The 55,747-nt window shown below is 70.0% G+C and carries 49 protein-coding genes (2 of these 49 running past the window's edge); 22 read left to right on the top strand and 27 right to left on the bottom strand.

Annotated features, from left to right (window positions below):
- Window positions 1–409, bottom strand: the 5' end (the start) of a protein-coding gene (locus tag Q7C18_RS10125) for a thiamine pyrophosphate-dependent enzyme (protein WP_070160353.1). 719 nt of this gene lie to the left of the window's left edge; the window shows 409 of its 1,128 coding nt (coding positions 1–409); its start codon is at window positions 407–409; its stop codon lies off the left edge, out of view.
- 58 nt (window positions 410–467) lie between these two features.
- Complete coding sequence (locus Q7C18_RS10120) at window positions 468–1,613, bottom strand: histidinol-phosphate transaminase (RefSeq protein WP_083277519.1); 1,146 nt, start codon at window positions 1,611–1,613, stop codon at window positions 468–470.
- A 55-nt stretch (window positions 1,614–1,668) separates the two neighbouring features.
- Between Q7C18_RS10120 and Q7C18_RS10115 the strand changes: the two genes are divergently transcribed.
- Complete coding sequence (locus Q7C18_RS10115) at window positions 1,669–2,064, top strand: phage holin family protein (protein ID WP_083277521.1); 396 nt, start codon at window positions 1,669–1,671, stop codon at window positions 2,062–2,064.
- A gap of 24 nt (window positions 2,065–2,088) precedes the next feature.
- Here Q7C18_RS10115 and Q7C18_RS10110 read toward each other — a convergent pair whose 3' ends face one another.
- Both Q7C18_RS10110 and Q7C18_RS10105 read right to left on the bottom strand, forming a co-directional pair.
- On the bottom strand, window positions 2,089–4,059 hold the full coding sequence (locus tag Q7C18_RS10110; protein WP_311025295.1) for a hypothetical protein: 1,971 nt from the start codon (window positions 4,057–4,059) through the stop codon (window positions 2,089–2,091).
- 62 nt (window positions 4,060–4,121) lie between these two features.
- Window positions 4,122–4,607, bottom strand: coding sequence for a hypothetical protein (locus Q7C18_RS10105; protein ID WP_311025294.1), 486 nt, complete (start codon window positions 4,605–4,607; stop codon window positions 4,122–4,124).
- Between the two features lie 209 nt (window positions 4,608–4,816).
- Between Q7C18_RS10105 and purB the strand changes: the two genes are divergently transcribed.
- Complete coding sequence (gene purB / locus Q7C18_RS10100) at window positions 4,817–6,280, top strand: adenylosuccinate lyase (protein WP_311025293.1); 1,464 nt, start codon at window positions 4,817–4,819, stop codon at window positions 6,278–6,280.
- 146 nt (window positions 6,281–6,426) lie between these two features.
- On the opposite strand, the gene Q7C18_RS10095 is transcribed toward purB, so the two are convergent.
- Window positions 6,427–7,311 carry an ABC transporter permease gene (locus Q7C18_RS10095; RefSeq protein WP_311025292.1) on the bottom strand — a complete coding sequence of 295 codons (885 nt, stop codon included), beginning with the start codon at window positions 7,309–7,311 and terminating at the stop codon, window positions 6,427–6,429.
- Window positions 7,308–8,243, bottom strand: coding sequence for an ATP-binding cassette domain-containing protein (locus Q7C18_RS10090; RefSeq protein WP_311025291.1), 936 nt, complete (start codon window positions 8,241–8,243; stop codon window positions 7,308–7,310). Before Q7C18_RS10090 ends, Q7C18_RS10095 begins: the two co-directional genes overlap by 4 nt.
- Before the next feature lie 80 nt (window positions 8,244–8,323).
- Between Q7C18_RS10090 and Q7C18_RS10085 the strand changes: the two genes are divergently transcribed.
- Complete coding sequence (locus tag Q7C18_RS10085; protein WP_311025290.1) at window positions 8,324–9,112, top strand: TetR/AcrR family transcriptional regulator; 789 nt, start codon at window positions 8,324–8,326, stop codon at window positions 9,110–9,112.
- Window positions 9,113–9,122: 10 nt separating this feature from the next.
- Here Q7C18_RS10085 and Q7C18_RS10080 read toward each other — a convergent pair whose 3' ends face one another.
- A complete protein-coding gene (locus Q7C18_RS10080; protein WP_311025289.1) occupies window positions 9,123–9,758 on the bottom strand; it encodes a DUF998 domain-containing protein in 636 nt (211 codons plus the stop codon).
- A 290-nt stretch (window positions 9,759–10,048) separates the two neighbouring features.
- On the opposite strand from Q7C18_RS10080, the gene Q7C18_RS10075 reads away from it, so the two are divergent.
- Both Q7C18_RS10075 and erm read left to right on the top strand, forming a co-directional pair.
- A complete protein-coding gene (locus Q7C18_RS10075; protein ID WP_070160340.1) occupies window positions 10,049–10,477 on the top strand; it encodes a VOC family protein in 429 nt (142 codons plus the stop codon).
- Window positions 10,478–10,826: 349 nt separating this feature from the next.
- Entirely contained in the window at window positions 10,827–11,591 is a 765-nt protein-coding gene (gene erm, locus Q7C18_RS10070; RefSeq protein WP_311025288.1) for a 23S ribosomal RNA methyltransferase Erm, read from the top strand.
- Between the two features lie 37 nt (window positions 11,592–11,628).
- On the opposite strand, the gene Q7C18_RS10065 is transcribed toward erm, so the two are convergent.
- The 5 genes from Q7C18_RS10065 to Q7C18_RS10045 form a co-directional block, all read right to left on the bottom strand.
- On the bottom strand, window positions 11,629–12,828 hold the full coding sequence (locus tag Q7C18_RS10065) for an aminotransferase class I/II-fold pyridoxal phosphate-dependent enzyme (RefSeq protein WP_311025287.1): 1,200 nt from the start codon (window positions 12,826–12,828) through the stop codon (window positions 11,629–11,631).
- 44 nt (window positions 12,829–12,872) lie between these two features.
- Window positions 12,873–14,219 carry a 23S rRNA (adenine(2503)-C(2))-methyltransferase RlmN gene (gene rlmN / locus Q7C18_RS10060; protein ID WP_311025286.1) on the bottom strand — a complete coding sequence of 449 codons (1,347 nt, stop codon included), beginning with the start codon at window positions 14,217–14,219 and terminating at the stop codon, window positions 12,873–12,875.
- Window positions 14,220–14,278: 59 nt separating this feature from the next.
- The gene (locus tag Q7C18_RS10055; protein WP_311025285.1) at window positions 14,279–15,352 is read right to left on the bottom strand and encodes a siderophore-interacting protein; all 1,074 of its coding nucleotides are present in this window, start codon (window positions 15,350–15,352) and stop codon (window positions 14,279–14,281) included.
- Window positions 15,353–15,489: 137 nt separating this feature from the next.
- Window positions 15,490–17,823, bottom strand: a complete 2,334-nt coding sequence (locus tag Q7C18_RS10050) for a heavy metal translocating P-type ATPase (RefSeq protein WP_396954356.1) — start codon at window positions 17,821–17,823, stop codon at window positions 15,490–15,492.
- Window positions 17,820–18,041: a heavy-metal-associated domain-containing protein gene (locus Q7C18_RS10045; protein WP_070160337.1), complete on the bottom strand. Its 222-nt coding sequence runs from the start codon at window positions 18,039–18,041 to the stop codon at window positions 17,820–17,822. Before Q7C18_RS10045 ends, Q7C18_RS10050 begins: the two co-directional genes overlap by 4 nt.
- Before the next feature lie 111 nt (window positions 18,042–18,152).
- Here Q7C18_RS10045 and Q7C18_RS10040 point away from each other — a divergent pair, with 111 nt between their 5' ends.
- From Q7C18_RS10040 to Q7C18_RS10030, 3 genes are read left to right on the top strand one after another with little or no spacing between them, the layout of a single operon-like run.
- Entirely contained in the window at window positions 18,153–18,527 is a 375-nt protein-coding gene (locus Q7C18_RS10040; RefSeq protein WP_070160334.1) for a metal-sensitive transcriptional regulator, read from the top strand.
- A 60-nt stretch (window positions 18,528–18,587) separates the two neighbouring features.
- Window positions 18,588–19,508 (top strand): DMT family transporter, encoded by a 921-nt coding sequence (locus Q7C18_RS10035; protein ID WP_311025284.1) that lies wholly within the window; start codon window positions 18,588–18,590, stop codon window positions 19,506–19,508.
- Between the two features lie 20 nt (window positions 19,509–19,528).
- Complete coding sequence (locus Q7C18_RS10030) at window positions 19,529–20,656, top strand: nitronate monooxygenase (protein WP_311025283.1); 1,128 nt, start codon at window positions 19,529–19,531, stop codon at window positions 20,654–20,656.
- 398 nt (window positions 20,657–21,054) lie between these two features.
- Here Q7C18_RS10030 and Q7C18_RS10025 read toward each other — a convergent pair whose 3' ends face one another.
- Window positions 21,055–22,536, bottom strand: a complete 1,482-nt coding sequence (locus Q7C18_RS10025; protein WP_311025282.1) for a hypothetical protein — start codon at window positions 22,534–22,536, stop codon at window positions 21,055–21,057.
- A gap of 164 nt (window positions 22,537–22,700) precedes the next feature.
- Between Q7C18_RS10025 and Q7C18_RS10020 the strand changes: the two genes are divergently transcribed.
- A complete protein-coding gene (locus tag Q7C18_RS10020) occupies window positions 22,701–23,486 on the top strand; it encodes a methyltransferase domain-containing protein (protein WP_070158540.1) in 786 nt (261 codons plus the stop codon).
- 139 nt (window positions 23,487–23,625) lie between these two features.
- Complete coding sequence (locus tag Q7C18_RS10015; RefSeq protein WP_311025280.1) at window positions 23,626–24,729, top strand: CPBP family intramembrane glutamic endopeptidase; 1,104 nt, start codon at window positions 23,626–23,628, stop codon at window positions 24,727–24,729.
- A gap of 20 nt (window positions 24,730–24,749) precedes the next feature.
- On the opposite strand, the gene Q7C18_RS10010 is transcribed toward Q7C18_RS10015, so the two are convergent.
- The 3 genes from Q7C18_RS10010 to Q7C18_RS10000 form a co-directional block, all read right to left on the bottom strand.
- On the bottom strand, window positions 24,750–25,688 hold the full coding sequence (locus tag Q7C18_RS10010; RefSeq protein WP_311025279.1) for a hypothetical protein: 939 nt from the start codon (window positions 25,686–25,688) through the stop codon (window positions 24,750–24,752).
- Window positions 25,689–25,819: 131 nt separating this feature from the next.
- A complete protein-coding gene (locus tag Q7C18_RS10005; RefSeq protein ID WP_311025278.1) occupies window positions 25,820–26,761 on the bottom strand; it encodes a hypothetical protein in 942 nt (313 codons plus the stop codon).
- 119 nt (window positions 26,762–26,880) lie between these two features.
- Entirely contained in the window at window positions 26,881–27,900 is a 1,020-nt protein-coding gene (locus Q7C18_RS10000) for a hypothetical protein (protein WP_311025276.1), read from the bottom strand.
- A gap of 376 nt (window positions 27,901–28,276) precedes the next feature.
- On the opposite strand from Q7C18_RS10000, the gene Q7C18_RS09995 reads away from it, so the two are divergent.
- The 3 genes from Q7C18_RS09995 to Q7C18_RS09985 are packed head-to-tail and all read left to right on the top strand — an operon-like array spanning window position 28,277 to window position 33,750.
- Window positions 28,277–29,710 (top strand): MFS transporter, encoded by a 1,434-nt coding sequence (locus Q7C18_RS09995; protein ID WP_311025275.1) that lies wholly within the window; start codon window positions 28,277–28,279, stop codon window positions 29,708–29,710.
- A gap of 51 nt (window positions 29,711–29,761) precedes the next feature.
- Complete coding sequence (locus Q7C18_RS09990; protein WP_311025273.1) at window positions 29,762–32,050, top strand: molybdopterin oxidoreductase family protein; 2,289 nt, start codon at window positions 29,762–29,764, stop codon at window positions 32,048–32,050.
- The gene (locus Q7C18_RS09985; protein ID WP_311025272.1) at window positions 32,047–33,750 is read left to right on the top strand and encodes an FAD-dependent oxidoreductase; all 1,704 of its coding nucleotides are present in this window, start codon (window positions 32,047–32,049) and stop codon (window positions 33,748–33,750) included. The genes Q7C18_RS09990 and Q7C18_RS09985 overlap by 4 nt, the downstream gene beginning before the upstream one ends.
- 172 nt (window positions 33,751–33,922) lie before the next feature.
- Here the strand turns inward: Q7C18_RS09985 and nirD are convergent, their stop codons facing one another.
- Window positions 33,923–34,312 carry a nitrite reductase small subunit NirD gene (gene nirD / locus Q7C18_RS09980; protein WP_070158806.1) on the bottom strand — a complete coding sequence of 130 codons (390 nt, stop codon included), beginning with the start codon at window positions 34,310–34,312 and terminating at the stop codon, window positions 33,923–33,925.
- Window positions 34,313–34,538: 226 nt separating this feature from the next.
- Between nirD and nirB the strand changes: the two genes are divergently transcribed.
- From nirB to Q7C18_RS09965, 3 genes are all read left to right on the top strand, one after another.
- Complete coding sequence (gene nirB, locus Q7C18_RS09975; protein ID WP_311025271.1) at window positions 34,539–37,256, top strand: nitrite reductase large subunit NirB; 2,718 nt, start codon at window positions 34,539–34,541, stop codon at window positions 37,254–37,256.
- On the top strand, window positions 37,253–38,068 hold the full coding sequence (gene cobA, locus Q7C18_RS09970) for a uroporphyrinogen-III C-methyltransferase (protein ID WP_311025270.1): 816 nt from the start codon (window positions 37,253–37,255) through the stop codon (window positions 38,066–38,068). Before nirB ends, cobA begins: the two co-directional genes overlap by 4 nt.
- Before the next feature lie 65 nt (window positions 38,069–38,133).
- A complete protein-coding gene (locus Q7C18_RS09965) occupies window positions 38,134–39,294 on the top strand; it encodes a uroporphyrinogen-III synthase (RefSeq protein WP_396954358.1) in 1,161 nt (386 codons plus the stop codon).
- Window positions 39,295–39,337: 43 nt separating this feature from the next.
- Here Q7C18_RS09965 and Q7C18_RS09960 read toward each other — a convergent pair whose 3' ends face one another.
- Genes Q7C18_RS09960 through Q7C18_RS09950 form a run of 3 tightly spaced genes read right to left on the bottom strand, consistent with a single transcriptional unit; the run spans window position 39,338 to window position 42,284 of the window.
- Entirely contained in the window at window positions 39,338–40,705 is a 1,368-nt protein-coding gene (locus Q7C18_RS09960; RefSeq protein WP_311025266.1) for an MFS transporter, read from the bottom strand.
- 14 nt (window positions 40,706–40,719) lie between these two features.
- Window positions 40,720–41,649 carry an NADP-dependent oxidoreductase gene (locus tag Q7C18_RS09955; protein ID WP_311025265.1) on the bottom strand — a complete coding sequence of 310 codons (930 nt, stop codon included), beginning with the start codon at window positions 41,647–41,649 and terminating at the stop codon, window positions 40,720–40,722.
- A complete protein-coding gene (locus tag Q7C18_RS09950) occupies window positions 41,646–42,284 on the bottom strand; it encodes a DsbA family protein (RefSeq protein ID WP_070158843.1) in 639 nt (212 codons plus the stop codon). Before Q7C18_RS09950 ends, Q7C18_RS09955 begins: the two co-directional genes overlap by 4 nt.
- 88 nt (window positions 42,285–42,372) lie before the next feature.
- Here Q7C18_RS09950 and soxR point away from each other — a divergent pair, with 88 nt between their 5' ends.
- The gene (gene soxR / locus Q7C18_RS09945; RefSeq protein ID WP_070158840.1) at window positions 42,373–42,822 is read left to right on the top strand and encodes a redox-sensitive transcriptional activator SoxR; all 450 of its coding nucleotides are present in this window, start codon (window positions 42,373–42,375) and stop codon (window positions 42,820–42,822) included.
- Between the two features lie 411 nt (window positions 42,823–43,233).
- On the opposite strand, the gene Q7C18_RS09940 is transcribed toward soxR, so the two are convergent.
- From Q7C18_RS09940 to Q7C18_RS09930, 3 genes are all read right to left on the bottom strand, one after another.
- Window positions 43,234–44,406 carry a low temperature requirement protein A gene (locus tag Q7C18_RS09940; RefSeq protein ID WP_311025264.1) on the bottom strand — a complete coding sequence of 391 codons (1,173 nt, stop codon included), beginning with the start codon at window positions 44,404–44,406 and terminating at the stop codon, window positions 43,234–43,236.
- Between the two features lie 106 nt (window positions 44,407–44,512).
- Window positions 44,513–44,842 carry a nuclear transport factor 2 family protein gene (locus tag Q7C18_RS09935; RefSeq protein WP_070158403.1) on the bottom strand — a complete coding sequence of 110 codons (330 nt, stop codon included), beginning with the start codon at window positions 44,840–44,842 and terminating at the stop codon, window positions 44,513–44,515.
- A 29-nt stretch (window positions 44,843–44,871) separates the two neighbouring features.
- A complete protein-coding gene (locus Q7C18_RS09930) occupies window positions 44,872–45,627 on the bottom strand; it encodes an SDR family oxidoreductase (protein WP_070158402.1) in 756 nt (251 codons plus the stop codon).
- A 64-nt stretch (window positions 45,628–45,691) separates the two neighbouring features.
- On the opposite strand from Q7C18_RS09930, the gene Q7C18_RS09925 reads away from it, so the two are divergent.
- From Q7C18_RS09925 to Q7C18_RS09915, 3 genes are all read left to right on the top strand, one after another.
- The gene (locus tag Q7C18_RS09925) at window positions 45,692–46,405 is read left to right on the top strand and encodes a TetR/AcrR family transcriptional regulator (protein ID WP_311025263.1); all 714 of its coding nucleotides are present in this window, start codon (window positions 45,692–45,694) and stop codon (window positions 46,403–46,405) included.
- Window positions 46,406–46,582: 177 nt separating this feature from the next.
- Window positions 46,583–47,317 carry an HAD-IA family hydrolase gene (locus tag Q7C18_RS09920; RefSeq protein WP_311025262.1) on the top strand — a complete coding sequence of 245 codons (735 nt, stop codon included), beginning with the start codon at window positions 46,583–46,585 and terminating at the stop codon, window positions 47,315–47,317.
- Window positions 47,314–47,916 (top strand): TetR/AcrR family transcriptional regulator, encoded by a 603-nt coding sequence (locus Q7C18_RS09915; RefSeq protein WP_311025261.1) that lies wholly within the window; start codon window positions 47,314–47,316, stop codon window positions 47,914–47,916. Before Q7C18_RS09920 ends, Q7C18_RS09915 begins: the two co-directional genes overlap by 4 nt.
- 14 nt (window positions 47,917–47,930) lie before the next feature.
- On the opposite strand, the gene Q7C18_RS09910 is transcribed toward Q7C18_RS09915, so the two are convergent.
- Complete coding sequence (locus Q7C18_RS09910) at window positions 47,931–49,346, bottom strand: PLP-dependent aminotransferase family protein (RefSeq protein WP_311025260.1); 1,416 nt, start codon at window positions 49,344–49,346, stop codon at window positions 47,931–47,933.
- On the opposite strand from Q7C18_RS09910, the gene Q7C18_RS09905 reads away from it, so the two are divergent.
- Window positions 49,345–50,295 carry a DMT family transporter gene (locus Q7C18_RS09905; RefSeq protein ID WP_311025259.1) on the top strand — a complete coding sequence of 317 codons (951 nt, stop codon included), beginning with the start codon at window positions 49,345–49,347 and terminating at the stop codon, window positions 50,293–50,295. The two genes, Q7C18_RS09910 and Q7C18_RS09905, sit on opposite strands and share 2 nt — an antisense overlap.
- A 111-nt stretch (window positions 50,296–50,406) precedes the next feature.
- Window positions 50,407–52,395, top strand: a complete 1,989-nt coding sequence (locus Q7C18_RS09900; protein ID WP_311025258.1) for a penicillin-binding transpeptidase domain-containing protein — start codon at window positions 50,407–50,409, stop codon at window positions 52,393–52,395.
- A 37-nt stretch (window positions 52,396–52,432) separates the two neighbouring features.
- Here Q7C18_RS09900 and Q7C18_RS09895 read toward each other — a convergent pair whose 3' ends face one another.
- The 3 genes in view from Q7C18_RS09895 to Q7C18_RS09885 are tightly spaced (at most 41 nt apart) and all read right to left on the bottom strand, a layout consistent with a single transcriptional unit that may run on beyond the window.
- Entirely contained in the window at window positions 52,433–53,875 is a 1,443-nt protein-coding gene (locus Q7C18_RS09895) for a 3-hydroxyacyl-CoA dehydrogenase NAD-binding domain-containing protein (RefSeq protein ID WP_311025257.1), read from the bottom strand.
- 2 nt (window positions 53,876–53,877) lie between these two features.
- Window positions 53,878–54,786, bottom strand: coding sequence for a 3-keto-5-aminohexanoate cleavage protein (locus Q7C18_RS09890; protein ID WP_311025256.1), 909 nt, complete (start codon window positions 54,784–54,786; stop codon window positions 53,878–53,880).
- Window positions 54,787–54,827: 41 nt separating this feature from the next.
- On the bottom strand, window positions 54,828–55,747 hold the 3' portion of the coding sequence (locus tag Q7C18_RS09885; RefSeq protein ID WP_311025255.1) for a TetR family transcriptional regulator C-terminal domain-containing protein. Its footprint extends 19 nt past the window's final position; the window shows 920 of its 939 coding nt (coding positions 20–939); the start codon falls outside the window, past its right edge; its stop codon occupies window positions 54,828–54,830.

The raw sequence follows: 55,747 nt of genomic DNA, 5'->3' as shown, positions 1-55,747 counted from the left end.
CGGCGTGGAGGGTCTGGGCGCCGAGCACCACCATGTAGACGTTCATGGCGTGCTCACGGGGGTCCCAGCCGCTGTGCGCGGTGGCGCGGAAGAGCTGGATGATCTGGTCCGGGCGGATGCCGCGGTGGAGGGCCATGACGTGTTCCCGGTAGGTCGGGAAGATCATGTCCGTGGGCTTCAGCGCTGAGACGGTTCCGGCCTGGGCGGCCTCCTGTCCGAGGGCAGGCACCCAGAGGGCGAGCTGGCCCTGGCGCTGGAGCGAGGTCGCCTCAGCGTCCATGCGCCGCTCCGTGGCCATGAGTCGATACAGGTCGCGCAGATCCTGCTCTCCGAGCGCGGCGATGTACTCGCTGTACACGTCATGCTCGGTGTAGGTTCCGTCGGGCGCGAGCAGCTGGATGGGCTGCACGGCGTGCTCCTCTCCGGTGGCATCAAGGGTGGGCCACCGTTCATTCTGTCAGCTGCGGTCAGCTCGTCCGTGTGTAGGTCTTACACAACTGGATCAGCCGATCGTTGGCTTCGGTTTCGCCGATGCTGACTCGTACACCGTCGCCGTCGAAGGCCCGCACGGCGAGGGCCTGGAGCCCGGCCTCGTGGGCGAAGTCACCTGCGTGGTCCCGCAACGGCAGCCATATGAAGTTGCCCTGCGCGTCCGGCACGTTCCACCCCGCGTCGATGAGGGCGTCCCGGACTCTCTGTCGTTCTTGTACAAGATTCTGCACCCTGGAGTTCACCTCGTCCAGAGCTTCCAGCGATGCGATCGCTGCGACCTCACCCAGCGTGGAGACGCCGAACGGGACCGCGACCTTGCGCAGGTGCTGGGTCACCTCCGGTGAGGCGATGGAGTAGCCGACCCGCAGGGCCGCGAGACCGTGTGCTTTGGAGAAGGTCCGCAGCACCACGACCTGCGGGTGCTCGCGGTACAGCGCGAGCGTGTCCACGGGGTCCTCGATGCGCACGAACTCCAGGTAGGCCTCGTCGATGACGACGACGACGTCGCGGGGGACCTTCCCCAGGAAGTCCACGACCTCCTGATGCCGCAGCGCGGGCCCGGTCGGGTTGTTGGGTGTGCACAGCAGGATGACCCGGGTCCGGTCCGTGACCGCGGCGGCCATCGCCTCGAGATCGTGGCGACCGTCCTGCGTGACGGGCACCGGGACATCCTGGGCGCCTGCAGTGCGGACCACAATGGGGTAGGCCTCGAAGGAGCGCCAGGCGTAGATCACCTCGTCAGGAACGCCGTCGGGCCCTGTGCCGGCGAAGGCGCTGATCACCTGGGTCAGGGCGCCGAGGCTGCCCGTTCCGGTGACGATGTCCTCCACCGGCACGTCGAGGGTCTCGGCGAGCGCGGCACGCAGCTGCTCCGCACCGGGGTTCGGGTAGCGGTGGACGGTGTCCACCGAGGCGATGGCCCGTTCCACGGAGGGGACCGGGCCCAGCGGATTCTCGTTGGAGGAGAGCTTGTAGGGGGTGAGCCCCTCGGCGGGGCGAGGCGGCTTGCCTGCGGCATAGGTGGGCAGCAGGGACAGGGCAGGGCGCGGGGTGACCGTGCCCGCGACGCTGCGGGTCAGCCGGTCAGCCGTCCGGGCGGTGTCGTGGTCTGTGGTGCTCATGGGTCGCATGATCCTCTCAGGGTTCTCTCATCTCTGACATGAGATGATCGTCCTCGTGAGAATCCTACTGGCGATCGTGCTCAACGCCTGCGCCCTGGGCGCGGCGGCTCTGCTCCTCCCTGGGATCGGCGTCGAAGGCGCCGGTGACGACATCGGGATGGTCCTGCTGGCCTATCTCTTCGTCGGGGCTGTCTTCGGGGTCATCAACGCCGTGATCAAACCGGTCCTCTCCCTCCTGGCCCTGCCGATCACCTGCCTGACGCTGGGCCTGTTCGCCGTGGTGATCAATGCCGCGATGCTCATGCTCACCGGCTGGGTCACCTCCTTCTTCCCCGTACAGTTCGTCGTCGGGTCGTTCTTCTGGGATGCGATCCTCGGGGCCATCATCGTCTCCCTGGTCTCCGCGATCCTAGGCCGGTTCCTGGTGGATCCGGCGGCACGCGCGGCCTGATCACCGGGCCGCCGGGATGGGGGCTCACCGCTCCGGCGGGCCGATGACGGCCGGGGTGAGCGGCTGCGGTACGGACGGTTCGCCGTCGTCGGCGCCCGGCGCCGGACCGGACCGTGGGGTGGTCGGGATGATCACGCCGGGGGTGAGCGGCTGCGCGCGGTCACGGTGGCCGCGGACCGGTTCCTGGGGATTCGCGGCGGCTTCCGCCTGGCTCCGCACCGCCGAGGCGTCGGATCCGACGGCGCCGCCGAGCGACTCCTCCCCGATAGCACCTCCGGGCTCCCCAGCCAGGCCCTGACCGTCCTCCTCACCGGCAGATCCCAGTGCGCCGGCGTCGAGGGTGCCGGAGTCGAGGGTGCCGGCGCCCCGTGTCCTCTCGGAGGGAGAAGGTGGTGCGGTGTCCTCGAGGTCCGGCGTTCCTGGCGTCTCGGGATCCTCCACCGGTGTCACCGGGCCGAACGCGTCTCCGATCCCCAAGACGTCCAACCGCTCGATGGACTCCCAGACGCCGGTCGTCAGTCCCGTGGCTTCCCAGAACTCCGGGTCGAACAGGTCCGGGTCCTGGCTGTCCGGGTTCTCCTCCCATCCCGTCCGGAAGACGTGCGTCTCCGCCTGGCCCTGGTACAGCGTGGAGAAGTCTCGCAGCAGCGCATCCCCGCCCTCACCGAGGTGCTCCTCCGGGTTGGTCTCTAGCTCCTCGACGATGTCGAGGTAATGCTGGTAGCTGTGGGCATCGCCGAACAGCGAGGGGTCCTCGGGCCGGGCGTCCTCGTTGTGATGGGCGACCTCGATGACCTGTCGGTTCACCCCGGTTCCTTGGTGCTCGCCGAGGAGGTGCGGCACAGGATCACGACGGTTCTGGATATGCGTGGTCGAGGTCTGCGTCCCTGGCGGGAAGCCGCCGTGTCGGCCCGGGGCTCCGATGCTCGTCGCGGCGACCAGGTCATACTTCTCCCCCAGCCTGCCGTTCCGGACCAGATTGGTCACCGCGATCCCGCCGAGACTGTAGCCGGACAGAGCGATCTGGTCTCCTTCCTGCGCCCCCAGGCTCTCCAATGCCTCATCGACCACATCGGCGAGCTGCTCGGCGTCGTTGAACGCCGAGTCGACCAGACCCAGGTACCCCCTGCCGTCCTGCCGGTTGAGGTCGGTGATGTCCATATCCAGTCCCGGCAGATGCACCATGTACGTGGTCTCGCCCGAATCTCCGGCGACGGTCGTCACCGCGAGGTCCCCCTCCTCCGAAACCTGGCCCATCTGCTGGTACCACGAGTGCAGCGTTCCGTCGCCGTGGTGGAAGGACGTTCCCGTCTGATCACCCAGCCTCAAATCATGTCTCGCCATCTCATACGCGGCCAGCGCGTTCTCCTCCTGGAGCTTCGCGATCGCCAGGAACCCGAACCCGGCACCGTCCTCGAACCGATCGCGCCCGCTGGGCCTGCCGCCCCCGAGACCTGATCGCCCACGCGTGAAGTACGCCGCCACCAGCCGAAGCGCCTCCTGCCCGCCGAGCACACCGAGGCTGCGGGCCCAGTCGCCGGCCAGCCTCCCATCCCCCTGACCGGCCTGATCGATGACGTAGGAGGTCTCCGAGATGAGCTCGCTGATCTGCAGCCATCGGCGGATCATCGACTCGCCCTCGCGGTACTTGTCGTGGGAGTACTCGATCGCCGACACACACTTCTCCACCAGACCGCTGATCCAGATGATCCGCATGCTGAGACTCGCACTCCGGGCCACCAGCAGCGGCGCCCGCCAGTGGGGGATCTGAGGACGTGGCACCAGCAGCAGCGTGTTGTTCGCGGCGACGTCGTCCAGCTGCCTCCCCGCGAGCTCCTGAGCCGCCCCGACGTGGGACGAGGCCGCGAGGAGCGTCTCCCAGGCGACGTCGATCGTCGTGTCCCCGCCAGAGACCCTGACGGTGAACGGACCGTGATCGGCGGTGTGCGGGCGCACGGGCACCGGCACGGGGAACTGAGGGGCAGGAGGATCCATGGTCATCTCCTGACAGTGTGTCGTCGACGGGGTGGTGGATGGGGTGGTTGATGGAGTGGCCGTCAGGTGGCGTTCTGCTCGACAGGCGGTCGCAGGACCTCTGCGATCACGTCGCCGAGCCCAGGCGGAACTCCCCCGTAGTCGTCGAGGAAGCTCCCCAGGGACATGACGTCGTCCACTGCCGCGCGCGCTCGTCGCAGCAGGACCTCGCCGGAGATCCCCACGATGTCCAGCCCGGCCACCGCGTCGAGGATCGCGGCCAGATGGCGCGCGACCTGCGCTCCCTCCCGCATGACCCCCGCGAGGATCGACGCCTCGGACGCCAAGTCCTCAGCTTCCTCGCTGACCCCCGCGCTGTCGGCCATCAGCAGGTCGATCAACCCGCGGAAGGCGTCTCCGGCCAACGATTCCCACCGCACCGCGTCCTGGGCGAGGACGAGCTGCGTCCGCTGCTGAGGGCCCAGACCCGCTGCGCGCCGGTACCGGGCGGCCATCTCGTCATAGACCGTGGCGACCTGGTCCAAGTGGGCAGCTGCGGCACTGTACACGGGAACTCCTCGGGGCTCGGCCGCTCGACGGCGGCTGACTGAACAGGGACGACGCCGTCGACGCTAGGCGGCGCACCGCTCACTGCGCCGCCCGGGGCGGCGGTCTGTGGATAGCCCGGGCATGTCGCCGCCGTCGTCCGGCCCCTGTGGAGGAGCCCGCCTGTGACGGGCCTGCACCTGCGCCCCTCGGCCGTGGAAGAATGTCGGGCATGGCCAACTCTGTCTCCTCCCCTGCCGTGTCCACGCCGTCCTCCGCCGACCAGGACCGCGTCAGCCTCGCCGCCGCCGAGCCGCAGATCGCCCTGGGTGCGCTGGACGGTCGGTACCGCCCCGCCGTCGCGCCGCTGATCGACCACCTCTCCGAGGCCGCGTTGAACCGCAACCGCATCCACGTGGAGGTCGAATGGTTCATCCACCTCTGCACCGAGCAGGCGCTGCCGGGCCTGCCCATCCTGACGGAGGAACAGATCGCCGGGCTCCGCGGCATCGTGACCGGATTCGGGCCGGACCAGGTCGCCGAGCTGGCCGCCATCGAGGCCGAGACGGTCCATGACGTGAAGGCGGTGGAGTACTTCATCGCCCGTCGCCTCGACGGACTCGGACTCGGTGAGCTGACCCCGCTGGTGCATTTCGCCTGCACCAGTGAGGACATCAACAACCTCAGCTACGCGGTGGGCATCCGTGACGCCGTCGAGCAGGTGTGGCTTCCTGCGGCCCGCACGGCGCTGGACGGTCTGGGCGCCCTGGCCGCAGAGGCCGCCGAGGTGCCGATGCTCTCCCGTACCCACGGCCAGCCAGCGACTCCCAGCACCCTCGGCAAGGAGATCGCCGTCTTCGTCCACCGCCTGACCCGCCAGGTGCGTCGTGTCGAAGCTCAGGAGTACCTGGGGAAGATCAACGGCGCCACGGGCACCTACGCCGCCCACCTGGCGGCCGCACCGGAGCTGGACTGGCCGGCGCTGGCACAGCGGTTCGTGGAGAAGCTCGGACTGACGTTCAACCCGCTGACCACCCAGATCGAGTCTCATGACTGGCAGGCGGAGCTCTACGCGGACATCGCCCGCTTCAATCGGATCCTGCACGGGCTGTGCGTAGACATCTGGTCCTACATCTCCATCGGCTTCTTCCGTCAGATCCCCGTGGCCGGGGCCACCGGGTCTTCGACGATGCCGCACAAGGTCAACCCGATCCGCTTCGAGAACGCCGAGGCCAATCTGGAGATCTCCAACGCCCTGCTCGACTCCCTCGGCTCCACGCTCGTGGAGTCCCGATGGCAGCGCGACCTCACCGACTCCTCGGGCCAGCGCAACATCGGCACCGGCATCGGCCACTCGGTGCTGGCGCTGAGCAACGTCACCAAGGGCCTGAAGCAGCTCGACGTCGCCGCCGAGGTCATCGCCGCCGACCTGGACGCCAACTGGGAGGTCCTGGGAGAGGCGATCCAGACCGTCATGCGCGCAGAAGCCATCGCGGGCACCTCCGGCATGGAGAACCCCTACGAACGGCTCAAGGAGCTGACCCGCGGCCGCCGCGTGGACGCCGAGAAGCTCCAGGAGTTCGTCGCCGGACTCGGGCTGAGCCCCGCCGCCGAGGACCGGCTGAAGAGCCTCACCCCGGCCCGGTACACCGGCCTCGCGACGCGGCTGGCCCGGGAGTTCGCCGGCACCGAGTGACCGGCACCGAGCGAGCAGCGCAGACACGGTGAAGGGGGCCGCTTCGGCGGCCCCCTTCGTCGTTCACGGCCGCATCGGCCGCGCAGCCTGTCAGCGCCTCAGACTGTCAGCGTCTCAGACTGTCAGCGCCTCAGACTGTCAGCGCCTCATCGTGTCACCTTGCGCGGGAACACGACCGCGGTGAGCCACACCGCGAGGATCACGAAGCCGAGGCACCAGAGCGGGCCGGCCCACCAGGTCGAGGGAACCTCCGTCCCGGTGATCAGGGCGCGGGCGGCATCGATGATGGGTGTCATCGGCTGGTGCTGCGCGAAGCCCTGCAGCCATCCGGGCATCGTCTCCACCGGAGCGAAGCCGCTGGAGACATAGGGCAGGAACAGCAGGATGAACCCGTAGCCGTTCGCCGACTCCGCCGAACCGGAGACCAGTCCGAGCAGGGCGAAGACGCAGGTGATGGCCAGGATCCACAGGGCGATGAGCCCCACTGCTCCCAGCAGCTGGGGCAGGCCCGCATCCGTGCGGAAGCCGACGGCGAAGGCCACCCCGAGTACCACGGCTGTGGCCAGCAGGTTGCGCACCATGGAGGCCACCGTGTGGCCCAGCAGCACCGTGACCGCCGGGAAGGGCATGGTCCGCAGCCGGTCCATGAAGCCGGTGGTGACGTCGTTGCTGACGACGACGGCGGTGTGGGAGGCGCCGAATCCGGCGGCGGTCAGCGCGATGGCCGGCAGCACGAAGGCCAGGTAGTCGGCCCGGCTGCCGTCCCCGATCGCCATGGCCTCCCCCATGACGAAGGTGAAGATCAGCATGAGCATGACCGGCAGCAGCACGGCCATCAGCACGGACTCCACGTCCCGGAAGGAATGACGGAGACTGCGCAGAGAGAACTGCGCCAGGCCTGTCAGCAGCCCGGCTCCGGGCGCCCCAGGGGGAACCCGAGTCGGTGTCTGCGGCATCTCGGCGCCCTCGGCGCCCTGGTGTTGACGGGCGGGCCGGACGGCGGCGAGCTCGTCGGTGCTCGTACTGGTCATGACAGGGCCTCCTCGGTGATCTGATCGGTGGGCGGGGCGCCGGTGAGCTGGAGGAAGACCTCGTCCAGGCTGGGGCGACGCACCGTGACACGCATGCCCGGTCGGGACTCAGCGATGCCGTGCAGCACCCGCGCGACGTCGTCGACCTCTCCCCCGGTGGGGATCTCCTCACAGACGTGCCCGGCGTCGTCGCGCAGTTCGATGGTGGAGCCGCCCACCTGCGCCTTGAGCTCCTCGGCAGTGCCCCTGGCGATGATCCGACCGCCGTGGAGCACCAGGACCTGATCGGCCAGGACGTCGGCCTCCTCGAGGTACTGGGTGGTCAGGAACACGGAGGTGCCCTGGTCGGCGAGGGCCTGGATCTCATCCCAGAGCGCCTGGCGGCTCCGTGTGTCGAGCCCGGTGGTGGGCTCGTCCAGGAACAGCAGCCGCGGCTCGGGGATCAGCCCGACGGCGATGTCCAGCTTTCTGCGCATGCCTCCCGAGTACGTGCCGGCCCGGCGGCGGGCGTGCTCGGTGAGGCCGAACCTCGCCAGCAGCGCCTCGGACCGCTCGCGGGCTCGGGACCGGGACAGTCCGAACAGGCGGCCCATGAGCTGCATGTTCTCCTCCCCGGAGAGGGACTCGTCGACCGCGGCATGCTGACCGGTCAGGGAGATCAGCCGCTGCAGTTGCCGCCGATCGGTCCAGGGGTCCAGTCCGAGCACCCGCACCTCGCCTGAGTCCCGGGGGATCAGGGTGGACAGGATCGAGACGAACGTGGTCTTGCCGGCGCCGTTGGGACCCAGCAGGGCGTGGACGCCCGGGGGCAGTGACAGGGTGAGGTCGTCCAGGACTCGATGGCGTCCGTGGCTCTTCCTCAGCCCGGTGACATGGATGAGCGGAGGGGCGTCCTCCGGCGCGGCCGCGCCGCGACTGTCTGTGTACGTCATACATAGAGTATGACATACACAGTGTAGTTCGTACACAGTCAATGTCAGGTGGTACTCGTCCAGGTGAGAGAATGCACGTCATGGTCGACACCACTGAGACAGGCCTCCCCCGCGCGGTCGCCGTCGCCTGGGGCATGCAGGAGACGCCGCAGCGCGGCCCGAGCCGCGGCCTGAGCCATGAGCGGATCGTGGCCGCTGCGGTCCGCATCGCCGACGAGGAGGGCCTGGCCGCGGTCACGATGCAGGCCGTGGCGAAGTCCTTGGGATTCACCACGATGTCGCTGTACCGCTATGTCTCCGGCAAGGAGGAGATGCTGCAGCTCATGGGTGATGCGGCCGCGCGGCTCTCTGAGAAGGTCACGCTCGATCCCGACTGGCGCCAGGCGCTCCGACAGTGGGCCGCGCTGATCCGGGAGGTCTGGCGGGCCCACCCCTGGCTCCGCGAGATTCCCCGGGGACAGGTCTCGGTGCTGATGCCCAACCAGATGCGCCTCGCCGACCTCGGGCTCCAGGCTCTGGAGTCCCTGCCCCTGACCAGGGACGACAAGATCGGCATCATTCTCGTGGTCTCCCAGCACGTGGCCTCGATGACCGAGCTGGAGCTCGCCCTGGCGCAGGAGGGCCAGCTGACCGTCACCGAGGAGGGCGCCGCGATGCTCAAGGAGGTCATCACCGAAGAGCGCTACCCCCACGTGGCTCCGCTCTATCAGGCCGGCGACTACTCGCCGGGGTCCACCGCCTCACCCCCAGCCACTGACGAACCACCGGTGGAGAACGTCGAGGCGGAGTACGACCTCGGTCTGGACCTGATCATCGCGGGCCTGGAGTCCCGCGCCGGCGGCGCTGCGGAGACGGCGACTCGACACTGACGAGCGCGGGTCACGCCACCGCCAGGACCACAGCTCCCAGGCTCGGCATCCCGAGGACCAGATGGGCCCGCTGCCACAGACCGGCATCCCCTGCGTCCTGCTCCCATCGCTCCCCGAATCCCACGGCCAACCACCCCGTGGCCAGGCCCGCGACGACGGCGGCGACCCGCACCGCCGTGTCCAGGCCAGGGACCACGACCACCCCGATCATCACGACCGGAAGCCCGAGGAACACCACGGAGCCCGCCTGGTCATGCCGCCGGTGCCGCCGGGACAGCACCTCGGGGTCGCCCGCGGGACTGCCCGGCGGATATCCCCGCATGGGGTCCATGCGGAACAGCCCAGAGGCCACCACGGCGAGGCCCAGGACCGCGACGCCGCCTGCCCAGATCAGGCCTGCCCAGGGGACGTCTGACCCAGAGACGCCGCTGAAGGCCTGTCGGATGAGCACGGAGGCCCCGAGGATGAGCGCGCTGCCGAGCTGGAGGAAGTTGGCAGTCTGGACCCAGCCGCGAGAGCTCAGGGCGAGGGCGCTGACGGGTTGGCGGCGAGGATCGTAGCCGGGCCGTGTGGCCCCGTCGATCAGGAAGACCGCGATGAACAGGACAGCGCCGAACAGCGGCGCTCCCAGCAACAGACTCGACATGCTCACAGCACCCTCTCCGACGGGCCGAGCTACGGATGCCTCAGCTTAGGGGGCGGATCCCTTGCGAGGCACGTGCCGATGGTCACGAACGTCGTGACGCGCGGAATCTCGAACCCCGGGCGAGCGGCCCTTCCCCTCGCGTGCGAACCGGAGCACGATGACAGGCACAGGCCCCTCCGCGGCCGGCGGGAACCCGACCGAGTCTCTCGGCATCCGCCGTCGCGGTACGGACCCACACCACCTGTGACTCGAGGCCCGAGCGGCCCCGACCCTGCGAGGAAGGCTCCATCATGGCTGTCGCGCTGACCCCCTACCTGCAGCTCCCCGGCACCGCCCGCGAGGCGCTCGAGACCTACCATGCCGTGTTCGGCGGAGAGCTGGGCATGCTCACCTACGGCGAAGGCATGGGGGTCGACGACCAGAACAAGGACAGCATCATGCACGGTTCGCTCTTCGTGGACCGCGGCCTGCACGTGATGGCCTCCGACCTGCCGCCCGGGATGGAGAGCAACGGGCTGGGCACCATCGCGCTCAGCGTCAACGAGCCCGACGCCTCGGAGAACACGAAGCTCGAACGCTGGTGGAACGACCTGAGCGAGCACTCCGAGGTCCTCATGCCGCTGGAACGCGCACCCTGGGGTGACCGGTTCGGCATGCTGAAGGACCGGTTCGGGGTCACCTGGATGTTCAACACCGCCGAGACCGCCTCGCAAGGCTGATCAGCCCCAGACCGGCCTCTGCTACCCTCATGCCCATGGGTTCCTTCAACGCCATCTACATCATCGCCGTGGCCCGTCCCCGCACGGGCTCAGCGGCGATGAGCAGCTGAACCTCGAGGCGTGGTCGCGGCACGTCCGCGCTCGGCGCTGATCTAGGCGTCCCTCGAGCTCCGTCTCTTCCCGTAGTCCACCGCTGGCCTCTGCCTGCCTGCGCGCCCGCGCGCCGTCGGCAGCCCTGCCCTGGTGACCCGGACGAGTCCCTGATGCTCTCCCGCCGCCGCAGCTGACCACCACGCTGCGCGGCGCCTCGTGCTGCCCAGCGTGATCCCTGCGCGATCTGGAGATCACTGTGCACACCTATGCCCACAGCCGTCACGAACACGGCCAGAACTTCCTCATCGACCCCCGCGCCATCCGGACCGTGGTGGCGCTCGTCGCCCGCACCGAGGGCCCGATCCTGGAGATCGGCCCCGGAGACGGCGCCCTGACCCTGCCGTTGCAGACGCTGAGACGCCCCCTCACCGCAGTGGAGATCGACACCCGCGCGGCCCGGCGTCTGGACCAGCGCACTGGCCGCCGCACCCGGGTGGTCGAAGGGGACTTCCTCACCCACCGTCTCCCCCGGGAGCCCCACGTGGTGGTCGGCAACCTCCCCTTTCACCTGACGACGGCGATCCTCCGGCGGCTGCTCTATGCCCCCGGCTGGACCGATGCCGTGCTGATGACCCAATGGGAGGTCGCCCGCCGACGTGCCGGCGTCGGGGGATCCACCATGATGACCGCCCAATGGGCCCCGTACTACGCATTCAGGTTGGAGGGACGGATCCCCGCGTCGGCGTATCGACCCCGCCCTGCCGTGGACGGCGGACTGCTGACCATCGCACGGCGGGAGCGCCCTCTGGTCCCCCACACGGACCGGAGCGCGTATGCGGCCTTCGTCCACCGGGCGTTCACCGGACCGGGCCGCGGCATGGGGCAGATCCTGCAGCACGGCCTCGGACTGTCACGCCGCGAGGTGGGCCCGCTGTTGGGCGCTGCGGGGGTGCGTCGCGATGCTGCCCCCGGCCGTCTGACTGCTGAGCAGTGGGCCGCCCTCTGGCGGCGGGCTCCCTGACTCGGTCAGCGCAGGGTTCAGTCGGTCGACCCTGGGCTCACCCGCGGTGGAAGGCCACGATCCGGTCGAGACCCTCGGCGACGGCGGTCGGCCCCGGTGCCAGGGACAGGCGCACCCACTCGTGACCGGCCACGGGATCGAAGTCAGTGCCGGGGACGATCGCCACCCCGGCCTGCTGCAGGACCGCCTGGCAGTAGGCCGGGGAGTCCCCGAACTCCGCCAGGTGCTCGCCGATGTGCGCGTAGACGTAGAACGCGCCGTCGGCGGGCGCCAGCTGGCCCCAGCCGAGCTCCGACAGCCGGTCCAGCACCAGCTGACGGGCAGCGGCGTACTGCTCCACCTGTGCTCCGGCGAAATCCATCGACTCCGAGCTGAAGGCCTCCACGGCGGCCAACTGGGAGCCGTGCGGCGGACACAGGGAGACGTTGCCGGCCAGCCGCGAGACCGGATCCACCAGATGCTCCGGCAGGACCGCCCAGCCCAGGCGCCAGCCGGGCATGCCCCAGTACTTGGAGAACGAGGACACCACGACGGCGTCGTCGGTCAGTTCCAGTGCGCTCACCCCGGGAGACGGGCGACCGGGGGCCGGACCGGCCCCTCCATAGGTGATGCCGTGATAGATCTCATCGCTGACCAGGTGCACGTCCTGCTCCCGGCACCAGTCCACCAGAGAGGCGAGCTCCTCACGGCCGATCATGGTGCCGGTGGGATTGGCCGGGGACGCGAGGATGAGCCCGGACAGCGGGCCGCCGTCGGCCGCCGCCTGCTCCAGGAGCTCCACGGTGGGCTGGAAGCGGACCTCAGGGCCGCAGTCCAGATCCACCACCTCGATGCCGAGGCTGGCCAGGATGTTCCGGTAGGCGGGATAGCCCGGCCGGGCGAGCGCCACGCGGTCGCCCGCGTCGAAGGCCGCCAGGAAGCTCAGCAGGAACGCCCCGGATGACCCGGTGGTGATGGCCACCCGCTCGACGTCGACCTGGACGCCGTACCAGTCGGCGTAGTGGGCGGCCACGGCCTCCCGCAGCGGCCGGATCCCCAGCGCGGCGCTGTAGTTGAGCACCGTGCCCTGGGCGTGGATCTCCGCGGCGGCGCGATTGACCGCCGGAGGAGCGCCCGAGCCTGGCTCGCCGGCGGTCAGCGAGACGACGTCGCGGCCCTGCGCGCGCAGGGCATCGATCTGAGCGAGGATGCTCATCACCTGAAAGCCGGGGACCTCGGAGCGCTGCGACGGTTTCATGCCCGCCAGCCTATCGGCCGCAGCCGCGGTGAAGCGGTGCGTGCTCAGTCCTCGGCGGCGGCGAGCTGGCCGCAGGCGCCGTCGATCTCCTTGCCGCGGGTGTCCCGCAGCGTGGTGGGCACACCCTTGGCCTCGAGCCGTGCGATGAACTCCTGCATGACCTCCGGCTCGGAGGACGTCCAGATGGAGCCCGGGGTGGGGTTCAGCGGGATCGGGTTCACGTGCACCCATCCCCGCCCGCGGGCGTTGAGCTTGTCCGCCAGCAGGTCCGCGCGCCAGCCGTGGTCGTTCATGTCCTTGATGAGCGCATACTCGATGGAGACCCGCCGGCCGGTGGTCTCGTAGTAGTAGTACGCGGCATCGATCGCCTCGTCGGCCTTCCAGCGCGAGTTCACCGGGATGAGCTCGTCGCGCAGCTCGTCGTCGGGGGCGTGGAGGCTCAGGGCGAACGTGATCGGCAGGTCCTCATCGGCCAGCTTCCGGATCGCCGGCACCAGGCCGACGGTGGAGATGGTGATGCCCCGGGCGCTCATCCCCAGGCCCTCGGGGGCGTCATCGATCATCCGGTGCACCGCATTCATCACCCGCTTGTAGTTCGCCAGCGGCTCACCCATGCCCATGAAGACGATGTTGGAGACCCGCTGCGGACCGGTGCGCTGCGTCCCGCCCGCGGCAGGCTCAGGCCCCTCCTCGGCGAAGTCGGTCTCCTCACCGAGGCCGGCGTGGTCCCGCTCCTCGGCGATCTCCGCCGCACTGGGGGCGTCGAGTTCTCCGGCGGCGATGGCCCGGTTCGCCTGGACGATCTGGTCCACGATCTCCGCGGTGGACATATTGCGGGTGAGCCCGTTCTGGCCGGTGGCGCAGAAGGGGCAGTTCATCCCGCAGCCGCACTGGGAGGAGATGCACAGGGTGATGCGGTTCCGGTACCGCATCAGCACCGACTCCACCAGGGCGCCGTCGAAGAGCCGCCAGAGGAACTTGATGGTGGCGCCGTCGTCGGTGCGCAGCCGACGGACCTCGGTCAGCAGCGGCGGCAGGAACTCGGAGACCATCGCCTCCCGCGTGGCCGCCGGCAGGTCCGTCATCTCTGAGGGGTCCGAGGTGTAGTGCTGGAAGTAGTGCACGGAGAGCTGCTTGGCCCGGAAGCCCGGGTAGCCCAGCTCCTTGGCGCGAGCGATGCGCTCCTCCAGGCTCATGTCCGCCAGGTGCTTGGGCGGCTGGGTGACACGTGCGGACTGGGCGAACTGCAGCTGCGGGCGCCCGTCGGGACCCATGGGCTGCTTCCACCCCTCCGGCTTGGGCCGGACCTGAGGGCGGGCATCGTCGGCACGGGTGGGGCGCTGCGCCGCGGCCGCGCGCGGCGTCTCCGGGTTCTTCGGTGAAGTCGACATCGACACCAGTGTCCCATGCCGGGGCGGCCTCGGGTCAGGGGATGAGCCAGGGGGACGGGTCAGGCGCTGGCGCGGCCCGCCTTCCAGTACCCCATGAAGGAGACCTGCTTGCGGCTCATGCCGATGCCCTTGACCAGGTGGCGGCGCAGACCGGTGATGACGCCGGCCTCTCCAGCCAGCCACGCGTACTCCCGGAATCCCTCGGGGTCGGCGACCTCCCAGAGCACGGCGTCCTCGCTGACCTCGGGCAGCTCGCCGGTGTCCGGGGCACCGACGGCGGCGCGCGCCGGCTCGCAGGCGGCCTGCCGGGCGGCGAAGATCTCCTCCCGGCGGCGCGCCCAGTCCTCGACGGCCGCGGTGAGCCGCTCCCCCAGAGGCGCACCGTCGCGGCCGAGCCAGTGGACGGTGACACCGCAGCGGGTGGTGACCTCGAGGGCGTCCTCGCTGCTGGGCACCTCCAGGTACGCTTCACCAGTGATGCCCTCCGGCAGGGACTCGAGGATCGCGCACATGGCAGGCACGGCGGTCTCGTCCCCGGCCAACAACACGTCCCGGGCGGTGCCGGGGTTCCATTCGATGCCGGCCCCGACCTCATCGGAGCGCCCGTCCGGGCCGATGACGATCAGCTCATCACCGGGACGGGCGGCGCTCACCCAGGCGGAGGCCGGACCCTCGGTGCCGTGGACCACGAAGTCGATGTCGATCTCGCGCTGCTCTGGACGGATCGCGCGCACCGTGTAGGTGCGGATGGGATTGCGCTCCGCGTCGTCGAGCTCGCGCCAGCGGTGGTACCACTCCATGATCGTGGGGGCCGGGTCGGCGAAGAGCCCGATCTCCGGAAACTCGCCGTCGGCACGGGGCAGGAAGACCTTGATCCGCTGGTCCAGCCCGCCGGTGTAGAAGTGGCGGAGGTCCTCAGCGGTCACCGTCACCCGGATGAAATGGGGACTGAGCCGTAGGACGTCGGCCACCGTGGTCCGGAACGCACGGGTCGCCGGGATCGGGCGAGCCTCGGCCGTCGACCCGTCGGTCGGCGCGGTCGGCGCCGTGGCGCGGCGGCCCGAGCCTTCCACGGCTCGGATCTCCGGGCGGGCGGGTGTCGCTTCGGCGACGTCGACCGGCTGTGCGCTCATGGGATCCTCCACAGGTCGGGGCGACCCCGATGCGCTCGATCGAGCCATCAGGGAAGGTTCGCCTCACCACAGTAGACGCCCTTTAGCGAACTTCGCAATGACGAAACCGACTGTGACGCCGCTGTCACCGGACCCGCTCACCGGGCCCGCGCACGGAACCCGCGCAGCCGCAGGCTGTTGCCGACCACGGACAGCGAGGAGAGCACCATCGCCGCCCCGGCGAGCATCGGGTTCAGCAGGCCCAGCGCGGCCAGCGGGATCGCCGCCGTGTTGTACAGGAACGCCCAGAACAGATTCGAACGGATCGTGGTGAACGTCTTCCGGGAGAGCCGCACGGCGTCAGCCACACTGCGCAGGTCTCCTCGGATGATGGTGATGTCGGCGGCGTCGATCGCCACATCGGTGCCGGTTCCCATGGCGATGCCGAGATCCGCCTGCGCCAGGGCGGCGGCGTCGTTGACACCATCGCCGACCATCGCCACCGTGCGTCCCTGGCCCTGCAGACGCTTCACGGCGTCGACCTTGTCCTCGGGCAGCGCCTCAGCGATGACCTCAGCGATGCCGACCTCTTCGGCCACGCGCTCGGCGGTGCCCGTATTGTCACCGGTCAGCAGGACGGGAGTCAGCCCCAGCCCCTTCAGCTGGGAGACCGCCTCCGCTGAGGTCTCCTTGACGGCGTCGGCGACGATCAGCACGCCGGCGAAGGCGCTGTCGACGGCGACCAGCACGGGCGTCCGCCCCTCGCGCTCGACGCGGCGGCACATCGCCAGGACCTCGTCCGGCAGGTCCACGTCCTGCTCGGCGAGGAAGCTGCGCCGCCCGACCCAGACGTCACGCCCCTGGACCTGGCCGGAGACGCCGCGACCCTCATGGTTCCGGAAGCCCTCCACCTCGGGCAGGGAGCCGTCCCGCTCCCCGTGGGTCTCCCGTGCCGCGGCCGTGACGGCGCGGGCGATGGGATGCTCGGAGTAGGACTCCAGGGCGCCGGCCAGGCGAAGGAGCCGATGGTCGGCGTCGGTCACCGGCTCGGGCTCCGTCTCCGGAGCGCCGATCGAGTGGATCGCCGTCAGCCGCATGGAGCCGGTGGTCACCGTGCCGGTCTTGTCCAGCACCACGGTGTCCACGGTCCGCGAGTGCTCCAGGACCTCGGGCCCCTTGATGAGGATGCCCATCTGGGCACCCCGGCCCGTGCCGACCAGCAGCGCGGTCGGGGTGGCCAGCCCCAGGGCACAGGGGCAGGCGATGATCAGCACGGCGACGGCGGCGGTGAACCCGGCTTCGGCGGGGTGTCCGATCAGCAGCCAGGCCAGCAGGGTGATCACGGCGATCACCAGCACCACCGGCACGAAGATCCCGGAGATCCGGTCCGCCAGCCGCTGCACCTCAGCCTTCCCGGACTGGGCCTCCTCCACCAGGCGCGCCATCTGGGCCAGCTGAGTGTCGGCTCCGATGCGGGTGGCCCGCACCACGAGGCGCCCGGAGGTGTTGACGGTCGCTCCGGCCACCGGGCTGCCCGGTGAGACCTCCACGGGGATGGACTCCCCGGTGAGCATCGACATGTCCACTGCCGAGACGCCGCGGACGATCTCCCCGTCGGTGGCGACCTTCTCGCCGGGTCGGACGACGAACTCGTCCCCGACGGCGAGCTGCTCCACCGGAATGCGGACCTCCTGAGCTGCGCGCAGCACCGAGACCTCCTTGGCCCCCATGCGCAGCAACGAGCGCAGTGCGGCCCCGGCCTGCCGCTTGGAACGCTTCTCCAGATAGCGGCCCAGCAGCAGGAAGGCGGTCACGGCGGTGGCGACCTCCAAGTAGATATTGGCCGCGCCGTCCACATGCTCGGGGAAGAGGCTGAACTCGTGGCGCATTCCGGGATCTCCGGCCGTGCCGAAGACCAGCGCGTAGAGCGACCAGATCAGCGCCGCCAAGGTCCCCAAGGAGATGAGCGTGTCCATGGTGGCCATGCCGTGCCGCGCGTTGAGGGCCGCGGCCCGATGGAAGGGCCATCCGGCCCACAGCACCACCGGCAGGCTCAGCACCAGGGAGACCCACCCCCAGCCGTCGAACTGGGTGACCGGGACCATCGCCCAGACCACCACGGGCGCGCTGAGCACGGCGGCGATCACCAGGCGACGCTTCAGCCCGCGGAGCTCGCGGTCGGCGCGCTCGTCCTCCTCCGACTCATCCTCCTCAGGAAGCTCAGCGGTGTAGCCGGTCTTCTCGACGGCGGCGATGAGAGCCTGGACGAAGTCCTGGCGGTCTTCGACGTTCTCGCCGCTGATCCAGGCCTTCTCCGTGGCGTAGTTGACCGAGGCGGTGACGCCGTCGAGCCGGTTGAGGCGCTTCTCCACGCGGTTCGCGCAGGAGGCGCAGGTCATCCCGCCGATCTCCAGCTCCAGTCGCTCGACGCCGTCGGAGCTCTCAGCCCTGTGCGGCGGCGCAGTGCGCGCAGATCCGGAGGCATCGGTCATGAGGCGCGCACCGCCTCGTATCCGGCCTCGTCCACGGCGGCGATGACGGCGTCGTCGGAGACCCGCTCCGGGTCCTCAGCCGTGAGGCGCAGCGTGCCGCTGGCCGCGCTGACCTCGACGCCCTGGACGCCGTCGAGGGCCTCGACCTCCTGCCGGACGGCACTCTCGCAGTGCGAGCAGGTCATGCCGGTGACGGTGTACTGCAGGGTGGTGGCCATGGTGCTCCTCCGTGACGTGAGTGATCATCTGACTCCGACAACTATACCCCCAGGGGGTACACTTGTATACCCCTCTCCAGTACACTTCGTCACAAAAGGAGGCCATGACCGATGAGCGAGACGACGACGGCCGCCCCCAGCGAGGGCACGGCAGGCACCGACAGCACGGCGACTCCCGAACCCCGCGAGCACGCCGAACACACCCATCATGGATACATGTCCGACAAGTCCCGATACCTCTCGCGACTGCGCCGCATCGAAGGACAGGCTCGAGGCATCCACCGGATGATCGAGGACGACACCTACTGCATCGACATCCTCACCCAGATCAGCGCCATGACCTCCGCCCTGGAGAACGTGGGCCTGGCCCTGCTGGACGACCACCTGAAGCATTGCGTCGCCGGCGCCGTGGCCGAGGGAGGTGCCGACGGCGAGGAGAAGCTCAAAGAAGCCTCCGACGCCATCCGACGCCTGGTCAAGTCCTGACGAGCCGCTCCCCCGTCACAGCGCTCAAGCGCACCGGCACCGGTGTGCCACACTGACCGCATGGTGACTCCGCTGAAGGGCACGCTGCTCCTCCTGGCCGGGACCTTCGCCCTCGGCGGCACCTCACTGCTGATCTCCACCATCGCGGCAGACCCCCTGGTCATCGCCTCCCTGCGATGCCTCCTCGCCGTCCCGATGCTGCTGCCCCTGGCGCTGTGGGAGCTGCGCCGTGTGGACCGCGCCGCCTCGCTGCCCCTTCGCACCGTGGTCGGCGCACTCGTCGCCGGACTCGCCCTGGGGATCGACTACAGCTTCTGGAACACCTCCATCGGTCTGGTGGGTCCCGGCATCGCCACCGTGCTGCTCAACATCCAACTCGTCGCCCTGCCCCTGATCGCCTGGCTGGTGGAGCGCGCACGGCCCATGCCGCAGCTGGCGGCGATCATCCCGCTGATGCTCACCGGAGTGGCGATGACCGCCGGAACCTTCGACGTCGGCGGGGTCCAGCTGGGCGGAGTGCTGGCCGGACTGGCCGCCGGCACCGCCTATGCGATCTACCTGGCGGTCATCCGTCGGACGGCACCGGCGACCACCAAACCCGCACCGTTCACGGTCCTCGCCCTGGTGTGCCTCTCAGCCGGAGCCGCGGCCGGAGTCGGCGCCGTGATCACCGGAGGCGCCCACTGGCCCGCCGAACCTGGCACGTGGGGCCAGCTGCTGGCCCTGGCGTTCGTGGGCCAAGTGGTCGTGTTCTGGTGCCTCAACGTGGGCATGACCGGCATCTCGGAGACCGCGACCTCCACTCTGCTGCTGCTGCCCGGAGTGTTCGCCCTGGGGCTGTCGTCAGTGCTGCTGCGAGAGACGCCGTCACCGATCCAGCTGACCGGCTGCGCGGTGATCATCCTGGGCGCCTGGTGGGCGTCCCTCGCCTCCCATCGGAGACGGCGGGGCCGGGAGTCATCTGCTGTGGATCGGCGCTGACCAGGGGTAGCCTCGGCGGCATGAGCACCCGACTTCAGCGGCTGCTGAGCCAGCTGCGCTCCCCCATCCTCCAGGCCCCGATGGCCGGCGGTCCGGCGACGCCGGCGCTGGCCGCCGCGGTGCACCGCGCCGGTGCGTTCGGCCAGCTGGCCGCCGGCAACCTCTCTGCCGCCGCGCTGGCCGCCCAGCTGGACAGCACCCGGGAGCTCCTGAGCTCCCCTGCCTCGCCGGACGGGGCCCTGCCGGTCGAGCCTCTGCCGGTCGCGCCTCTGCCGGTGGGCGTGAACCTGTTCGTACCCGACCCGGACACCGCCGAGGCCGCCGCACTGGAGGGGTACCGAGCCGCTCTGCGCCCGGTGGCGGATGCCCTCGGCGCGGAGGTTCCTGAGGTTCCCGCATGGTCGGATGACGACTTCCCCGCCAAGGTGGAGCTGCTGGTCTCCCGGCCGGTCGCCGTCGTCTCCTTCACCTTCGGCCTCCCGGCGGCGGAGGTGGTGCGCCGACTGCAGGAGGTCGGCTCCGCCGTCGTGATCACCGTGGCCGACCGGCCCGGTGCGCTGCGTGCTGCGCAGCTGCGGCCTGACGGCCTGGTGGTGCAGGGGCAGCAGGCGGGCGGACACCGCTCGGTGCTGGACATGCACGACGATCCCGACCCGATCGACACGGCCGACCTGCTGCGCACGGTGCGCGGCGCGCTGGAGGGCCGCCGCGACGGAGATGACGGCGACGGCGGTTCGGCGAGTCTGCCGCTGATCGGGGCCGGAGGGGTCGGGACGGCCGAGGACGTGGCCGCCCTGTGTGACGCCGGCGCGCAGGCCGTGCAGGTGGGGACCCAGTTCCTCACGGCGTCCGAGGCCGGCACCCGCGCGCCCCACCGGGAGACGGTGCTGGATCCGGCACGCCGGGAGACCGTGGTGACCCGGGCGTTCTCCGGACGGCCGGCGCGGGGCCTGCGCAACCGGTTCATCGACCAGATGGACCGACACGCGGTGACCGGCTATCCGCAGGTGAACCAGCTGACCGCCCCGCTGCGTGCGGCCGCGGCAGCCGCCGGAGATGCTGAGCACCTGAGCCTGTGGGCAGGCACCCGCACCGATGCCTGCCGGGAGGAGCCCGCCGCCGACGTCGTCGCCCGCCTCACGCCCTGACCTCCCGAACTGGCGTCCGTGACGGGATTCCGCCCGGCTCCTCGCCCGTGGATCGTCCGCCCCTGAGAAATCGTCCCTGAGTCTGGCGACGATCTGTCGCTGAGAGACGATCTCTTGGCCGAAACGGGCTGTCAGGACCCTGCAGACAGACAGGACCCTGCAGACAGAACGGCGGCCCGGCCCAGAGCTGATGCTCTGTGACCGGGCCGCCGCCCACCTACCTTGCCAGGGGTGTCATGCGCTGCGCCGTCATGCCCGGAGATCCGCCCAAGAATCTCCGGCGGCGACAGCGCCACCCCATCTCGCACCTGCCAGGAGGAGTCCGCTGACGCTGTCCGTGACACCGTCAGCGGTGTCGGGTCTGGCAGAACCACCCGAGTCCATCAGGGACGCCCGACTCAGTGGTCGTGATCGTCCTCATCATCGTGATCATGGTCGTCATGATCATCGTCATCGTCATCGTGGTCGTGGTCATCCTCGTCGCCATGGTCCTCGTCGCCATGGTCGTGACCCTCGTGGTCGTCCTCGTCACCGTCGTGCTCGCCCTCGAAGTCGTCGGACACACCCTCCACGGGGCGGCCGTCCACCGCGGCGATCTCGTTCGGTGCGAAGTCCAGCTCGGCCTCGTGGATGATCTCCAGCTCGTTCAGGTCCACCATGTGGATCGTCTGAGCGTCCGGCTCGGTGATGTAGGCGATGTCGTCCACCACGCGGATGGCCGGTCGCGGCTCCTGCCACTCCTCGGGCTCGGTCCATTCGTCCATGATCTGGAGGTGGTCGATGTGCTCGCCGGTCTCCTCGTCGATGACGTGCAGCTGCCCGTCCTCGGCGATCACCAGCGCCTCACCCTCGGGGCCACGCGCCAGGGAGCGAAAGTTGTAGGCGGCGTCGATGTCCGCCAGCACGATCTCTTCCGTCTCGGAGTTGACCAGGGCCACCTCCGTCATCGGCTCCTCGCGGTCCTCATCCAGCAGGTAGTCGCCCAGCAGCACCGGGGAGTCATCGTGGGGGAAGAGGTTGCCGATCCGCGCGAAGTCCTCGCCGGCCTCGACCTTGGTGAACTCCTCGCCGTCGAACAGGAGGACACCGTCCTCGCAGCCCACTGCGATGGTGTGGTCCGGAAGCGCGGCCTCACCGTGGACCCCCGGGCACTCCTCGCTGCGGGCGACCTCCTCGCCGTCGGCGTCCAGGAAACGGGCACCGCTGCGATCGGCCAGGGTCTCGAAACGGGAACCGTCGGCGTTGACCACGGCCACGCCGTGGTGGGCCTCCTCGGTCTCGGCCACCTCCGCCTCGATCTCGGACTCGGCGTCGAGGCTGCCCAGGTCGTAGCTGTGGATCTCCCCGTTGCCGTCGAAGAACAGGGCACCGACGCCGTCGTGGGCCACGACGTGACCGGGCTCGGGACCGTCGACGGTGATGTCCGTCAGCAGCGGATCGGTCGTGTAGTAGTGGTTGTGCTCGCCGTGCGGAGCACCCCAGGTGCCGCCGTCGAGCAGGCGGAACGACTCACCCTCCGAGAGGAAGAAGTGGCGGCCATCCCCGGCGGAGTTGACGCGCACGAAGCCCTCGGCGTCGAAGTCTCCGAGAACATCCAAGGTCGCCCCGTCGAGCACGGCGACTCCGCCGTCATGGGTCACGGCCAGACGAGTCGTCGGCCCGCCGGCCTCATGGGTCTCCCGGTCAGACGGTTCGACTCGCTCATCCTCGGAGTCCTCCTCCTGCGCACCGTCCTCGTCACCGGCATCCGTCTCCTCGGTCTGCGCGGCGGTGTCCAGCTCCTCCTCGTCGCTGGTGGCGGCGCCTTCATCGCCGCAGGCGGACAGGACCAGAGCCGAAGCCATGGCCAGGGAGGTCAGAGTGAGTGCATTCCTATTCATGCGAATCATTATCAGGAATCGCTCGCAATAGATGCAAACCGTTCGCAGTTTGTGACGACGAGGTGACGGCGCGTCCCACCGCAGGCGAGCGCGGCGCCCCACCAGGTGTCGGAATGTGTCCCGGCCCCTCGGTTCCGCTGACCAGCGTCCATAGAATGACAGCCATGCCCAGTACCCAGTGGAACCCGGGTGCGTATCTGACCTACGCGTCCGAGCGCACGCAGCCCTTCATCGACCTCCTCCAGCGCGTCCGCCTCCCCCAGGCGGAGACCATCCTGGACCTGGGCTGCGGCCCCGGAAACGGCATGCCCGTACTGCGCGGCATGTGGCCGCACGCGACGATCACCGGCGTCGACTCCAGCGCGGAGATGCTCGACCGCGCCCGGGAGGCCACCGACGACGACCGCATCAGCTACATCCGCTCGGACATCCGGAACCTGGAGGTCCCCGAGCCGGTGGACCTCGTGGTCTCCAACGCGGCCCTCCAGTGGCTCCCCGACCATCGGGACGTGCTGCCCCACATCCTGGACATGGTGGCGCCCGGCGGGGCGCTGGCCGTCCAGATCCCGGGGAACTTCAGCGCACCCAGCCACTCGCTGCTGGCCGACTTCGCCTCCCGCGAACCCTATGCCACCCATATCGACCAGGACTCCCTGCTCCAGCCGACCCACGCGCTGACCGACTACATGCTCGACGTCGCCCGCCCCGGCTGGGAGGTGGAAGCCTGGGAGACCCGCTACCACCATGTGCTGCAGGGCGAGGACCCGGTCTTCCAGTGGATCTCCGCGGCGGCCGCGCGCCCGGTGCTCCAGGCCCTCCCGGAGCCCGAGCTGAGCCGGTTCACCGAGGAGTACAAGGCCGCTCTGCGCGAGGCGTACCCGCAGACCTCGCTCGGCACGGTCCTGCCGTTCCGTCGCCTGTTCTTCATCGCTCGTCGCCCAGCGCAGTGATGTGCGTCGCGGCCGCGCTCGGACTCCCGGGCGCGGCCGCGCAGGCCTTCTGCGTCTCGGTCAGGACGTCAAGCCAGACCCCGTATCATCGGGGGCTGGACCGGACCTTCCCCTGACCGTGAGACCAGTGAGGCCTCCCATGTCGCAGCACTCCCCTGACACCCGACCGGCAGCCCAGGAGCCGTCCGACGGCGTGCCTGTACGCACCGCCCCGGCCACTCCGCGGACCCCGCTGGTGATCATGAGCACCTATCTGATCCTGGCTCTGGCCCTGGGTTGGCTCATCGGCCTGCCCCTGGTGCTGATGGAGGCGCCGGACCGGCACGCCGCACCGCTGGACATCTTCTTCAACCTGTTCATGCTCAGCCCCGCACTGGCAGCCGTGGCCGTCCACGTGATGGAACGGCGCCAGCCCGCCCAGGTGCTCTACGGCCACTTGGCGCGGACGCGTGAGGCCGAGCCCGACGCCGACGCTGAGCACGACGCTGAGCACGACTCAGCGGCCGACGTCGACATCACCACTCGCCTGCGGCCGCAGACGGTGACCGACGCGCTCGGCATCACACCGCTGCGCCCGGTGTCTCGACTGATCAGCTGGTCGGTGCTGGGCATCCTGCTGTTCTTCGCGTTCAGCATGGCCGCTCTGCCGATCGGCGGCCTGCTGGGGGTCTACGCCTTCGACCCGTCCATGCCGGTCTTCGTCCAGGATCTGGGCCAGCGTCTGGGCCACGACCCCACTGAATTCATCGCCACCGGCCTGATGGTCGAGGCCGGGATCATCTTCGCCGCCGCCCTCGGCTTCGTCTTCCTCCATGTGGGCGCGGAGATCGGCTGGCGCGGCTGGTTCTTCCCCCGGGCGCAGCTGCGCTGGGGCACCACTCGCGCGGTGCTGATCACCGGGGCGGCCAACGGACTCTGGTATGCGCCGCTGCTGGCCGTCGGCTTCTTCTACGACCAGGCCGACGTCTTCCAGGCCATGGGGCTGATGATCGTCTTCTGCATCATCATCGGCGGAGTCCTGGCCTGGCTGCGCATGCGCTCAGGATCAGTCTGGCCGGCCGCATTCGCCCAGTCGATGATCACCGCGGCGACGATCCTGGCCTACTGGTTCACCTCCTTCGGCGAACAGCTCGACTTTCGGCAGGCCACCCTGCAGGGCTGGTCCGGCTGGCTGCTGCCGGCCGCTCTGCTGGGCGTGCTGCTGCTGACCCGCCGCCGCAGCTTCGCCCCGGCGAGCGCCTGACGTCTGCCGGCCGCTTCACCTCAGCGGAAGTCGATCTCCTCCAACGCGTCGATCTGGGCGGTCAGGTGCTCCTCGAGGGCCTGTTCGTCGCCCTCCTGGACGAAGCGCGCGTAGAGATGGACACCGTCGCCGTCCCAGGCCGCGACCCCGGCGGTGCCGGTCATCCCCTCATACTCGGTGGAATACCAGAATCCCCCGACATCCGGATCGTCCCAGGGTTGCATCTCGACGACGAGTCCGTCGTCTCCCTCCACCGTGGGGCAGGCATCGGGGAGGTCAGCGTGGAGCCCGGCGACGTCGTCGTCGCCCTCCGCGGTGAACAGCTTGATATGAGCCATCCCGTCCTCCTCACCAGGAATGTGGAAGGTCGACTCCACGAGCCCCGTGCTGATCACGATCAGCCGACGCAGCTCTGCCATCGCCTCGTCACAGTCGGCTCCCGTGGCCGCGTCCTCCGCAGAGATCTCGAAGTCCAGAGGAGTGGAGTCCCCTCGCCGTCGGTCCTCGCTCAGGTATGCCGTGGGACCCTCTGAGTACGTCCAGCCTTCTGGAAGCTCATCGTCGTCCAGGGCGGCCTCCAGGAGATGCTGCTCAGTCTCCGGAGGCTCTCCGTACCGTTCCACCAGTTCCTCGTCGGAGAGGTCGTCGTACTCCTCCAGCTCATCGAGCTCGTTCTGTTCGTCCAGCTCGTCGTCGGGATGCTCGACAGGTTCATCATCGGCGGCATCGTCCGGCGAGGCGTCGGCGTCCGAGTCCTCAGCCGTCACGGTGTCAGCGTCCTCCACCTCGGCAGCAGTCTCGGAGTCCTCGCCGGAATCACCGCAGGACGTCAGGGTCAGGGCCAGCGCGGAGAGCGCGGCCCCCCGCATCGACAGCAGGGAGGCTGACCACCGAGAGGTCGTCTGGTCGAGCAGCTGCGGCTCCGTCGAGCCGTCGGTGAACCGAGTCGTGGGGGTCATGGGGAGAGTCCTCTTCCGTCGTCGTCACAGGTCTGTGCGAACGATCGGCCTGGTCTCTCCCTGCCAGCGCGTCGATCGGGGTGCCTTCAGGTTACCAGGGGGTACCGGCACAGCGGGAGGGGTCGACCGCATCAGGAGGGGTGGGCCGCCTCGAACCACGAGATGAGGTGCTCCACCAACGCTTCCGCCGCGTCACGTTCAGTGAGGTCACGCGCCTGGAGATGGAAGGCCACCCCGTCCCCCACCCACACGTACCCGCTGCTCGACCCTGCGATCTCTTCATCGGTGAGCGCGTCGTAGAGTGCGACGTCCAACCAGAAGCCGACGGCGTCCTCTCGCTCCCACGTGTCCTTGGCCAGTTCCTGACCGTCCTCGGTCACGAGCTCTCGGCAGTCGGTGATCATCTCCTGGTATGCCCACAGCAGGTCGGGAAACGCGTCAGCGACATACACGGACAGTCCGGCCCCCGAGAACTCCATGGCCTCGTGGACGAGCACCACGGACATCCCTGCCTCGCCCTCGCGCAGCCCGGTGAGCCGCTCACGCGCGATCTCACACTCTCGGTCCGTCTCCTCCACTCCCAGCCAGCCGAACGCATCGTCCCATGGGGGCGAGAAGTCGTGCCGCACCCCGCCGAAGTCGTCGACCGCCGGCTCCGGGCCCTCCACGATGGCCCACCCCGCGGGGAGATCCTGCTCCTCGGGGAACACCTCCAGCAGCACCTGCTCTCCTGCTTCGCGGCTCGCGCGCTGCTCCGCCTCCCCTGCCGGGAGGTCCTCATCCTCCCCGTTCCCCTCAGCCTCGGCCTCCTGCTCGGCGTCGGCCTCTCGCCCATCGTCCGGTGTCCCATCGTCCGGTGTCTCATCGTCGGGCAGGCCGGGGTCGGCCTCGGGCGTCTGCGGTGTGGGGGTCGCGTCGGCATCCGCCGTACCCCTCTCCTCGGGCGCGTCGGCGCAGGCGGCCACCAGCGCCACGGCCGCGCACACGCAGGCGAGGCGAGCTGGGACGGACCAGCTGGGCCCACCGTGCGCCGACTGGCGGCAGGACAAGCGTTCGAGGGCGTGCTCACGCATCGGGAGATCCCTTCCCGTCGTCGTCACAGGTCTGTGAGAACGATCGAGCCGGCTCTCCCTTCCGGCACACCGATCTGGTGAGCCCAGAGGCTACCAGGCGTCACCTCCGAGCGGGTAGGTCAGCGGAAGTCGATCTCCTCGAACGAGGCGATCTGGTCCGCGAGGAACTCTTCGATGAGCTCCTTGTCGTCGATGCCTTCGACGAACATGTACAGGTGGACGCCGTCGCCGTCCCAGACGGCCAGCCCGGTGGAGATCTTGTGTCCCGAGATGACCTCCTCGGCCCAGAACCCGCCGATGTCGTCATCGTCCCAAGGCTCCAGCATGGCCTCATCCCCGTCCTCGTACACCAGCTCCGAACAGGCGTCCGCCAGGGCGCTGTAGGGGCCCATGAGGTCAAGGCTCCGGTCCGTGGTGAACACGTCCATCTCCACCACCCCGAAGGCGTCGTCGTAGATGACCGCCTCCCCGGATCCTGACGCGCTGGTGGAGAGGTCATCGATGTCCGCGAGCGCGTCCTCGCAGTCCTCATCGAGGTCGTAGCCGGTCCAGTCCAGCGAGAAGTCGTACCGGATGCGCTCCTCGCCCGGCTCGATCTCGGTCAGATACGGCGTGGGGCCCTCCTGATAGAGCCAGCCGTCCGGCAGGTCATCGGGGTCGAGGTACCCGGCGAGGATGTCCTGCTCGATGGACGGGCCCTCCCCGACGTCGTCGTCCTCGTCGTCATCCTCATCGTCTTCTTCGTCGTCCTCGTCGTCCTCGCCCTCGCGGTCCAGGTCCGGGCCGAGCGAGTCGTCTTCCTCGTCGTCAGCCTCATCATCGTCGGAGTCATCGTCCTCGGCGTCGCGGTCCTCAGTGTCGTCGGACCCGGTGTCTCCGTCGGTGTCTCCGTCCTCATCCACGGTCTCCTGGTCGTCGGGCTCGGCGTCGGTCGCCTGTTCATCCCCCAGGCTCACGCAGCCGCTGAGCAGCAGCATCGCCGCCGAGAGCAGCCCGGCCGCCCGCAGCCGCACCGTCGGCGACCGTCGGTCTCCCCTCGGCTCATCCTCGGTCAGCTCTCCCCTGTGCTCCGGTGCGCGGCGGCCGCCCGCCGTCACCGCAGCGGCCAGCGCTCGTCGGTCCACCCCATGTCCGCTCATGAGTCCGTCCTTCCGTCCCGTCACTCAACCTGCGACGCACCCGTGTGAGCCCCCTCGGCCCTGGCACCGGCCCGCTGCCCCGACAGTAGCAACGCCGGCGGCAGACCGGGAGATGCCGCGCCTCGGCGCGGCCCGCGCACCGCACCCGACGACGGTGCCACACGACGGTGCCACACAACGGTGCCATTCCGCGGCCATCCGGCACCTCACCACCGGACGGACTGGTGCTGAGGCTGGTTTTTCCTGGCCGAAACTCTGCGATGCCCAGGGCGAAACACCGAGTTGGAATCGTGGGGCTCACCGTGAGGCCCTGTCTCACGCTCCCAGCCCAGGTTCCACCACGTGCCCGCCGTCGAGCGGAGGAGAGCAGGACACCATGACCCCGCAGCCCTACAGCACCGGACCCCTCACTGACACCGAGCAGCACCACGCCGCCCCGCCTGCCGAGGTCGGCCGGGCGCCCGAAGACCGGCTGGTCGTGGAACGCGGCCGCTGGATCACCAACTGGCAGCCTGAGAACTCCCGCTTCTGGGAGGGACCAGGACGGGTGACTGCCCGGATCAACCTCATCTGGTCCGTGTTCTGCGAGTTCCTGGGCTTCGCCGTCTGGCAGCTGTGGTCCGTCACCGTGGTCTTCCTCCCCCAGGTGGGCTTCGACCTCACCACCTCCCAACAGTTCTGGCTGGTGTCCCTGCCGCCGCTGGTGGGCGCCACCCTGCGCGTCCCCTACAGCTTCACCGTCGCGATGTTCGGCGGACGCAACTGGACCATCGTGTCCTCCCTGCTGCTGCTGATCCCGACCCTCGCCATGGCCTTCAGCCTCGGCAACCCCGACACCCCCACCTGGGTCCTGTTCGCGATCGCGGCGGCCGCCGGATTCGGCGGCGGGAACTTCGCCAGCTCGATGGCCAACATCACCTTCTTCTACCCGGCCAAGGAGAAGGGTGCGGCACTGGGCGTCAACGCCGCGGGCGGGAACCTCGGTGTCGCCGTCGCCCAGTTCACGGTGCCGATCGTGGTGACCGCCTTCGCCTTCGGCACCTTCCAGCCGAACCTGCCCATGGCGGGGATCTTCTGGATCCCGTTCATCCTGCTCGCCACCTGGGGCGCCTGGAAGTACATGCACAACCTCTCCCACGCGAAGAACGACCTCAAGGGGTCCCTGTCCACGCTGAAGGAGAAGCACCTGTGGATCATCGCGGTCCTCTACATCGGGACCTTCGGCTCGTTCATGGGCTTCGGCTCCGTGTTCCCCACGCTGATCAACATGACCTTCCCGGAGTTCTCCAGCTTCCAGGTCCTCGGCGCCGCGCTGTCCCTCGCCTTCATGGGCCCGCTGGTCGGCTCCCTGGCCCGTCCCTACGGCGGCAAGCTCGCCGACCGCATCGGCGGCGCCCGCATCACCGCCCTGTGCTTCATCCTCATGGCCGGCGTCACCGCCCTGGTGGTGCTCACCCTGCCGATGGCCAGCTTCTGGATCTACCTGCTGCTGTTCCTGACCCTGTTCACCCTCACCGGCATCGCCAACGGCTCCAGCTACCGAATGATCCCGCTGGTGTTCAAGCTCTCCGTCAGCGCCGACGACCGAGTCGGCCATGAGCGGAAGGCCTCGGCGGCGCTGGGCCTGATCGGCGCCGTCGGCGGCTACGGCGGCTTCGCCATCCCGCAGATCCTCAACTTCTCCCACAACTCCACCGGCGGATTCGACGTCGCCTTCTGGTGCTTCGCGGCGGCTTACATCGGCTTTGCAGGACTGACATGGGCCGTTTACATGCGACCGGGCACAATCTTCGCCAAGGCCAACGTCTGACGAGCCGCAACTGACGACCCCGGCTGACCCCGACCCCAGGAGCATTCCCCGATGACCCCCACGGCGCGCACCCGCACAGGTTCGACGCGCACAGGTTCGACGCGCACGGTGCAGACCCACTGTCCGTACTGTGCCCTGCAGTGCGCCATGGACCTCACGGTGGTCGAGCGGCCCGGAGCACCGGACAGCTTCAGCGTCGACGGCGCCTCCTTCCCCACCAATCAGGGCAGGCTGTGCCGCAAGGGCAACACCGCCGCCGAGCTGCTGACCCGCCGTCAGGACCGGCTCACCGCACCGTTGCTGCGTGGAGACGACGGCGAGCTGCACCCCACCACCTGGGAGGCCGCCCTGACCCATGTGGGCTCCGAGATCCACCGCATCCAGGACGAGCACGGGCCCGACGGCGTCGGCGTCTTCGGCTCGGGAGGCCTCACCAATGAGAAGACCTACGCGCTGGGGAAGTTCGCCCGGGTGGCCCTGGGCACCGCGCAGATCGACTACAACGGCCGGTTCTGCATGTCCTCGGCCTCGAAGGCCTCCACGCTGGCCTTCGGGCTGGACCGCGGCCTGCCGTTCCCGCTGACGGACCTCGACGCCGCCTGCACCGTGCTGCTGCTGGGGTCCAACGTGGCCGACACGATGCCGCCGTTCGTGCAGCACCTGGAAGGTGCCCAGACCTCCGGAGGTCTGATCGTGGTGGACCCGCGGCGCAGCGCCACCGCCGAGCTCACCGCCGACGGCGGCGGCCTGCACATCGCCCCGGCACCGGGCGGGGACCTGATCCTGCTGCTCTCCGTGGCCCAGGTGGTCCTGGAGGAGGGGTTCGCCGCCGAGGACTACCTCAGCCGGCGGGTCACCGGGCTGGACGCGTTCCGCCGCTCCGTGGCCCACTGGTGGCCCGAACGAGCCCAGGCCGCCACCGGCGTCGGAGCCGATCAGATCCGTCTGGTGGCCCGCCGGCTCGGCCACGCCGCCCGGGCCGCGCGCGCCGGCGGCGACCCCGTCTACATCCTCACCGGGCGCGGCGTCGAGCAGCACAAGGACGGCACCGACACGGCCCGCGCGGCGATCAGCCTGGCCCTGCTGCTGGGGCTGCCCGGCACCCGCGCCGGCGGATACGGCACCCTGACCGGGCAGGGCAACGGGCAGGGCGGCCGGGAGATGGGTCAGAAGACCGACCAGCTGCCCGGCATCCGCTCCATCACCGATCCGGCCGACCGCGCCCATATGGCCCGCATCTGGGACGTGGACGAGGAATCCCTCCCCGGCCCCGGCCGGCCCGCCGCCCAGCTGCTGCACACCATGGGGCGCGACGGCGGCGTGAAGGGCCTGCTCGTCCACGGCTCCAACGTGGCGATCTCCGCGCCCGACGCCGGCCGGGTGGTGGAGAACCTGCGCGCCCTGGACCTGCTGGTGGTCGCCGACTTCTTCCTCTCCGAGACCGCCGAGGAGGCCGACGTCGTGCTTCCGGTGCTGCAGTGGGCCGAGGAGGACGGCACCATGACCAACCTGGAGGGCCGGGTGCTGCGCCGTCGGAAGCTGGTGGAGCCGCCGTCGTCCGCTGACCCGGACTCCGGGCCGCGCTCGGAGCTGTGGATCTGGCACGAGCTCGCCCGCCGGCTGGGCCGCCCCAGCGGCTTCCCCGTGGACCCGGCAGAGGTCTTCGCCGAGATCCGCCGAGCCACCGCCGGCGCCGCCGCCGACTACTCGGGGCTCGACTGGGACCTCATCGACGCCGGCCATGCCCCGTACTGGCCGGTCCCCTCGGCGACGCTCAGCGGCGAGGCCTCCCTCACCGGGGAGCCGATCATCGGCACCACCCGGATGTTCCTGGAGCGCTTCGCCCACCCCGACGGGAAGGCGCGGCTGGCCGCCATCACCCCCGGGAAGATCCCCGCCCCGGCCCCAGGGCAGCTCACCCTGACCACCGGCCGGCACATGGAGCACTATCAGTCCGGCACGCAGACCCGCCGCGTGCCCGCCCTGCTGGACACCCACCCGGAGGCGACCGTGGCCGTGCATCCGGCCACCGCCCTGGAGCACGGCCTCGACGACGGCGACCAGGCCGTCATCGCCAACGCCCAGGGCGAGATGACCGCGCGGGTGGTCTGCGACGCCGGCATCCGCACCGACACGATCTTCGCCCCCTTCCACTACGCCGGCGCCGGGACCGCGAACCGGCTTACCCAGGCGCTGACCGACCCGCAGAGTCGGATGCCCGAGTTCAAGAACACGCCCGTGACGCTGCGCCCGGGTGGGGCGTCTCGCACGACGCCGGCCGGGGTGACCCATGACGCTGAGCCTGCTGTGACCGCCCCTTCGAAGGAGACCCGCCTGTGACGTCCCCGTCGACCGCCCCCCGTCCCGCCGCTGACACCTTGTCCTCCGGCACCTCCGACATCGAGGCCTCCCCCGCGGAGACGACCACCGCACCGGCGCCTCACGTGGTGGTGCTGGGCTTCGGCCCCGTGGCCGCCCGCCTGCTCGAGCAGCTGCGTGACGACGTCGCCGCCGGCCACCTGCGCGTGACCGTGGTGGGCTCCGAGTGCGTCCCGGCGTACCAGCGGATCAGGATCGGCGACGTCAGCGTGGGGCGCAGCGAACCGGAGGACCTGGCCCTGGCCGACGAGGCCGAGCTGGCCGAGACGGGAATCGAGGTCCGCTGCGGGGTCACCGCCACCGCCCTGCATGCCGCCTCCCGGATCATCACCCTCGACGACGGCGGCATCCTGCACTACGACAAGCTGGTCCTCGCCACAGGCGCGGAGCCGACCGTGCCGCGGATGACACTGGAGATGCGCCGCGACGGCCACATCGACGCCGAGCTGACCATGAAGGCCAACGGCCGCTCAGCGGGGCGCAGATCTCGCGCGCCGGGGGCGGAGTCTGAGGAGCCCCGCCGGTACCCGGACGGGGTGATGGCGCTGCGAGACCTCGATGACGCCCGACGCATCCGCGAGATCGTCTCCCGCCGTGAGCGGGCCGTGGTGCTCGGCGGCGGCGTGCTCGGAGTGGAGGCCGCCCTGGCGATCGCCGAGGTGGGCGGTGAGGTGACGCTGCTGCACCGCGGCACCGTGCCGATGGGCCGACAGATCGACACCGATTCCGGGATGCTGCTGCGCCGTCAGCTGGTGGACGCCGGCGTGGACGTCCGCTCCGCCTGCGACGTCAACACGGTGGTCGCCGACGACGGCCGGCTCTCCGCCGTGCGCACCTCGCTGGGCGAGAAGATCGACACCTCACTGCTGATCACCTGCACCGGGGTGCGCCCGCGCGACGGCCTGGCCGCCGATGCCGGACTGCCCACCGCCTGGGGCGTGGTGGTGGACCGGCAGTGCCGCAGCACCGGGGACCCACACGTCTTCGCGGTGGGTGACTGTGCCGCCGTCGAAGGGCGTGACCCCAGCGGGCTCATCGGCCCCGGCTGGGCGCAGGCCGAAACGGCCGCCGGCACTCTGCGTGCCGACCTGGGACTCAGCGCGCCCACCGAGCACGACGCCGCCGGGCGTCCCGTCGATCTGACGGCGTCGGCTCCAGCGAGGGCCGCGACGGCGGGCGCCGCCCCGCAGACGCTGGATGTGATCCTGGTGAAGTCGAAGACGCTGTCCGTGGCCTGCGCTGGGGAGACTGCTGTGGATCCCTGGGACCCCGAGGCGCCGACGGTGTCCACCTGGTCCGACCCCAAGGCCGGACAATATCTGCGCATCGTCACCGAGGGTGATCGTCTGCTGGGGTTCGTCTCGGTGGGGATGCCACGCTCCGCGGCGGAGCTGGCGCTGCACTGCACCCGCGGCACCCTGCCCGTGGCCGACCGCACCGCCCTGCTCGCCGCCGAGCACGCCACCAAGGAGGCCGAGCTCGGGCCCGACGACGTCCTGTGCCGCTGCTCCGGGGCGACCGCCCGACAGGTGGAGGAGGCGGCATCCTGCTGTGACACCGTGGAGGAGGTCGGGGCGGCCTGCCGGGCCGGCACCGGCTGCGGCACCTGCCACCGGAACATCGAGAGGATGCTGGCCGCGGCCGAGCCCGCCGTGGTCTGAGGCCCCTCCATCCGGGGTCCCTGAGCGGGCACACGAGCGTCGAGGAGTCATTTCCCGGCACCCCCTCACCCCGCCTGACACGCGTCAGGTGGGGTGAGATGCACGGGGAACTGACTCCTCGACATGAGGACCAGACCAGAGGGGCGGACCGGAGCACCCCGGCCCGCCCCTGTCACAGGCTGACGTGGACCCTGCCCTCGGCATCGACGTCCACCGCGAAGACCCGCAGCGCGAGCCCGTCCTCGCTGAGGCACTGACCCGACTCCAGGTCATAGACCTGCTTGTGGATCGGCGAGGCCAGAGTGGGCCGTCCGCCCTTGGTGCCCACGATCCCGCGAGCCATCACATGGGCCTTCGCGAAGGGGTCCCACTGGGAGACGGCGAACACGCGGTCTCCGGGAACACGGATCAGGGCGATCTGCACGCCCTCGACCAGGGCCGCCTCGCCCCAGAAGGGCTCGAGGTCCTCCAGCCGGCAGACCGCGTGGCGCCCGTCGGTCGACGCCGCGGCGTCGGCGAGCGTCAGGTCGGGCTCTTCGGTGAGATGCAGTGCTGTTGTCATACATCCACGCTAGGCGTGCGGGATTTCCCCCATCGTGCGCGCGTGTTTCCCCCCGGTGAAACGTCCTTCAGCACCCCGGATCACCACGCTGAACGCCTCGTCATATTGGCTTTACAAAGGCGATACGGCAGGGAAATCGCCTCTCCCTACGCTGGATCCAACCCCGAGCACAGGGCACCGTCACGGTGCCTCTGACACGCTCTTCTCGACCGGCAAGGTGAGGATCATGTCTGCACCCAGCACAGCGACCCCGACTCCGAGCGACGCCGAGACGCGGCACATCGTCGTCGTCGGCGGCGGCCCCGCGGCCCACCGGCTGACCGAGGCCCTCGTCTCCCGCGAGCTGCCCGGCACCCGGATCAGCGTCTTCACCGAAGAGACGCTGCCGCCCTATGACCGCGTCGCCCTGTCCAAGCGCTTCGAGATCGACGACGACCTCCTCCTCGGCGAGCCCTCCCTCTGGGAACATCCCACCGTCACCCTGCACACCGGACGGTCCGTCACCGCGCTGGACGTCGCCGCCCAGCGGATCACCACCGCCGACGGCGAGACCCACGGCTACGACGAGCTCGTCCTGGCCACCGGCTCCTCCGCCCCGCGGCCCCGGCTGGCAGGCGCCGAGGAGATCGCGGTCTACCGCACCCTCGACGACGTCGACTGGCTGCGTCAGCGGGTGGCGGACCTCGCCGTCGAGCTCGGCCGCACTCCGCAGTGCGCCGTCATCGGCGGCGGCCTGCTCGGGCTCGAGGCCGCCGGCGGGCTGAAGGGGCTGGGCGCACAGGTCACGGTGGTGCACTCCAAGCCGTGGCTGATGAACGCCCAGCTGGACGAGTTCGGCGGCCGCACCCTGAACCGCCTGCTGGAGAAGGAGGGCTACGACCTCCACTGCGGCGAGCGCCCCGCCGGCCTGGAGATCCGCGACGCCGCCGCGGGAGACGGCCGGTCCGCTGCTCCACAGCCTCGCTACGCCCTGACCTTCCCCGCCATGGACACGGTGGAGGCGGATCTGATCGTCGCGGCTATCGGCATCACCGCCCGCGACGAGCTCGCCCGTGAGGCCGGTCTGGACATCGGGTCCCGCGGCGGGGCCGTCATCGACGCCACCTGCGCGACCTCGGCGCCGCATGTGTGGGCCATCGGTGAGGTCGCCTGCTTCGAGGACATCTGCATGGGCCTGGTGGCTCCGGCCAACGCCATGGCCGAGGTCGTCGCGGACCGGCTGGCCGGCGGGGCGGCCGAGTTCGACGGCTTCGACACCGCCGCGAAGCTCAAGCTCGCCGGCATGGACGTGGCCTCCTTCGGGGACGGCTTCGCCGAGACCGACGGCGCCCTGGAGGTCGTCTACGCCGACCCGGCCGGCGGCGTCTACCAGAAGCTGGTGGTCTCCGAGGACGCCAAGACGCTGCTGGGCGGCATCTTCGTCGGCGACGCCTCCCCCTACTCCTCGCTGCGCCCGCTGCTGGGCCGCGAGCTGCCGGCCGAGCCGGGCGCCTTCCTCTCGGCAGCCGGCGGCGAGGTCGCCGACCTGGACCTGCCCGACGACGCCCAGGTGTGCTCCTGCAAGGACATCTGCGCGGGCACCATCCGCAAGGCCGTGGTCGGCGACGGCGTCGCCCCGCCGTGTGCGGACATCGGCGCACTGAAGTCGTGCACGAAGGTGGGCACCCAGTGCGGCTCGTGTCTGCCGATGGCCAAGAAGATCATGGAGAAGGAGATGGTCGCCCAGGGGATGGAGGTCTCCACCGCCCTGTGCGAGCACTTCGGCCTCTCCCGCGCCGGGCTCTTCGAGGCGGTGCAGGCCACCGGGCTCACCTCCTTCGCCGAGATCATCGAGCGCTTCGGGACCCCCGCGGACGCCAGCGTTAACTTCGGCTGCGACATCTGCAAGCCGGTCATCGCCTCGGTGCTGGCGGCGCAGCATGACGAGTACATCCTCGACGGCGGCCGCGGCACCCTGCAGGACACCAACGACCGCGCCCTGGCGAACATGCAGAAGGACGGCACCTATTCGGTGGTGCCGCGGGTCCCGGCCGGGGAGATCACCCCGGAGAAGCTCGCCGTGATCGCGGAGGTCGCCCAGGAGTTCGACCTCTACACCAAGATCACCGGCGCCCAGCGGATCGACATGTTCGGCGCCCGTCTCGAGCAGCTGCCGCTGATCTGGAAGCGCCTGGTGGAGGCCGGCTTCGAGTCCGGGCAGGCCTACGGGAAGGCGCTGCGCAATGTGAAGTCCTGTGTGGGCTCCACCTGGTGTCGCTACGGCGTCCAGGACTCGGTGGCGATGGCCATCGAGCTGGAGATGCGGTACCGAGGGCTGCGCTCGCCGCATAAGCTCAAGTTCGGCGTCTCCGGCTGCGCCCGCGAGTGCGCGGAGGCCCGTGGCAAGGACGTCGGCGTCATCGCCACCTCGGAGGGATGGAACCTCTACGTGGGCGGCAACGGCGGCGCCACGCCCGCCCACGCCGAGCTGCTGGCCAAGGACCTCGACGACGAGACCCTGCTGCGCTACATCGACCGCTACATCATCTACTACGTGCGCACCGCTGACCGGCTGCAGCGCACCGCCCGCTGGATGGAGGAGCTGCCCGGCGGGGTGGACCACGTCCACGACGTCGTCGTGAAGGACACCCTGGGCATCGCCGAGGACCTGGAGGCCGCCATGGCCACCCACGTGGGCCGCTACGAGGACGAATGGGCCGCCACCCTGCGGGACCCGGAGAAGCTGCGGCGGTTCCGCAGCTTCGTCAACGCCCCCGACGCCCCGGACACGGGGCTGGCCTACGTGGTGGAGCGGGACCAGCGACGCCCGGCCACCGCGGAGGAGGTCGAGGCGGCCGCCGCCGGCGAGGGGCCCGTGCTGCTCTCCGGTCCCCGCATCCCCGTGCGTCAGGACGGCGGCGAACCCGCGGCGGCCGCTGCTCAGCCGGTGGGGGTGCGGTCATGATCGGGCATGTGACCCTGGTCGGCGGAGGGCCGGGTGCGGCGGATCTGATGACCGTCCGCGCCAGGGACGCGCTGGCCGCCGCCGACGTCGTCTTCTACGACCGTCTCGCCCCCACCGACGGCCTGCCCGACTGGGCGCCGGGGGCTGAGCTGGTCGACGTCGGGAAGCGGCCTGGACATCACCGGGTCCCGCAGGAGACCATCCACCAGATGATGATCGAGGCAGCACAGTCAGGGAAGGCCGTGGTGCGGCTCAAGGGCGGAGACCCGTTCGTGTTCGGCCGCGGCTGCGAGGAGGTCGCCGCCTGCCGGGAGGCCGAGGTGCCGGTCACCGTGGTGCCGGGGATCTCCTCGGCCATCGCGGTCCCGGCCGCCGCCGGGATCCCGGTCACCGCCCGCGGCGTCTCGAAGGCGTTCACGGTGATCTCCGGGCATGATCCGCTCAGCGAGGAGGAGCTGGCCGGTCTCGTCGGGCTCGGTGGCACCACCGTCATCCTCATGGGTGTCGGCACGCTGGGCCATACGGTCACCGGGCTGCGCCGCCACGGACTGGGCGACGACGTCCCTGTGGGAGTCGTGGAACACGGCTTCGGCACCGACCAGCGCGTGTCCATCGCCCCGCTGGGCGAGATCCTGGGCGTGGCCGCCCAGGCCCGGATCAGCCACCCGGCGGTCCTGGTGATCGGCGAGGTGGTGCGGCTGGCCGCCGTCGAGCCGATGACGGGAGAGGCCGCCCACCGCCTGCCTGCCGGTGAGGCGACGGCGAGCGCGGGCGTCCAGCGGATCCGCGCCCTGGCGGGGGCCGTGCTGTGAGCCCGTCGCTGAGCACCACCGGACTCCCCACTGGACCCTCTGCCGGGCCCTCCGCCGGGCCGACCATGCGCTCCGGCTCCGCCGGCAGCGCCTCCTCCCCCGCCCCGCCGGCGTCGGCGGCGCTTCCGCAGTCGCTGGCCGGGTTCCGCATCGGGGTGACCTCGGACCGCCGGAGCGAGGACCTGATCTCGGCCTTCGAGCGCCGCGGCGCGGAGGTCATGCATGCCCCGGCGCTGCGCATCGCCCCGATGACCGAGTCGGTGACCCTGCAGCGGGACACCCGCCTGGTGGTCGAAGCCCGCCCGGACCATACGATCATCACCACCGCCTACGGGATGCGCCGCTGGGCGGAGGCCGCCGACGCCTACGGTCTGGGCACCGCGCTGCATGAGGCCCTGGAGGGCTCCAGCATCCTGGTGCGCGGGCCCAAGGCTCGTGGTGCAGTGCGCGCCGCCGGGCTGGACGACGACGGCGCGGCCGACGACGAGCGCACCGCCACTGTGGTGGACATGCTGCTGCAGAAGGACCTGGCCGGCACCACCGTGGCGTTCCAGCTGCACGGACGCACCGATCACGAGCAGATCGCCCGCATCGAGGCCGCCGGAGCCCGGGTCATCACCGTGATGCCCTACATGTGGGCCAAGCCCGCCGAGGACTCGGCGCTGCTGCGGATGATCGACGCCGTGATCGAGCGTCAGCTGGACATCGTCACGTTCACCGCCGCGCCCGCCGTCGACGCGTTCCTGGAGGTCGCCCACCAGTACGGCCGGGCGGCCGCGCTGCTGGAGGCGTTCCGCTCCGACGTCGTCTCCGCGGCAGTGGGGGACGTGACCGCGGCCCCACTGCACGAGGCCGGGGTCCGGCCGATCATCCCGTCCCGGTGGCGGCTGGGCGCGATGATCCGCCTGGTCTGCGACCACCTGGAGGAGCACCAGACCCTGCGGATGGACACCCGGCACGGACCGGTGGAGCTGCGCGGCGCGGAGGTGCGGTTTCCGGAGGTGACCGATCAGCCCGTGCGCCTGGCGCCCGGGCCGCTGGCGCTCATGCGCGCCCTGGTCAAGGCCGAGGGCGCGGTGCTGTCCCGGGAGCATCTGTTGGCGGTGCTGGGGCACTGCGACTCCGAGCACGCCCTGGAGATGTGGGTCTCCCGGCTGCGCAAGGCTCTGCCGGTCTCCGGAGTGGTGTCCACGGTGGTCAAGCGCGGCTACCGGCTGGCGGTCTGAGTCTGGTGCGCGTGGCCGCTGCCGAACGCGCTGCCATCGCGTCTCACGAGGTGTCCGCAGGACGTCCGATGCCCAGTGACGCGATGACGGTTGCCGCAGAGGCCAGGCCGATCAGCATCACATAGGCGGCGGGAAAGGAGCCGCCGCTGACGAGGACGGCAGCGATGAGCGCCGTCACGACGCCGATGCCCATGCTTTCCCCAGTCTGCAGTGCGGAGCTGACAGTGCCCTGTTCGCCGGGGTCAGCGAGGGCGAGAGCTGCGCTGGACAGGCGTGGGTACGCCGTCCCCATGCCGGTTCCCATCGCCACGGAGGCGATGACGACGCTCCACAGCGGTATGTCCGTGACGATGTAGACGAGCACCGTGGCAGGCCCTGTGCCGACCAGCATCGTGGCGATCAGGACGAGTCGGCGATGGGACGTCTGCGTGCTCGGACGACGTCCTTGGATCCATGCGCCCAGCGCCCACCCTCCGGCGGCGGCGGCGATGACCAGACCAGCGGTCGTGGGCGGATACCCACGGACGGCCTGCAGGTAGAGGGTCAGATAGAGGTCAGTGGCTGTGGCCGTCGCGCCGAGGACGGCCCGCAGGGCGATGAGGCGCTGCGGCGCACCTCGCAAGGTGAAGGTCCCCTTCGGCAGAAGGCTGCGGGCGGTGAGGAGGAGCGCCAGAGACACCCCTCCGATGATGACGGCCGTGCCAGGGCCGTCGCTCTGTCCGCTGAGATGCAGGACCGCCAGCAGTCCGGCCGCGAGGACCGCGAGCACCCCTTTGCGTCCGACGATCCCCGCTGACAGAGATCGTCGCGAGGATGCCCTGCGTGAGGACGCGGCTTCCCGGGATGGACGCGTGGCGTGCAGCACGCAGAACAGGGAGACGGCCGCCCCGAGGAGGACGACGCCGAACACCGCTCTCCAGTCCATGAGCTCGGCCATGGCACCGGCGACGACCGGCCCGGCCAGGGAGGGGACCAGCCATGCGCTGGTCAGGAGCCCGAACATCTGGGGGCGGACGGCCTCCGGGATGTGCCTGGCGATGAGGACGTCGAGGATCACCGAGTCGATCCCTCCTCCGAGCCCCTGCAGAAGTCGCCCGATGATGAAGATCGGGACGTCCCAGGCCAGGACGTTCAGCATCACACCGAACAGGAAGATCGTTCCACCGACCATCAGCGGTGTGCGCGGCCCCGCCCGGTCGGCCCAGTTGCCTCCGACGACCATGCCGACCAGTGCGGTCGTGATCGTCGCCGCGTAGGCGAAGGAGTACCAGCCGATGTCTCCGAGGTCTGCGACCGCCACAGGCAGGATGGTGGTGACGGCGAAGGATTCGAAGGCGATGAAGGTCATCAGAGCCAGCACGCTGGCGATGAACGGCCAGGTCTGTGTCGTCCACAGTCGGTGCTGACGCATCGAGGCGCGGGCCGTCACCGTGCCTGCCCGATCTCGAGGACGACCTTGCCACGACCGTGGCCCGTCTCGACGTCTCGGTGCGCTGCGGCCACCTCGTCGAGCCCATAGGTCCGGCGCACATGGACCTCGAGCTCACCCGCGGTGACACGTCGCATGAGATCGGCCAGTCGCGCCGCGTCACGACGACTGCGCACGATCCGGCATCCGAGCTCGAGGGCCAGGGCCATGTCCACGATCGTGGCGATGCGATCACGATCCGCCACCAGGTCGACAGCCGTGCGGAGGTTCTCGTGGCCCGCGGCGTCGAAGACCACGTCCACCCGGCCGCCCAGGGCGCGGATGCGTTCGGCCTGGCCCGGCCCGTAGGTGATCGGGACGGCGCCCAAAGATCGCAGGTAGGCGTGGTTCACCTGGCTGGCTGTCCCGATCACCGTGGCCCCTGCGCGGACGGCCAGCTGCGTGAAGATGGTGCCGACCCCACCGGCGGCACCGCAGACCAGCACGACGTCATCGGCTCCGATCCTGAGGTCCTCGAACGCCGTGTGGGCCGTCTGCCCCGAGGCTGACAGGGCCCCCGCGACCTGCCATGGGACTCCGGCGGGCTTGGCCACGATCTGCGATGCGGGCACGGCGACGGACTCGGCGTAGCAGTTCAGCAGGGCGAAGCCGGCCACCTCATCACCGGCACAGACACCTTCCACCTCGGAGCCGACCTCTTCGACGACGCCGGCGAACTCATTGCCGAGGATCTGCGGAAACTCGATCTCGGCTCCCGGAGGTCTCCACCCTGCCCGGATCGCAGCATCCGTGAGCTGCACGCCGGCGGCGAGGACTCGCACCAGCACGCCGTCCGACGATGCTGAGGGGCGCGGCATCTCGCGCACTCGCAGGACCTCGGCCGGGCCGAACTCGTCGATCGCGGCGGCGCGCATCGTCCCGCTCATCGGACCGCCCCCGCCGCCGCCACGAATCGCACCAGGTCCTCGACCGGTGCGGCACCGGAGAGCCGACGTCCATCCGGCGCCATGACAGTCGGCACCGTCTCCACCGACAGCCTCTGCGCCTCAGTGAGGTCGTGAGCCACCTCCTCGGAGAAGGCACCACCGGCCAGCGCGCCGTCGATCTCCTCGGGCCTGAGCCCCCACCCAATGGCCACAGCGCGCAGGACCTCAAAGTCACCGAGCCGCTGATTGCGGGTGAAGTGCGCGGCGAAGGTCGAGTCCCAGGCCGCCTCAGCATCGATGCGATCTGTGACGGCGGCGAGTTTGAGCAGGCGGTGGACCGGACGCGAATCGAACATCAGCGCGTCGTCGACGGCGAGGGCCAGGCCTTCGCGGCGCCCTTCGGCGCGAAGGCGCCGGCTCGTGGACTCCCACTGCGCGGACGACAGTCCCCACTCGCTCATTGCGACCCGCGCCGTCGGCTGCCCCGGGCTGACCGGGCCGTCCGGCTCCAGCAGGAAGCTTCGCCGCCGTACCCGCAGAGGCTCGCCGAGGACGGAGGCGGCACGGCGCAGCCGCCGCAGTCCGATCCAGCACCACGGACACCGCACGTCTGCCCACACATCGAGGTCGATCATCGTCTCCTCCTTCGCCGAGATCACGTGCAGTACAGTCGACTACGTCAAGTCCACTTGATGTCAAGCGAGCCGATGAGGAGGGCGGAACATGCCTCAGGTCCCAGAAGACGTCGTCTGGCTGAAGCCGGGCCAGATCGCCGAGCGTGCCGGAGTCGCGGTGTCGACGCTCCACTACTACGAGTCGATGGGCCTGATCCGCAGCCGACGCACCTCCGGCAACCGGCGTGAGTACCGACGCGACACGCTGCGGGTCCTGGCCTTCATCCGCGCATCCCAACGCGTGGGCATCAGCCTCGACCGCATCAAAGGCGCGCTGGACCGACTCCCTGAGGAGGGTCTTCCCACGGCCAGAGACTGGGCACGGATCTCTCGTGAATGGAGGGACGACCTCAATGAGCGGATCGAGCACCTCACCGCTCTGCGCGACCGCTTCTCCCTCTGCATCGGCTGCGGGTGCCTCTCCTTGAAGTCCTGCCCGTACTCCAATCCCGACGACATCCTGGGTGCCGATGGCCAGGGCGCCCTCCGGTTCCCCTAGGCGTGATGTCGTGCCAGACGAATATGCCGAGCGGAGAGGCGACATCTGACGTGGCGTGCGGATGGTGCGCAGGCCGCCGAACTGCGACGGCGGCCTGATGGGACCCTCCTGCACCGGAACCGGTACCGGGACTGAGAACGGTCCTTGCCGCCGGGCCGGCGATGTCCTCCCCCTCCGCCACAACGCGCCCGACCCAGACGACGTCCACGATGTGCTCGTCGACGGGTGGGATGGTCGCACAAGACCCGACGCGACGTCCGGAGGCGGGAGATGAACCGCTGGAGTCCCGGTCGGCACTATCGCTGAGCCCTGATAGTCCGGGACTTGCGGAGAAGACTGGCCCGCCGGTGACTCTGCTTCGAAGCCGCCGCCCACAACGGGAGGCGAGATCAAACTCCAGGCAACCGTGCGTCAGGCCTGCGCGCTTCGGCGGTGCGTTGGCGGCTTCGACGTCGTGTGCGCGGTGTGGGCGGCAAGAGCAGCCGTCACGGCAAGTACGGCGACGCTCAGCACGATCACCGGCAGGTGGTCCATGAGCAGCATCGCGGCGATCGCGATCACCACCAGCACAGCGGCTGCGATGAACCGGGACCGTGCGAGGCGTCCGAAGCGGGACCGGAGGAACAGCAGGTTCCCCATCAGGTAGACGAGCGGACCTGCTGCTGTCACGAGAACTATGGCGGGCGTGAGGTGGTTGTGGGAGAGCCGCAGTTCGATCGACACGGCGACAAGGATCGCACCCAGGACCATGAAGGCATGCGCGTATGCGTAAGCCGATCTGAGAGCCCCGGTGGACGAGTTCCCACCGTGGGTGTCAGGGCCGGCAAGGGCGAAGTAGTTCCACCAGAGCACGAACAGGGAGGCAAAGCCGACGATCAGACTCAGAGCGAGCGACAGAGTGAGCTGGCCGTGGGAGACGATGGTGCCACCCATGAGCAGGATGGACTCGCCGAGGGCGATGATGAAGACGAGACGGTTGCGCTCGGCCAGGTGCTCGGCGTCCGTATCCCACTGGTGCATGGGGGCTGCGCCGATGCCGGGTATCCGGTATTGAGCCAACGGGGCCGCGTAGTCGACGAGCACCGCGATCAGCCAGAGACCCAACCGCCACTCGAGGGGCAGTGCTGCGCCGAGGACCCAGAAGATGCCGGCCAACAGGGTCCACAGCAGCAGCATGCGGTAGTTGGCTGCGAGCTGGTGGCCGCGGTAGGTGATCATCATGAAGGCCGGACGAAGGATGCCCATGAAAAGGTAGCACCCGACGAACAGCCAGGCTCCGCCGTCGAAGGCACTGGGGATCGCAATCGACATGCCCAGTGCGGCAAGCATGAGCACCCCAGAGAGAAGCTGCACCGGGGTACGGCTCGGATCCAGCCAGTTCATCGCCCAGGCGGTGTAGTTCCAGCCCCACCACACCGCCGCGAACACCACGATGGTCTGTGCGGCACCCTCCCAGGAGAGATGCTCGATGAGCAAGTGCGAGAGCTGGATGATGGCGAAGACGTAGACCAGGTCGAAGAACAGCTCTATTGGGCCCACCTCGGACCGACGGTGGCCGGTGCGGGCGAACGGGACGGCAGTCATTGGTGGCGAACCTCGCATGCTCGTGTCGTGCGTGAGTATCGAATGCGGCAGCACTGAGCGGGCGCCCATCTGGCTGGACGCCCGCTCGAGTGACCAGTGCCGACCTTCACCCTTCGCGGATCGTCATCTTCACGATCTTGTCGCCGTCGATGGCGAAGACGAACTTCGACCGGCCATTGGCATGGTTGGAGCGCCAATCGCCGATGACGGTGATGGTGTCGTCCGCGACGTCGACCTCCTCGACCTCAAGTGTCCCGCGCGAACCGATGAACTCCGTGTCGCTCCACGATTTGATCTGGTCTCGCCCGGTGAAGTCACGGCCCCAGTCGTCGACGGACCCCTGCGCGGTGAAGGCATCGAGGAAAGCTTGCTCGTCGTGGTCGTTGACCGCTGTGATGAACGAGGCGACTGGTTCGGGGATGGTGGGTTCTGCCATGGGGTGTTCCTCATTTCGTAGGGTCGAGCTCAGCGGGTGGTGTAACCGCCGTTGGCGAAGATCGTCTGACCGGTGATCCACCACCCCTCGGAGGCGAGGAAGCGGACGATCGGCGCGATGTCGTCGATCTCAGTCAACTGGTTGCCCATGCCCTGGGACTTGTGGAATTCGACCCGTTCCGGGGTCTCCTGGCCATAGAAGAACGGCGTGTCCATGGGGCCGGGGGCGATAGCAGTGACGGAGATGCCCCGATCGGCGAATTCCTTGGCCGCGGCTCGGGTGAAGTGCTCGACCGGAGCCTTGCCTCCGGCGTAGGTGGAGTAGCCGTCGGTGAATGCCGCCAGCAGAGCGGTGACGATGGTGATGATCTTGCCACCGTCGGCGAGGTTCTTGCCGGCCTCCTGGATGAAGAAGTAGGCAGCCTTGGAGTTGATGTCGAACATCGAGTCGTACTCGTCCTCAGTCGTCTCCACGATCGGCTTGCGCAGCACCTTGCCAGCTGTGTTGACCGCGATGTCCATCTTCCCCAGGGCCGCCTCCGCGTCAGCGAACAGGCGGGTCACATTCGCGGGGACAGTGAGATCTCCCTGAAAGGTCGCCCCCTTGCCTCCAGCAGCTTCGACCGCGGCGAGTGTCCGCTCGGCGTCGGCACGGCTGGAGTCGGAGTTGTAATGGATCGCGACGTTCGCTCCCGCCTCGGCCGCCTGGCGAGCGATTAACCCACCGAGGTTCTTCGCGCCGCCCGCGATGAGAACGTTCTTGTCCTTGAGTGTGTGCTCGGTCATGAGATCCCCTGTATATCGACTGTATGCGCCAATGTTATTGCGATACATGCGGTAACATAGCATCATGACAGCGACACCGACAAGCGATACACGTCAGCGGATGATTGCGGCCGCAGCCGACCTCATCGCCGCCTCCCCTGGGGAGGAGTTCTCGCTGCGCGCGGTGTGCGATGCGGTCGGAGTCAAGATGCCGACCCTGTATCACTTCTTCGGCTCCAAGCAGGGACTGATGGACGCGGTCATCGAACGCGGATTCGACCTCTACCTGGACGAGAAGTCTTCGATGGAGTCATCCGGCGACCCCATCCAGGACATCCGCGCCGGATGGGATGCACACGTCGCCTTCGGCCTGGCCAACCCCGGGTTCTATACGCTCATGTATGGGAAGGTCCGCCCTGGGCACTCCCCCGAAGCCCAGTCACGTCCCAGCGAGATCCTGCGCGCACTCACGGCGCGGGCCGCCGAACAGGGCAGGCTCGCAGTACCCTCCGAGCAGGCCGCCGCGCATATCCTCGTCACCAACATCGGCGTCACGCTTCGCCAGATCATCCTGGCTGCACCGGACCCAGCACTCTCTCGAGCCGTCCGCGAAGGCGCCATCTCAGCGATCACCGGCAAAGGCTCGCGAACCGACGACCCGCTCACCTGCGCCATCGAGCATGCCGCCGCCCACCCGGACGTCCTTGGCAGGGCAGAGACTCAACTCCTCATCGAGTGGCTACGCAGACTGAACGACGCACGGCAGGTTGAGGCTGCGACCCCTCATCGGCTGGATTGAACACGCTCACAGTTCAGCCGGCCTCTGCCATGTCGCTGGCATTTTCACTGACAGACAGGGCAACAGCACGTAGGTCGCGCCCTCAGTCCTTCATCAGGCCGACCCCGGCCCGCCGCGTGGCACACTCGTGACGGAACGAGGTAGACAGATCTGCCTACTACAGGCTGAGGAGACGCGATGAAGGACCTGACCGACTACTCCGTCCTCACGTTCGACTGCTACGGCACGCTGATCGACTGGGAGGCGGGCCTCTCCGCCGTGCTGACCGACTGGGCGCGCGAACACACCCTCGAGAGGAGCCCCGAAGACCTCCTGCAGGCCTACTCGGCCCAGGAGGCGGCCGTGATGCGCGAGCATCCCACCTGGCTCTACCCGGAGATCCTCGCCGAGGCGTTCCGCCGCACCGGCGAGGACCTCGGCGTCACCGTCAGCGACCAGTGGGCGCGACGACTCGGCACGTCCGTGCCCCAGTGGCCAGCCTTCCCTGACTCCGCCGAGGCGCTCGCCGCCCTGGGCCGCCGGTACGACCTGGTCATCCTGTCCAACGTCCACCGGGCCGGCTTCACCGGGAGCAACACGCACCTGCGCGCCGACTTCGCCACCGTCATCACTGCTGAGGACGTGGGCGCCTACAAACCTGCCGCCCCACATTTCGAGGCCCTGGACTCCTGGTTGGCGGAACGAGGCACTCCCCGCTCAGACGTGCTCCACGTGGCCCAGAGCCTGTTCCACGACCACGTGCCGGCCCGTCGGCACGCGCTGGACTCGGTGTGGATCAACCGCCGTCACGCGCAGCCTGGCTGGGGCGCGACCCCGGAGCCTGCCGAACCATGGAGCTATGACGCCGAGTTCCGCTCCATGCAGGAGTTCGCCGATGCCGTCGAGGCCGCGTTCGACGGCGGCGCGTCATGACCGGCGCCGAGCCGTCCGCAGCGCGACGGGGCTCCGCCCGGGTCCGCCTCCTGGAGGCCGCCGCCGGGCTGTTCTACGCCGAGGGCATCGCGGCGACCGGCATCGACACAGTCATCGCGGAAGCAGGCGTGGCCAAGATGAGCCTGTACAACAACTTCTCCTCCAAGGAGGAGCTCGTGCTGGCGTACCTCGAGAGTCGGCACCAGGAGTGGATGGAGCTGTACCGGCACCGCGCCCAGGGCGCCGTAAGTCCGGAGGACGGCGTGCTCGCCGTCTTCGACGCCTACCTGGACCATGCGGAGGCGGCCTACGTCCACGCGTTCCGTGGATGCGGACTCCTCAACGCCGCAGCGGAGCTGCCTGCCGGGGCACGCGGGCGGGAGGCCGTACGCCGCCACAAGGAGGAGGTGGAGGAGGTCCTCGCCGCACATCTCGAGCGCCTCGCCCCTCGCCCCCTCGCGCAGGAGACCGCCGAGCAGCTCTCCTTCCTCCTGGAAGGGGCCATGAGCCGAGCGGGCCTCGACGGCGGCCCGGACCGCCTGCGGCGCGCACGCCGGATGGCCGAGCGGATCCTGGCAGGCCTCGGGCGTGAGCCCTGAGGTCAGCCCTGAGGTCAGCCCTGATCCTCGAGGCACTCCCGCAGCGCCTCCCCCATGAGCCGGCCGGCCTCGTCGAACTCCTCCGTCCGAGGCCCGCAGTAGCTGATCCGCACATGGCTGGCAGGGGCCTCGGCGGGGAACCATTCGTCCCCGCCGGCGACGACGACGCCCTTCTCCTCACAGCGGCGCACGAAGGCTCCCGCCTCCGGCAGCCCGGGCAGGTGCAGCCACAGGTGCAGCCCGCCGCGCGGGATGTGCTCCAGCTGTGCGTCCGGCAGGTGCTGGTGGACCGCGCGCACCAGCAGGTCCCGACGGCGGCCCAGCTCCTCCCGCAGCCCGCGCCGGTGGGTGCTCCATCCCGGCTGGGTGACCACATCCAGCGCCACCGACTGGAGCACCGCACTGACGTACAGGGACTCCGCCTGGCAAGCGCGCAGAATCCGCTCGCGCGCCGGGCCGTGGGCGACGACGGCGGCCACGCGCACCGAGGGTGAGACGCTCTTGGTCAGCGAGCGCAGATGGACCACATGGCCGTCCGGATCCTGGGCGGCCAGCGGCGCGACGGCGCCGTCGATCCCGAAGTCGTGGGCGTAGTCGTCCTCGATGAGGAAGGCTCCCTGACCCCGGACCACGTCGAGGATCTCGCGCCCCCTGGCGGGGCTCCACTGAGCTCCGGTGGGGTTGGCGAAGGTCGGCTGGGCGTAGAAGGTCCGGGCCCCGGAGCGGATGAGCGCCTGGCGCACCTGCTCGGGATCGGGGCCGTGCGGCCCGGTGGGCACGGGAATGATGCGCGCACCGATGTGCCGAGCGGCGAGGATGGCACCCCAGTAGGTGGGCGACTCCATCACCACCGGCTGATCCCGACCGATGAGGGCCCGGAACACGGCGACCAGTCCGCTCTGGCTCCCTGGAACGATGAGCACATCACGCGCCGAGACTCCGGATCCCCCGGCCTCTGCCGCCATCAGCTCCTGGGCGAACCAGGCCTGGAGCTCCGGGAGCCCGGCGGCCGGCGGCCGCTGCAGCGACGAGTCGGTGCGGCCCGCCCGGGACCAGGCCGACTGCAGCAGCCGACGCGGCAGCAGCCCCGGCTCGGGATACCCGACGTGCAGGGGGATCGCCTCGGGCGAGGCTGACCGCAGCGTGGCCGGTGCGGCGGCGGCCACGGGGTCGCTCAGACTCAGGGCTACGGTCTGCCACCGATGGTCGCGGCTCGCCGCTGGCCGTCGGGGACGGACGAAGGTGCCCACCCCGGGACGGCTCTCCACGAGCCCGAGGCCGACCAGCCGCCGTACCGCCGTCTGCACGGTGACGGGACTGACCTGCAGCTCGGAGACCAGCCGACGGCTGCTGGGCAGGCGCGCTCCCACCGGGGCCTGCTCGATCCATCGGCGCAGATGCTGCTCCACTCGACTGCTACTATCAGTCATGAGACCTCATGATACCGCTATTGCCAATGGCCCGACTGCGCTACTGGTCCGGCGAGCGGGGTTGTGGTGGGGACTGCTCGGCGTCGCCGCCTTCTCACTGACCGTCCCGTTCACCCGAATCGCCGTCACGGAGACCGGCGCAGAGACAGGCGCCGGGGCGGGCGCGCTGGACCCGCTGTTCGTCGGCGCCGGACGCGCCGTCGTCGCGGGCCTCCTGGCGGCGCTGGCCCTGCTGCTCGCCCGCCCGCGGGCGCCGAGGGGCCGACAGTGGTGGCGCCTGTCCGTGGTGGGCCTCGGCGTCGTGCTGGGCTTCCCCGTGCTGACCTCGATGGCCCTGACGGCGACGACGGCGAACCACGGCGCGATCGTCATCGCCGTGCTGCCGGCGGCCACCGCCGTGGTCGTCGTGCTGCGCACCGGCGAGCGACCGGGCCCGCTGTTCTGGCTCGCCACGACGGCGGGCGCGGCGGCCGCCGTAGTCTTCGCCCTGACCCACAGCGGGCTGGGACCGCTGCACTGGTCGGACGTGCTGCTCTTCGGCGCCGTGGTGACCGCGGCCTTCGGCTACGCGGAGGGCGGGCTGCTGGCCCGGGAGCTGGGCTCCTGGCAGACGATCTCCTGGGCGCTCGTGCTCGCCCTGCCGGCGACGGCGCTGCTCACCACCGTCAGCCTCGGCGGCCAGGCTCCTCAGGCCTCCCCGATCCAGTGGGCGAGCTTCGGCTACCTCGCGGTGGTGAGCATGTTCCTGGGCTTCTTCGCCTGGTACCGGGGGCTGGCTCTCGGCCCGATGGCGCAGGTCAGCCAGATCCAGCTCACCCAACCGGTGATGACGCTGGCCTGGGCGGCGCTGCTGCTCGGCGAGACGATCACGCCCGCCACCGTCATCGGCGGCGCAGCCGTGGTGGCCTGCGCGGCGACGGCCGTGCGGGTGCGGCTCCGGGTGCGGTGAGTCTCGCCGCGCGGTGGATGCCATACGCCCCGGCGCCGTCGCTCCGGAGGGGGACGCCCCGAGCAGGACATATGCCGCCGTCGTGTCACCGCCTGCGGGCATACTGGGTCCATGTCACTCACCTCGCACCCCCGACGCTTCCTCGGCCTGAGCGTGGTGGCCGCCGGAACCCTGGCGCTGCTCACCGGCTGCGGAGACGAGACGACCGGCCCCGAATCCCAGGCTGAGGCCCTGGCCGCCGCCCTGCAGAGCGGGGACTTCACCGAGGTGGCCGTGCGCACCGAGGCCGGGGCCCAGGAGCTCGCCGACGCCGTGGCCACCCTCCATGACCCCTTCGGCGAGCTGAGCCCGGAGGTCAGCGTCTCAGAGATCACCGTCGACGAGCCTCACGAGGACTCGCCCCGGCCGGCCACCGCGGTCGTCGAACTGAACCATTCCTGGGACCTCGACGAGATCGGCGTCGAGGACCAGACCTGGAGCTATGACACCCAGGCCGAGCTGACCTACAGCGCTGAAGCGGACCAGTGGCGTCTGGAGCCCGACACCGAGGTGGTGCTGCCCGACTTCACCGGCCAGGAGGGCATCGGGATCTCCACCGTGCCCGCCGAACGGGGCCGCATCATGGACGACGACGGCCGAGCCATGGTCTACAACCGGGACGTGGTGCGCATCGGCATCGACAAGTCCCAGCTCGCCGAAGGAGACGACGCCGCCGATGAGGACACCCAGCGGGAGGCCGCCGAGGAGCTGGCCGAGGTGCTCGGCATCGACGCCGAGAGCTACGCTGACCGGGTGGTGGCCTACGGGGACCAGGCCTTCGTGGAGGCGATCGTCCACCGCCGGGACTCCGACGAGGTCACCGCCGCGGACCTCGAGGGCATCCCCGGCGTGACCATCGTGGACGATCAGCTGCCGCTGGCGGAGTCCCGCGACTTCGCACCCCTGCTGCTGGGCCGGGTGGGGCCGGTCACCGCCGAGCACCTGGAGGAGGACCCCAGCCTCAGCGCCGGCGACCAGATCGGCACCTCGGGCCTGCAGGCCGCCTTCGAGGACACGCTGCGCGGATCGCCGGGCATGCGGATCCACAGGGACGGTGAGACGCTGTTCTCCACGGACCCGGTCAACGGTGAGGACCTGGACACCACGCTCGTCCCACGCCTGCAGAACCTCGCCCAGAACATCGTCGACGGCGTGGACGAGGACGTGACCGCCTCGATGGTCGCCCTGCGCCCCTCCGACGGCGGCATCCTCGCCGCGGCCAGCCACGACCCGGAGGACTCCTGGGTCTCCACCGCCACGCAGTCCACCTATGCGCCCGGCTCCAGCTTCAAGGTGGTCTCCTCACTGGCGATGCTGCGTGACGGCCTCTCCCCCGACTCCACCGTGCAGTGCCCAGCCTCCGCACGAGTGCACGGTCAGGTGTTCCGCAACTACGTCGGGTTCCCCACCGAATACACCGGCTCGGTGGAGTTCACCGAGGCCGTGGCGACCTCCTGCAACACGCTGTTCGTCAACGCCTGGGACGAGGTCACCTCCGCCGAGCTGCAGCAGGCCGCCTATGACCTCGGCCTGGACGACGAGTCGCAGCACATCGGCCTGGCCAGCAGCTTCGGCACTGTGCCGGACGACTCCGAGCTGAACCTGCATGCGGCCAACCTCTTCGGCCAGGGGGTCGTGGAGGCCTCCTCCCTGGGGATGGCCACCGTGGCCGCCTCAGTGGCCGCCGGCGAGACGGTGCACCCGCACCTGGTGAAGCCGGCGGACTCCGAGGAGGCCGGCGAAGAGAACGACGAGGGCGCTTCGGACGCCGAATCCGGGCTGACCGAGGAGGAGGCCGAGGACCTGCGGGAACTGATGCACGGCACGGTCGAGTTCGGCACGCTGGACGGACTGATCGACGTGCCCGGGGAGCACGTCTACGCCAAGACCGGCACCGCTCAGGCCGGGGCCGGAGACGACATGTACGCCCACACCTGGGTCATCGCCTTCCAGGGTGACCTGGCGGTGGCGATCTTCGTGGACGAGGGCGAGTACGGCTCCTCCACCAACGGGCCGCTGCTGCAGGAGTTCCTCACCGGCGCTGCCGAGATCCTGGACTGAGGGCGAGGATCGCCCTCAGCCGGTCGCATGCGCCGCCTCAGCCCACCCGGCGGCCGCACCACCCCGGGGGCTCCTCGGCGTGGACCCGGATGGCGGCGGACACGTCCTCGGGGAAGCCCACGGTGCCACCGGCGGCCTGGTCCACGTGGAGTCCGAGGATCTCTTCGGTGGCCACCAGCTCTGCGCCGGAGTGCATCTCATGGGCCAGGTGGAGCTTCTTGGGGCCCTCCCCGAACACCCGGGTGCGCACCGTCAGGGGCGCCCCCAAGCCGACCTCGCGCAGGTACCGCACATGGGCCTCCACGGTGTAGAGCGAGCAGCCGCTCGCCTCCCGGTAGGCGGGCCCCATGCCGAGGTGTTCCATCGCCTGGTCGGTGGCGTACCCGAAGACCAGCACGTAGAAGGCCTCGGACATATGCCCGTTGTAGTCGATCCACTCGGCGGCCACTTGGGTCTCATAGACCGGCAGTGCTGTGTCCGTCATGATGCCCCCCTGCCCTGCGTCACCCGGCGACTGAGCGTCACCCAGCGGCTGGGCGCCACCGAGCAGACGACGGATGGCGATGATGCCGGCGTCGCGCTCGGCCACCAGCTCCGCGACGCTGCGGCCTGCACTGGCCTCGTCACATCCCGCCACCACGCCGGCGCGCAGCTGCTCCGTCAGCTCAGGTGCCTCCAGCCGTGTCCACGGGGACTTCAACGAGGGGCCGAAGTGGTCGAGCATATGCGCCATGCCGCCCTCCCCTCCGGCGAGATGGAAGGTCAGCATGGGCCCGTGCATCGGCCAGCGCAGGCCCGGACCGTCCTTGATGGACCGGTCGATCTGCTCCACGGTGGCCTCCCCGTTGTCCACCATGTGCAGGGCCTCCCGCCACAGGGCCTCCTGCAGCCGATTGGCGATGAACCCCGGCACCTCACGCTCCATCCGGATCACCGACTTGCCCAGTGCGGTGTAGAACGCTGCGGCCCAGTCCACCACCTCAGGCGCGGTACGCTCACCGCCGACCACCTCCACCAGGGGGATCAGATAGGGCGGATTGAACGGGTGGCCGACCACGAATCGCTCCGGACGGGCCACCTCGGCGGCCATCTCCGTCATGCCGAAGCCGGAGGTGGAGGAACCCACGACGACGTCCGGTGCGGTCACGGCATCCAGGTCCGCCAGCAGCCGACGCTTCAGCGCCAGATCCTCCGGGGCGGACTCCTGGACGAAGCCGACGCCGTCGACCGCCTCGGCCAGATCGGTGTGCACGCTCCACGCGCGCCGGTCCGCGCCGTCGAGCATGTCCAGCTGCTCCAGCGCCGGCCAGGCCGCGTCGATGAGCCGCCCCAGACGCTCCTCCGCGTCCGGGGCGGGGTCCCAGATCCTCACCCGATGGCCACGGGCCAGGAAGTAGGCGGCCCACCCGCCGCCGATGGTGCCGGCTCCCACACAGGCGATGGTGCCGACGTCGTCGATGCTGCGCAGCGCCGCGCCCATGCTCAGGCCCCCTTCTCAGCGGAGGGGACCTGGACCGTCAGGTCCAGGATCTCGCGCGCCTCGTCCGGTGTGGCGACCCGCTCACCGAGGGACTCCACGATCCCCACTGCCCGCTCGGTGAGCTGGGCGTTGGTGGCCTTGACCCCCTTGGACAGGTACAGGTTGTCCTCCAGCCCGACGCGGACGTGACCGCCGGCCAGCACGGAACGCGCCGCCCAGGGCAGCTGGTTCCGGCCCAGCGCGAAGGAGGTGAACTCCGCACCCTCGGGGAGCATGCTCACCATGGCGGCCAGCAGACCCGGGTCGGCCGGGGCCCCATAGGGGATCCCCATGCACAGCTGGTACAGGGGCGGCGGGTCGATCAGCCCCTCCTCCACCAGGACGTTGGCGAACCACAGGTTGCCGGTGTCGAAGATCTCCATCTCCGGCTTCACACCGAGCTGCCGGATCGTCGCGGCGCCCTCGCGGAGCATGTCCGGGGTGGAGACGTAGAGGCTGCTGCCCTCGCCGAAGTTCAGCGAGCCGCAGTCGATGGTGCAGATCTCCGGCAGCAGCTCCTCCACATGGGGGAGCCGGGCGACCGCGTTGACCAGGTCGGTGCCGTCGAGCTGGGCGGTGGGCCGCTGCGGGTCGATGACCAGGTCTCCACCCATCCCGGCGGTGAGGTTGAGGACGGGGTCGACGTCGGACTCCCGGACGATCCGCACCACCTCGCGGTAGTGGGCCACCTCGCGGGAGCCCTGCGTGGTCTCGGGGTCCCGGACGTGGATGTGGACGATCGAAGCTCCGGCTCGGGCGGCGGCGATCGCATCGGCGGCGATCTCCTCCGGGGTGACCGGGACGTGCTCGCTGCGGCCGGCGGTGTCGCCGGCGCCGGTGAGCGCACAGGTGACGATGACGGGACGGGGCATGGGAGGGGTTCCTCTCGTGATGGGGTCTGGGGGTCGCGGTCTCAGGCGCCGACCGGCGGCGAGCCCTGCGACGACGGCACCGGGCGTTCCCTGTCCAGATCGGTGGTCGGCAGATCGACCTCCGGCCGCAGGATGCGACGCCGCAGGTGATCCCGGACGCGCCGCCGCATGGTCTCCTCGGTGATCACTCCGGTGAGCACCTGGACCCCCAGCCCGTCCACCAGCGCGGTGAGCTCTCCGGTGAGCTCCTCACTGGGGCCCGAGTGGAACACTCCGGCCTGCTGACCGGCGGCGACGGCGGCGCGGACAGTCTCGAACCAGCGCCGGTAGATCTCCACGTACTCCACGTCCTGGCCGCCCTTGAGAGCCACCCGGTTCCAGGACTGCAGCCAGATGGACCAGTCGAGCCGACCGGCCTCACCGTGCGGGGACTGCATGTCCAGCAGCCTCCACAGCCGCTCCACCGGATCGTCGACGCCGGTCAGCCGGGCGATCTGCCGGTCATAGGCCAGCTTCACGGAATGGTTCAGCGCCATGGCGAACAGGTCGGGCTTGGTCGGGAAGTAGTAGTGCACGGTGGCGCTGGAGACGCCCGCGGCGGCGGCGATGTCACTGACGCGGACCGCCTCGAATCCCGTCTGCGCGAAGAGCCCCCAGGCCGCCTCGACGATCTCCCGGCGACGGCGCGCCTGCTCGGGTGTGGCAGGTGAGGCACCGGCGGGGTCGGCGTCAGGCGGGGTCACGGAGACGGGGTCCGCGCCGGGGGCTGAGCCCACCAGAGCGCTGACCGCCACTCCGGTCACGCGGGCCAGGGCGACGAGCTCGTCGTCGGTGAACCGTCGTTGGCCCGAGAGCGACTTGGAGAGCTTGGTCTCGTCGATGCCCATCTCGGCGGCCACCTGACGCTGTGAGCGTCCGCTGGCGCGGATGGCACGTCGCATGCGGTCGGCGGACGGGCGGC

Origin of the sequence: Nesterenkonia sp. CL21 (genome assembly GCF_031705515.1) — a bacterium.
In the GTDB taxonomy this organism is placed as follows: domain Bacteria; phylum Actinomycetota; class Actinomycetes; order Actinomycetales; family Micrococcaceae; genus Nesterenkonia; species Nesterenkonia aethiopica.
Note: the sequence above shows the minus strand (reverse complement) of the source record. Positions and strands in the feature narration are given on the sequence as shown.

What these genes read in the sequence shown, in the direction of transcription:
- rlmN (WP_311025286.1), bottom strand. Translation starts at nt 14,219, where the DNA reads ATGTCGACTTCACCGAAGAACCCGGAGACGCCGCGCGCGGCCGCGGCG.
- purB (WP_311025293.1), top strand. Translation starts at nt 4,817, where the DNA reads ATGGCCAACTCTGTCTCCTCCCCTGCCGTGTCCACGCCGTCCTCCGCC.
- Q7C18_RS09960 (WP_311025266.1), bottom strand. Translation starts at nt 40,705, where the DNA reads ATGCGTCAGCACCGACTGTGGACGACACAGACCTGGCCGTTCATCGCC.
- soxR (WP_070158840.1), top strand. Translation starts at nt 42,373, where the DNA reads ATGCCTCAGGTCCCAGAAGACGTCGTCTGGCTGAAGCCGGGCCAGATC.
- Q7C18_RS09900 (WP_311025258.1), top strand. Translation starts at nt 50,407, where the DNA reads ATGTCACTCACCTCGCACCCCCGACGCTTCCTCGGCCTGAGCGTGGTG.
- Q7C18_RS10030 (WP_311025283.1), top strand. Translation starts at nt 19,529, where the DNA reads ATGAGCACCCGACTTCAGCGGCTGCTGAGCCAGCTGCGCTCCCCCATC.
- Q7C18_RS09905 (WP_311025259.1), top strand. Translation starts at nt 49,345, where the DNA reads ATGAGACCTCATGATACCGCTATTGCCAATGGCCCGACTGCGCTACTG.
- Q7C18_RS09925 (WP_311025263.1), top strand. Translation starts at nt 45,692, where the DNA reads ATGACAGCGACACCGACAAGCGATACACGTCAGCGGATGATTGCGGCC.
- nirB (WP_311025271.1), top strand. Translation starts at nt 34,539, where the DNA reads ATGTCTGCACCCAGCACAGCGACCCCGACTCCGAGCGACGCCGAGACG.
- Q7C18_RS10015 (WP_311025280.1), top strand. Translation starts at nt 23,626, where the DNA reads ATGTCGCAGCACTCCCCTGACACCCGACCGGCAGCCCAGGAGCCGTCC.
- Q7C18_RS10010 (WP_311025279.1), bottom strand. Translation starts at nt 25,688, where the DNA reads ATGACCCCCACGACTCGGTTCACCGACGGCTCGACGGAGCCGCAGCTG.
- Q7C18_RS10120 (WP_083277519.1), bottom strand. Translation starts at nt 1,613, where the DNA reads ATGAGCACCACAGACCACGACACCGCCCGGACGGCTGACCGGCTGACC.
- Q7C18_RS10110 (WP_311025295.1), bottom strand. Translation starts at nt 4,059, where the DNA reads ATGGATCCTCCTGCCCCTCAGTTCCCCGTGCCGGTGCCCGTGCGCCCG.
- Q7C18_RS10065 (WP_311025287.1), bottom strand. Translation starts at nt 12,828, where the DNA reads ATGAAACCGTCGCAGCGCTCCGAGGTCCCCGGCTTTCAGGTGATGAGC.
- Q7C18_RS10035 (WP_311025284.1), top strand. Translation starts at nt 18,588, where the DNA reads ATGGTGACTCCGCTGAAGGGCACGCTGCTCCTCCTGGCCGGGACCTTC.
- Q7C18_RS09965 (WP_396954358.1), top strand. Translation starts at nt 38,134, where the DNA reads ATGCGCTCCGGCTCCGCCGGCAGCGCCTCCTCCCCCGCCCCGCCGGCG.
- Q7C18_RS10085 (WP_311025290.1), top strand. Translation starts at nt 8,324, where the DNA reads ATGGTCGACACCACTGAGACAGGCCTCCCCCGCGCGGTCGCCGTCGCC.
- nirD (WP_070158806.1), bottom strand. Translation starts at nt 34,312, where the DNA reads ATGACAACAGCACTGCATCTCACCGAAGAGCCCGACCTGACGCTCGCC.
- Q7C18_RS10040 (WP_070160334.1), top strand. Translation starts at nt 18,153, where the DNA reads ATGAGCGAGACGACGACGGCCGCCCCCAGCGAGGGCACGGCAGGCACC.
- Q7C18_RS09935 (WP_070158403.1), bottom strand. Translation starts at nt 44,842, where the DNA reads ATGGCAGAACCCACCATCCCCGAACCAGTCGCCTCGTTCATCACAGCG.
- Q7C18_RS10090 (WP_311025291.1), bottom strand. Translation starts at nt 8,243, where the DNA reads ATGACGTACACAGACAGTCGCGGCGCGGCCGCGCCGGAGGACGCCCCT.
- Q7C18_RS10045 (WP_070160337.1), bottom strand. Translation starts at nt 18,041, where the DNA reads ATGGCCACCACCCTGCAGTACACCGTCACCGGCATGACCTGCTCGCAC.
- Q7C18_RS09940 (WP_311025264.1), bottom strand. Translation starts at nt 44,406, where the DNA reads ATGACTGCCGTCCCGTTCGCCCGCACCGGCCACCGTCGGTCCGAGGTG.
- Q7C18_RS10080 (WP_311025289.1), bottom strand. Translation starts at nt 9,758, where the DNA reads ATGTCGAGTCTGTTGCTGGGAGCGCCGCTGTTCGGCGCTGTCCTGTTC.
- Q7C18_RS09915 (WP_311025261.1), top strand. Translation starts at nt 47,314, where the DNA reads ATGACCGGCGCCGAGCCGTCCGCAGCGCGACGGGGCTCCGCCCGGGTC.
- Q7C18_RS09920 (WP_311025262.1), top strand. Translation starts at nt 46,583, where the DNA reads ATGAAGGACCTGACCGACTACTCCGTCCTCACGTTCGACTGCTACGGC.
- Q7C18_RS10005 (WP_311025278.1), bottom strand. Translation starts at nt 26,761, where the DNA reads ATGCGTGAGCACGCCCTCGAACGCTTGTCCTGCCGCCAGTCGGCGCAC.
- cobA (WP_311025270.1), top strand. Translation starts at nt 37,253, where the DNA reads ATGATCGGGCATGTGACCCTGGTCGGCGGAGGGCCGGGTGCGGCGGAT.
- Q7C18_RS09895 (WP_311025257.1), bottom strand. Translation starts at nt 53,875, where the DNA reads ATGGGCGCGGCGCTGCGCAGCATCGACGACGTCGGCACCATCGCCTGT.
- Q7C18_RS10000 (WP_311025276.1), bottom strand. Translation starts at nt 27,900, where the DNA reads ATGAGCGGACATGGGGTGGACCGACGAGCGCTGGCCGCTGCGGTGACG.
- Q7C18_RS09995 (WP_311025275.1), top strand. Translation starts at nt 28,277, where the DNA reads ATGACCCCGCAGCCCTACAGCACCGGACCCCTCACTGACACCGAGCAG.
- Q7C18_RS09990 (WP_311025273.1), top strand. Translation starts at nt 29,762, where the DNA reads ATGACCCCCACGGCGCGCACCCGCACAGGTTCGACGCGCACAGGTTCG.
- Q7C18_RS10075 (WP_070160340.1), top strand. Translation starts at nt 10,049, where the DNA reads ATGGCTGTCGCGCTGACCCCCTACCTGCAGCTCCCCGGCACCGCCCGC.
- Q7C18_RS09955 (WP_311025265.1), bottom strand. Translation starts at nt 41,649, where the DNA reads ATGAGCGGGACGATGCGCGCCGCCGCGATCGACGAGTTCGGCCCGGCC.
- Q7C18_RS10050 (WP_396954356.1), bottom strand. Translation starts at nt 17,823, where the DNA reads ATGACCGATGCCTCCGGATCTGCGCGCACTGCGCCGCCGCACAGGGCT.
- Q7C18_RS09890 (WP_311025256.1), bottom strand. Translation starts at nt 54,786, where the DNA reads ATGCCCCGTCCCGTCATCGTCACCTGTGCGCTCACCGGCGCCGGCGAC.
- Q7C18_RS10095 (WP_311025292.1), bottom strand. Translation starts at nt 7,311, where the DNA reads ATGACCAGTACGAGCACCGACGAGCTCGCCGCCGTCCGGCCCGCCCGT.
- Q7C18_RS09930 (WP_070158402.1), bottom strand. Translation starts at nt 45,627, where the DNA reads ATGACCGAGCACACACTCAAGGACAAGAACGTTCTCATCGCGGGCGGC.
- Q7C18_RS09950 (WP_070158843.1), bottom strand. Translation starts at nt 42,284, where the DNA reads ATGATCGACCTCGATGTGTGGGCAGACGTGCGGTGTCCGTGGTGCTGG.
- Q7C18_RS09910 (WP_311025260.1), bottom strand. Translation starts at nt 49,346, where the DNA reads ATGACTGATAGTAGCAGTCGAGTGGAGCAGCATCTGCGCCGATGGATC.
- Q7C18_RS10055 (WP_311025285.1), bottom strand. Translation starts at nt 15,352, where the DNA reads ATGAGCGCACAGCCGGTCGACGTCGCCGAAGCGACACCCGCCCGCCCG.
- Q7C18_RS10025 (WP_311025282.1), bottom strand. Translation starts at nt 22,536, where the DNA reads ATGAATAGGAATGCACTCACTCTGACCTCCCTGGCCATGGCTTCGGCT.
- Q7C18_RS10020 (WP_070158540.1), top strand. Translation starts at nt 22,701, where the DNA reads ATGCCCAGTACCCAGTGGAACCCGGGTGCGTATCTGACCTACGCGTCC.